48 protein-coding genes and 2 tRNA genes (2 of these 50 cut by a window edge) are annotated in these 56378 nt (G+C 69.2%); 27 read left to right on the forward strand and 23 right to left on the reverse strand.

The annotated features are described in order from the left end of the window. Both uvrB and Sp245p_RS17720 read right to left on the reverse strand, forming a co-directional pair. Window positions 1-1250 carry the 5' portion of an excinuclease ABC subunit UvrB gene (gene uvrB / locus Sp245p_RS17715; RefSeq protein ID WP_109138712.1) on the reverse strand. It extends 889 nt beyond the left edge of the window, so the window shows 1250 of its 2139 coding nt (coding positions 1-1250); its start codon is at window positions 1248-1250; its stop codon lies beyond the left edge, outside the window. A 217-nt stretch (window positions 1251-1467) separates the two neighbouring features. Continuing rightward, window positions 1468-2340, reverse strand: a complete 873-nt coding sequence (locus Sp245p_RS17720; protein ID WP_014197500.1) for a branched-chain amino acid aminotransferase — start codon at window positions 2338-2340, stop codon at window positions 1468-1470. Between the two features lie 140 nt (window positions 2341-2480). Between Sp245p_RS17720 and Sp245p_RS17725 the strand changes: the two genes are divergently transcribed. Then, the gene (locus Sp245p_RS17725; RefSeq protein WP_035676767.1) at window positions 2481-2993 is read left to right on the forward strand and encodes a MarR family winged helix-turn-helix transcriptional regulator; all 513 of its coding nucleotides are present in this window, start codon (window positions 2481-2483) and stop codon (window positions 2991-2993) included. Between the two features lie 56 nt (window positions 2994-3049). Here Sp245p_RS17725 and Sp245p_RS17730 read toward each other — a convergent pair whose 3' ends face one another. Both Sp245p_RS17730 and Sp245p_RS17735 read right to left on the reverse strand, forming a co-directional pair. After that, window positions 3050-3319: a hypothetical protein gene (locus tag Sp245p_RS17730; protein WP_109138713.1), complete on the reverse strand. Its 270-nt coding sequence runs from the start codon at window positions 3317-3319 to the stop codon at window positions 3050-3052. A 177-nt stretch (window positions 3320-3496) separates the two neighbouring features. Continuing rightward, the gene (locus Sp245p_RS17735; RefSeq protein ID WP_014197503.1) at window positions 3497-3703 is read right to left on the reverse strand and encodes a cold-shock protein; all 207 of its coding nucleotides are present in this window, start codon (window positions 3701-3703) and stop codon (window positions 3497-3499) included. 324 nt (window positions 3704-4027) lie between these two features. Between Sp245p_RS17735 and Sp245p_RS17740 the strand changes: the two genes are divergently transcribed. The 8 genes from Sp245p_RS17740 to Sp245p_RS17770 all read left to right on the forward strand — a co-directional run bounded on the left by Sp245p_RS17740 (window position 4028) and on the right by Sp245p_RS17770 (window position 11016). Continuing rightward, the gene (locus Sp245p_RS17740) at window positions 4028-6187 is read left to right on the forward strand and encodes an ATP-binding protein (protein ID WP_014197504.1); all 2160 of its coding nucleotides are present in this window, start codon (window positions 4028-4030) and stop codon (window positions 6185-6187) included. An 86-nt stretch (window positions 6188-6273) separates the two neighbouring features. Further along, window positions 6274-6972 carry a response regulator gene (locus tag Sp245p_RS17745; protein ID WP_041812634.1) on the forward strand — a complete coding sequence of 233 codons (699 nt, stop codon included), beginning with the start codon at window positions 6274-6276 and terminating at the stop codon, window positions 6970-6972. 49 nt (window positions 6973-7021) lie between these two features. Beyond that, window positions 7022-8383 (forward strand): ATP-binding protein, encoded by a 1362-nt coding sequence (locus tag Sp245p_RS17750; protein ID WP_014197506.1) that lies wholly within the window; start codon window positions 7022-7024, stop codon window positions 8381-8383. Between the two features lie 20 nt (window positions 8384-8403). Next, complete coding sequence (locus tag Sp245p_RS17755; RefSeq protein ID WP_014197507.1) at window positions 8404-8736, forward strand: HNH endonuclease; 333 nt, start codon at window positions 8404-8406, stop codon at window positions 8734-8736. Between the two features lie 89 nt (window positions 8737-8825). Beyond that, window positions 8826-10004, forward strand: coding sequence for an NAD(P)/FAD-dependent oxidoreductase (locus Sp245p_RS17760; protein ID WP_014197508.1), 1179 nt, complete (start codon window positions 8826-8828; stop codon window positions 10002-10004). A 65-nt stretch (window positions 10005-10069) separates the two neighbouring features. After that, window positions 10070-10225, forward strand: coding sequence for a hypothetical protein (locus Sp245p_RS34975; RefSeq protein WP_014197509.1), 156 nt, complete (start codon window positions 10070-10072; stop codon window positions 10223-10225). A gap of 124 nt (window positions 10226-10349) precedes the next feature. Next, window positions 10350-10601: a hypothetical protein gene (locus Sp245p_RS17765; RefSeq protein ID WP_014197510.1), complete on the forward strand. Its 252-nt coding sequence runs from the start codon at window positions 10350-10352 to the stop codon at window positions 10599-10601. Between the two features lie 142 nt (window positions 10602-10743). Beyond that, a complete protein-coding gene (locus Sp245p_RS17770; RefSeq protein WP_041812295.1) occupies window positions 10744-11016 on the forward strand; it encodes a ribbon-helix-helix domain-containing protein in 273 nt (90 codons plus the stop codon). Window positions 11017-11161: 145 nt separating this feature from the next. Here the strand turns inward: Sp245p_RS17770 and Sp245p_RS17775 are convergent, their stop codons facing one another. Further along, window positions 11162-11749: a histidine phosphatase family protein gene (locus Sp245p_RS17775; RefSeq protein WP_041812297.1), complete on the reverse strand. Its 588-nt coding sequence runs from the start codon at window positions 11747-11749 to the stop codon at window positions 11162-11164. 424 nt (window positions 11750-12173) lie between these two features. Here Sp245p_RS17775 and Sp245p_RS17785 point away from each other — a divergent pair, with 424 nt between their 5' ends. Continuing rightward, window positions 12174-13334: an efflux RND transporter periplasmic adaptor subunit gene (locus tag Sp245p_RS17785; RefSeq protein ID WP_041812299.1), complete on the forward strand. Its 1161-nt coding sequence runs from the start codon at window positions 12174-12176 to the stop codon at window positions 13332-13334. Window positions 13335-13348: 14 nt separating this feature from the next. Continuing rightward, window positions 13349-16633 carry an efflux RND transporter permease subunit gene (locus Sp245p_RS17790; RefSeq protein WP_041812301.1) on the forward strand — a complete coding sequence of 1095 codons (3285 nt, stop codon included), beginning with the start codon at window positions 13349-13351 and terminating at the stop codon, window positions 16631-16633. A gap of 17 nt (window positions 16634-16650) precedes the next feature. Here the strand turns inward: Sp245p_RS17790 and Sp245p_RS17795 are convergent, their stop codons facing one another. The 6 genes from Sp245p_RS17795 to Sp245p_RS17825 form a co-directional block, all read right to left on the reverse strand. Then, window positions 16651-17076: an NUDIX hydrolase gene (locus Sp245p_RS17795; protein ID WP_014197516.1), complete on the reverse strand. Its 426-nt coding sequence runs from the start codon at window positions 17074-17076 to the stop codon at window positions 16651-16653. 129 nt (window positions 17077-17205) lie between these two features. Further along, complete coding sequence (gene dgcN, locus Sp245p_RS17800; RefSeq protein WP_014197517.1) at window positions 17206-18219, reverse strand: N-acetyltransferase DgcN; 1014 nt, start codon at window positions 18217-18219, stop codon at window positions 17206-17208. Window positions 18220-18253: 34 nt separating this feature from the next. Then, a complete protein-coding gene (locus Sp245p_RS17805) occupies window positions 18254-20329 on the reverse strand; it encodes a TRAP transporter permease (protein WP_014197518.1) in 2076 nt (691 codons plus the stop codon). Between the two features lie 236 nt (window positions 20330-20565). Further along, complete coding sequence (locus tag Sp245p_RS17815) at window positions 20566-21552, reverse strand: TAXI family TRAP transporter solute-binding subunit (protein WP_014197519.1); 987 nt, start codon at window positions 21550-21552, stop codon at window positions 20566-20568. 135 nt (window positions 21553-21687) lie between these two features. Continuing rightward, the gene (gene fghA, locus Sp245p_RS17820) at window positions 21688-22551 is read right to left on the reverse strand and encodes an S-formylglutathione hydrolase (protein WP_014197520.1); all 864 of its coding nucleotides are present in this window, start codon (window positions 22549-22551) and stop codon (window positions 21688-21690) included. Window positions 22552-22558: 7 nt separating this feature from the next. Further along, complete coding sequence (locus Sp245p_RS17825; protein WP_014197521.1) at window positions 22559-23677, reverse strand: S-(hydroxymethyl)glutathione dehydrogenase/class III alcohol dehydrogenase; 1119 nt, start codon at window positions 23675-23677, stop codon at window positions 22559-22561. A gap of 130 nt (window positions 23678-23807) precedes the next feature. Between Sp245p_RS17825 and Sp245p_RS17830 the strand changes: the two genes are divergently transcribed. Together Sp245p_RS17830 and Sp245p_RS17835 are read left to right on the forward strand one after the other, a co-directional pair. Beyond that, window positions 23808-24725 carry a LysR substrate-binding domain-containing protein gene (locus Sp245p_RS17830; protein ID WP_041812638.1) on the forward strand — a complete coding sequence of 306 codons (918 nt, stop codon included), beginning with the start codon at window positions 23808-23810 and terminating at the stop codon, window positions 24723-24725. A gap of 180 nt (window positions 24726-24905) precedes the next feature. Beyond that, window positions 24906-25985 (forward strand): calcium-binding protein, encoded by a 1080-nt coding sequence (locus Sp245p_RS17835; protein WP_014197523.1) that lies wholly within the window; start codon window positions 24906-24908, stop codon window positions 25983-25985. Window positions 25986-26063: 78 nt separating this feature from the next. Here Sp245p_RS17835 and Sp245p_RS17840 read toward each other — a convergent pair whose 3' ends face one another. The 3 genes from Sp245p_RS17840 to Sp245p_RS17850 all read right to left on the reverse strand — a co-directional run bounded on the left by Sp245p_RS17840 (window position 26064) and on the right by Sp245p_RS17850 (window position 29865). Continuing rightward, window positions 26064-27299, reverse strand: a complete 1236-nt coding sequence (locus Sp245p_RS17840; RefSeq protein WP_014197524.1) for a YeeE/YedE family protein — start codon at window positions 27297-27299, stop codon at window positions 26064-26066. Between the two features lie 130 nt (window positions 27300-27429). Continuing rightward, window positions 27430-28677 carry a cation:proton antiporter gene (locus Sp245p_RS17845; RefSeq protein WP_014197525.1) on the reverse strand — a complete coding sequence of 416 codons (1248 nt, stop codon included), beginning with the start codon at window positions 28675-28677 and terminating at the stop codon, window positions 27430-27432. Window positions 28678-28740: 63 nt separating this feature from the next. Then, the gene (locus tag Sp245p_RS17850) at window positions 28741-29865 is read right to left on the reverse strand and encodes an MBL fold metallo-hydrolase (protein ID WP_109138716.1); all 1125 of its coding nucleotides are present in this window, start codon (window positions 29863-29865) and stop codon (window positions 28741-28743) included. A gap of 65 nt (window positions 29866-29930) precedes the next feature. Between Sp245p_RS17850 and Sp245p_RS17855 the strand changes: the two genes are divergently transcribed. Further along, on the forward strand, window positions 29931-31013 hold the full coding sequence (locus tag Sp245p_RS17855; RefSeq protein ID WP_109138717.1) for an ABC transporter ATP-binding protein: 1083 nt from the start codon (window positions 29931-29933) through the stop codon (window positions 31011-31013). Window positions 31014-31127: 114 nt separating this feature from the next. On the opposite strand, the gene Sp245p_RS17860 is transcribed toward Sp245p_RS17855, so the two are convergent. From Sp245p_RS17860 to Sp245p_RS17870, 3 genes are all read right to left on the reverse strand, one after another. Further along, on the reverse strand, window positions 31128-32855 hold the full coding sequence (locus Sp245p_RS17860) for an ABC transporter permease (RefSeq protein ID WP_063958390.1): 1728 nt from the start codon (window positions 32853-32855) through the stop codon (window positions 31128-31130). Window positions 32856-32857: 2 nt separating this feature from the next. After that, window positions 32858-33898, reverse strand: a complete 1041-nt coding sequence (locus Sp245p_RS17865) for an ABC transporter substrate-binding protein (RefSeq protein ID WP_014197531.1) — start codon at window positions 33896-33898, stop codon at window positions 32858-32860. Window positions 33899-34036: 138 nt separating this feature from the next. Further along, the gene (locus Sp245p_RS17870) at window positions 34037-34483 is read right to left on the reverse strand and encodes a hypothetical protein (protein ID WP_014197532.1); all 447 of its coding nucleotides are present in this window, start codon (window positions 34481-34483) and stop codon (window positions 34037-34039) included. A gap of 200 nt (window positions 34484-34683) precedes the next feature. Between Sp245p_RS17870 and Sp245p_RS17875 the strand changes: the two genes are divergently transcribed. Continuing rightward, window positions 34684-34992: an Rdx family protein gene (locus Sp245p_RS17875; RefSeq protein WP_014197533.1), complete on the forward strand. Its 309-nt coding sequence runs from the start codon at window positions 34684-34686 to the stop codon at window positions 34990-34992. A 13-nt stretch (window positions 34993-35005) separates the two neighbouring features. On the opposite strand, the gene Sp245p_RS17880 is transcribed toward Sp245p_RS17875, so the two are convergent. Then, entirely contained in the window at window positions 35006-36139 is a 1134-nt protein-coding gene (locus tag Sp245p_RS17880; protein WP_014197534.1) for a D-alanyl-D-alanine carboxypeptidase family protein, read from the reverse strand. A 351-nt stretch (window positions 36140-36490) separates the two neighbouring features. Here Sp245p_RS17880 and Sp245p_RS17885 point away from each other — a divergent pair, with 351 nt between their 5' ends. Beyond that, a complete protein-coding gene (locus tag Sp245p_RS17885) occupies window positions 36491-38092 on the forward strand; it encodes a L,D-transpeptidase family protein (RefSeq protein WP_109138718.1) in 1602 nt (533 codons plus the stop codon). 120 nt (window positions 38093-38212) lie between these two features. Next, on the forward strand, window positions 38213-38608 hold the full coding sequence (locus tag Sp245p_RS17890) for a hypothetical protein (protein WP_014197537.1): 396 nt from the start codon (window positions 38213-38215) through the stop codon (window positions 38606-38608). Window positions 38609-38938: 330 nt separating this feature from the next. Here the strand turns inward: Sp245p_RS17890 and Sp245p_RS36290 are convergent, their stop codons facing one another. Next, window positions 38939-39421, reverse strand: a complete 483-nt coding sequence (locus Sp245p_RS36290) for a MarR family winged helix-turn-helix transcriptional regulator (protein ID WP_014197539.1) — start codon at window positions 39419-39421, stop codon at window positions 38939-38941. A gap of 117 nt (window positions 39422-39538) precedes the next feature. Beyond that, complete coding sequence (locus Sp245p_RS17900; protein ID WP_014197540.1) at window positions 39539-39727, reverse strand: hypothetical protein; 189 nt, start codon at window positions 39725-39727, stop codon at window positions 39539-39541. A 564-nt stretch (window positions 39728-40291) separates the two neighbouring features. Between Sp245p_RS17900 and Sp245p_RS17905 the strand changes: the two genes are divergently transcribed. The 8 genes from Sp245p_RS17905 to Sp245p_RS34980 all read left to right on the forward strand — a co-directional run bounded on the left by Sp245p_RS17905 (window position 40292) and on the right by Sp245p_RS34980 (window position 53662). Beyond that, window positions 40292-43198 (forward strand): ATP-binding protein, encoded by a 2907-nt coding sequence (locus tag Sp245p_RS17905; RefSeq protein WP_014197541.1) that lies wholly within the window; start codon window positions 40292-40294, stop codon window positions 43196-43198. Window positions 43199-43496: 298 nt separating this feature from the next. After that, window positions 43497-43583: transfer RNA gene (locus tag Sp245p_RS17910), tRNA-Leu, on the forward strand. Between the two features lie 30 nt (window positions 43584-43613). Continuing rightward, window positions 43614-43689, forward strand: a tRNA-Ala gene (locus Sp245p_RS17915). A gap of 238 nt (window positions 43690-43927) precedes the next feature. Further along, window positions 43928-44242, forward strand: a complete 315-nt coding sequence (locus tag Sp245p_RS17920) for a hypothetical protein (protein WP_014197542.1) — start codon at window positions 43928-43930, stop codon at window positions 44240-44242. An 80-nt stretch (window positions 44243-44322) separates the two neighbouring features. Further along, a complete protein-coding gene (treZ, locus tag Sp245p_RS17925; RefSeq protein WP_109138719.1) occupies window positions 44323-49974 on the forward strand; it encodes a malto-oligosyltrehalose trehalohydrolase in 5652 nt (1883 codons plus the stop codon). A gap of 97 nt (window positions 49975-50071) precedes the next feature. After that, complete coding sequence (gene treY / locus Sp245p_RS17930) at window positions 50072-52840, forward strand: malto-oligosyltrehalose synthase (protein WP_109138720.1); 2769 nt, start codon at window positions 50072-50074, stop codon at window positions 52838-52840. A gap of 5 nt (window positions 52841-52845) precedes the next feature. Further along, window positions 52846-53325, forward strand: coding sequence for a cupin domain-containing protein (locus tag Sp245p_RS17935; RefSeq protein WP_109138721.1), 480 nt, complete (start codon window positions 52846-52848; stop codon window positions 53323-53325). A gap of 178 nt (window positions 53326-53503) precedes the next feature. Next, complete coding sequence (locus tag Sp245p_RS34980) at window positions 53504-53662, forward strand: hypothetical protein (protein WP_014197546.1); 159 nt, start codon at window positions 53504-53506, stop codon at window positions 53660-53662. Window positions 53663-53728: 66 nt separating this feature from the next. Here the strand turns inward: Sp245p_RS34980 and Sp245p_RS17940 are convergent, their stop codons facing one another. Beyond that, window positions 53729-54214, reverse strand: coding sequence for a response regulator (locus tag Sp245p_RS17940; protein WP_014197547.1), 486 nt, complete (start codon window positions 54212-54214; stop codon window positions 53729-53731). 214 nt (window positions 54215-54428) lie between these two features. Between Sp245p_RS17940 and Sp245p_RS17945 the strand changes: the two genes are divergently transcribed. Next, a complete protein-coding gene (locus tag Sp245p_RS17945) occupies window positions 54429-54647 on the forward strand; it encodes a hypothetical protein (RefSeq protein WP_014197548.1) in 219 nt (72 codons plus the stop codon). Window positions 54648-54671: 24 nt separating this feature from the next. On the opposite strand, the gene Sp245p_RS34985 is transcribed toward Sp245p_RS17945, so the two are convergent. Next, window positions 54672-54848: a hypothetical protein gene (locus Sp245p_RS34985; protein WP_014197549.1), complete on the reverse strand. Its 177-nt coding sequence runs from the start codon at window positions 54846-54848 to the stop codon at window positions 54672-54674. Window positions 54849-55016: 168 nt separating this feature from the next. Here Sp245p_RS34985 and Sp245p_RS17950 point away from each other — a divergent pair, with 168 nt between their 5' ends. After that, window positions 55017-55718 (forward strand): glutathione binding-like protein, encoded by a 702-nt coding sequence (locus Sp245p_RS17950; RefSeq protein ID WP_014197550.1) that lies wholly within the window; start codon window positions 55017-55019, stop codon window positions 55716-55718. Window positions 55719-55875: 157 nt separating this feature from the next. On the opposite strand, the gene Sp245p_RS17955 is transcribed toward Sp245p_RS17950, so the two are convergent. Then, window positions 55876-56378 carry the 3' portion of a 3-hydroxybutyrate dehydrogenase gene (locus Sp245p_RS17955; RefSeq protein WP_014197551.1) on the reverse strand. Its footprint extends 283 nt past the window's final position, so the window shows 503 of its 786 coding nt (coding positions 284-786); its start codon lies off the right edge, out of view; the stop codon is at window positions 55876-55878.

A 56378-nucleotide genomic window follows, 5' to 3' on the forward strand; every position in this document is an offset into this window, starting at 1 on the left:
CAGGGGCCGGGGGTGGCCGAGACGAAGACCGTCTGCGGGCGCATGCCCTCCCACTCCTCGAACTTCAGCGGGCGGTTGTCCATGGCGCTGGGCAGGCGGAAGCCGTATTCGGACAAGGTTTCCTTGCGCATCCGGTCGCCACGGTACATGCCGCCGATCTGCGGCACCATGACGTGGCTTTCGTCCACGATCAGCAGCGCGTCGCCCGGCAGATACTCGAACAGCGTCGGCGGCGGCTCGCCCGCCGCGCGGCCGGTCAGGTAGCGGGAATAGTTCTCAATGCCGGCGCAGGCGCCGGTGGCCGCCATCATCTCAATGTCGAAGGTCGTGCGCTGCTCCAGCCGCTGCGCCTCCAGCAGCTTGCCCTGGGCGTTGAACTCCTCCAGCCGGAGCTTCAGCTCGCGCTTGATCTGCTCGATGGCCTGATTGAGCGTCGGCTTGGGCGTCACATAGTGGCTGTTGGGATAGATGCGCACGGCCTCCAGCGAGGCGATCTTCTCGCCGGTTAGCGGATCGATCTCGTGGATGCCCTCGATCTCGTCGCCGAACAGCGAGATGCGCCACGCGCGGTCCTCCATGTGGGCGGGGAACAGCTCCACCGTGTCGCCGCGCACTCGGAACAGGCCGCGCCCGAAGGCTGCGTCGTTGCGCTTGTACTGAAGCTCGGTCAGCTTGCGCAGCAGGTCGGGCTGGGCGACGACTTGGCCCTTGCGCAGATCGACGGTCATCTCCGAATAGGTCTCGACCGAACCGATACCGTAAATGCAGGAGACCGACGCTACGATGATGACGTCGTCCCGCTCCAGCAGCGCCCGCGTCGCCGAGTGGCGCATCCGGTCGATCTGCTCGTTGATCGAGGATTCCTTCTCGATGAAGGTGTCGGTGCGCGGAACGTAGGCTTCCGGCTGATAGTAGTCGTAGTAGGAGACGAAGTATTCCACCGCGTTGTTCGGGAAGAAGGACTTCATCTCGCCATAGAGCTGCGCCGCCAGCGTCTTGTTCGGGGCGAGCACCAGGGTGGGGCGCTGGACGTGCTGGATGACGTGCGCCATGGTGAAGGTCTTGCCGGACCCGGTGACGCCGAGCAGCACCTGATCCTTCTCGCCGGCGCGCAGCCCCTCGGTCAGCTCCCCGATGGCGCGCGGCTGGTCGCCGGAGGGTTTGAACTCCGACACCAGTTCGAACTTCTTGCCAGCCTCCAGCTTGGGCAGGGACTTCTGCGGGAGGGCGGTCAGGACGGGATGGGACATGCGGGTGCGCTCGCGCCAGGGGTACGGAACGGGAACCGAGTATATGGCCCACCCCACCCCCGCTGTCGAGCGTGGGCTTGTCCGGAGTGTCTGCTCGCGCTTGCCCCCTCCCTGGCCCTCCCCCGCTCTTGGCGGACCTATGGTCCGCCTGCCGCGTCAGCGCAAACCTTTGGTTTGCGCGAGAGCTGCGCAGGGGAGGGAAAAAAGGGCGTGCCCCTTACCCGCGCACCAGCGCGTCGTAGTCCTTCACCAGCGTCTCGCAGACGCGGCCCGGCGTGAAGCGATGGTCGCCGATCTGGCCGACCGGGGTCACTTCCGCGGCGGTGCCGGTCAGGAAGACCTCCTGGGTGTTCGCCAGTTCGTCGGGCTGGATGTGGCGTTCGATCACCTCGATGCCGCGGGCCTTGGCGAGGTCGATCACCGTGCGGCGGGTGATGCCGTCTAGGAAGCAGTCGGGCTTCGGCGTGTGGATCTTGCCGTCCATCACCAGGAACAGGTTCGCCCCGGTCGCCTCGGCCAGATAGCCGCGGTAGTCGAGCATCAGCGCGTCCTGGTAGCCCTCGGCCTCCGCCTCGTGCTTGGAGAGCGTGCAGATCATGTACAGACCCGCCGCCTTCGACGCCGTCGGCGCCATGTCCGGAGCCGGACGGCGCCAGCGCGACCAGGTCAGCTTGATGCCGGCCATCTTCGCCTCGGGGCTGAAGTAGCTCGGCCACTGCCAGACGGCGATGGCGACGTGGATGCGGCTGGCCTGCGCCGCCACGCCCATCATCTCGCTGCCGCGCCACGCCACCGGGCGGACATAGGCGTCGGTGAAACCCATCGCCTTCACCGTCTCGTTGGTCGCCGCGTCGATCTCCGCCACGGAATAGGGCAGCTCGAAGCCGAGGATGCGGGCCGAGGCGGCCAAGCGCTCGCTGTGCTCGGTCAGCTTGAACACCGTGCCGTTGTAGACGCGCTCGCCTTCGAACACGCAGCTCGCGTAGTGCAGGCCGTGCGACAGGACGTGCAGATTCGCGTCGCGCCACGGCACCAGCGCGCCGTCGTACCAGATCACGCCGTCGCGGTCGTCGAAGGGAAGGATGGACATGGCGGCTCCCACCTTGGTCTTTGGCCCGTTGCTCGGGACTTGGAATGGAATTGTCGAAAGCCGCGCTTGTCTCGCGGGCTTTGTTCGTTTATGTCTGGCTTATTGACCCATTTGTAACGAATCGCACCGATCACGTCAACATGGCTGACATAAAAGCGGGCGTGAACCAGCTTTTCCTGCGCGAAGAGGAACTTCGCACGGGCATGGAGCTGCTGTTCTACGCCTATCGGGAATTCACCGCGGAGCCGGACGAGATCCTGGCGCAGATCGGCTTCGGCCGGGCGCACCACCGCGTCATCTATTTCGTCGGGCGCTACCCGAAGATCACCGTGTCGGAGCTTCTGGCGATCCTGAAGATCACCAAGCAGAGCCTGTCGCGCGTGCTGGGGGAGCTGGTCCGGCAGGAATTCATCCAGCAGCAGACGGGCGTGCGGGACCGGCGGCAGCGTCTGCTGGAACTGACGGAAAAGGGCGTGGAGCTGGAACGCCAGCTTTCCGAAACGCAGCGGCAGCGGATCGCCCGCGCCTACCGCATGGCCGGGGCGGAGGCCGTGGAGGGCTTCCGCAAGGTGATGCTGGGCATGATGGACGAGGAGGACCGGGTGAAGTTCGCACCCCCGGTGCCGGCCCGGCTCGCCGCCGTGAAGCGGTAGGAACCGGACCGGAAACCCGTCGGGTCAAACCCCGGCCAACTCACTCTCCGGTCAACTCAATCCTTGGCCGGGGTCTGGGCCGGCTCGGCGGCGGCGGTGGCGGTGGCGGCCGGAGCCGCATCCGCCGGCGGTGTGCCGGCGGCGCCCTCCGCCCCGTCCTTGCCCGCGGCGTTCGCGGCGCCGCGGCGGCGGAAGGACGTGCGCTTGTACACCACGCTGTCCGAGGACCCCGGCGGGCACTGAACGATTTTACCCCCCTTCGCAAGAAACTCGCGGGTCATGGAGTCGAGATCATTCCGATCCGCGCTGCGGTTATCGGATGCCATGCATGCCTCCTGTGATCGTCATCGTGCCCCATAGCACCATCCGGGCGGTCCCGGCGGTCCCGGCGGTCCATGGAGCATGCGTTTCTTTTGTGAAGCGGCTGTTACAGGATTGGGGGCAACCGGTTTCTGAACGGGCGGCCCCTGAACGGGCGGCTCCGAAAAAATCGGAGCGGAAAATCACGCCTCCTTCAGGTTGGCCGCGGCGCTTTTGCCCTTCTTGGGGTCGCGCTGGAGTTCGTAGGACAGCTTCTGGCCTTCATGAATGTTGATGCCCGACCGCTCAACGGCGGAGATGTGGACGAACACGTCGGCCGTCCCGTCATCCGGCTGGATGAAGCCGTAGCCCTTGGTGGTGTTGAACCATTTCACGGTTCCAGTAGCCATCTGGTAGTTCCTTGAACGAGGTTTCCCATGGCGCTCGTGCCACGGGTTCACATCAAATCACCGAGGGGAAGGACCAGACGCAGCGATCTGCAAGCGGACCGTAGACCCAAAGAAATTCGACTCTTTTCATGTGGGGATCGAAAGGCCGGGATGCAACCCGAACCCTTTGGGCAAAGCCCCGCCCACTTGTTTCGACTCACGACTCTTGCCTCGTTCGTCGGTGTCGTCCCTGCCCTTCGGCGGAGTTGTCCCCGGCTTGTTGCTTAGCCCATGATTTTGGCAACCCGATTCTTTTGACTTAGCTTTCCTGAAGGAGCCGGCGGCATGCAGCGTGCCCATCTCGTGGCCGCGTTCCTGACCTTTGCCGCTCTGTGCGTCGGCGTGTCCGCCCTGTCGGTGTCGCGCGACCGCCACGTCACGCTGGAACAGGCCCGCCGCGAGTTCGCCGCGACCGCCCATCTGCTCGACGAACACGCCAGCCGCGCCATCGAAGCCGGGGACGCCCAGCTGCGCATGCTGCTCGACGCGCTGGAACGGTGGGACCGCCGCGACCCCGCCGAAGGGCGGCGCATCCAGGCGGCGATGCACGCCCGCGCCGAACGCCTGCCGCAGGTCGGCGGCGTCTGGGCGCTCGATGCGCGGGGCCGACTGCTTCTCGACAGCGCGGAACACCCGCCGCCGCCCCGCGACCTGTCGGAGCGGGACTATGCCCAGGCCCATCTGGGCGTCAACCAGGGACCGCCGCTGGGCCTCCATGTCGGGTCCCACCTGCCCGCAGGCCCCGGCATCAGCCAGGGGCGTTTCACCATCAGCCGCGCCCTGCGCGACGAGGAGGGAATCCTCCAGGCGATCGCGGTGGCGGGCATCCGGAACACCTATTTCTCGCAGATGTATGGGGAGGCCGGCTGGGGCGAGGGTGCCCGGCTGGCCCTGTTCACCAGCGCCAAGGAGAAGCTGGCGGAATGGCCGCCGAACAGCGCCGTCGAGCCCCCCACCACCGCTTGGCCCCAGCCCTGGGACCCGCCGGACGGCCCGGCGATCATCGAGGGCACGCAGATCACCGCCGCGCGGATGCTGACCGGCTTCCCGATCGTCGTGGTGGCGAGCCGCCCCCTGGCCGAGGTGCTGGCCCCCTGGCGGGAGCGCGCCCTGTGGACCACGGCGGTCAGCGGCGGCATCCTGACCGGGGCGTTGGTGCTGTTCGTCTTCGCCCTCGCCGGGGCCCGGCGGGAGGACGCGGTCCGGGCGGAGCTTCTGCGCGCCAACCAGAGCCTGGACGAACGCGTCCGCCAGCGCACGGCGGACCTGGAGAAGGCCCTGCGCAGCGCGGAGATGGCCAGCCTCGCCAAGATGAAGGTGCTGGCGACCGTCAGCCACGACCTGCGCCAACCCCTGCAAGGTCTGGCCGCCTTCCACGAACTGCTGCTGAAGGAGGCGCCGAACCCGACGCTCCAGCAATTGGGCGCCATGGCCTCGGCGTCGCTCCAGGCCGGGCAGCGGCTGCTCGACGATCTGCTGACCCTGTCGCGGCTGGAGGCCGGCGTGGTTCCGGTGGAGATCAGCGCCTTCCCGCTCGCCCCGCTGCTCGACCAGCTCGCCGCCGAACTGCGGACGGAGGCCGAGAGCAAGGGCCTCCGGCTGACCGTGATGCCCACCAAAGCCTGGGTGCGCAGCGATCCGGCGCGGCTGCAGCCGATCCTGCGCAACCTGCTGTCCAACGCCGTCAAGTACACGGCGCGCGGCGGGGTGATCGTCGGGGCACGGCCCCGCGGCGACGGCTTGCGGGTGGAAATCTGGGACAGCGGCCAAGGCATCGCCGCCGCCGAGCTGGGCACGATCTGGGAGGAGTTCTACCAGATCGGCAACCCCGCCCGTGACGGGTCGCGCGGTGCCGGCCTCGGCCTGTCCATTGTCGAGCGCACCGCCCGCCTGCTTGGACACCCGCTGGAGGTCCGGTCGCGGGTCGGCCGCGGCTCGGTCTTCACGGTCACCCTGCCCCGCGTCCCGCCCCCCGCGGCCCCGGCGCCGATGGCGGTTCCTCGGTCGGCGGACCCCGCCCCCCCGGCTCGCACCGCCGAGTCCTCTCCCGGCCGTCTGGCCGGACGGCGGGTGCTGGTGGTCGAGGACGATCCGCTGCAGCGCAGTTCCCTGACCCTGCTGCTGGAGCAGGCCGGAGCGGGAGTGATGGCGGCGGAGAGTTTCGATTCCGCCCTCGCCGCCGCGCAGGCCACGCTTCAGGCGCCGTCGGTGATCCTCAGCGACTACCGGCTGCCCGGCGGCACCGACGGGTTGAGCGGCATCCAGACCCTTCGCGGGGTGCTGGGACGGGAGGTTCCGGCCATCCTGCTGACCGGGGAACTCTCCGCCGACCTCGTGCGCGCCGCCAAGGACGCGGGCTGCCTCGTGCTGACCAAGCCCGCGGCTCCCAACCGCATCCTGTCCACCCTGGCGGAGCTGACCGCGGGCGCCGATGCGGCGGCTTGATACGGGTGTGAAGCGCATTTTGATGCGTGGTCTGGCCGGCGCCGCTTCCCTTGGTGCGGGGGGTGCGGTTGCGCTACAGTCGCGCCATGACTGAAGAAGACCAGCCCCACATCCTGGTCGTCGATGACGACACCCGCCTGCGCGAACTGCTGCGCAAGTATCTCGCCGGCAACGGCTTCCTGGTGACCACCGCGAAGGACGCCGCGGAGGCGCGGGCCAAGCTGGCCGGGCTCGCCTTCGACCTGCTGGTGCTCGACATCATGATGCCGGGCGAGACCGGGCTGGAGCTGACCGAATCGCTGCGCCGGGAGCGCGACCTGCCCATCCTGCTGCTGACCGCGCGAGGCGAGCCGGACGACCGCATCGCCGGGCTGGAGGCCGGGGCCGACGACTATCTCGCCAAGCCCTTCAACCCGCGCGAACTGCTGCTGCGCATCAACTCGATCCTGCGCCGCCAGGCCAGCCGACCGGCGGACCCGGTGCCGCCCCAGCCGGTCAAGCTCGGCCCGATGATCTACCTGCCCGACCGCGACGAGCTGCGGGCGGGCGAGGAGGTGGTGCGGCTGACCACAGCGGAGGCGGGGCTGCTGCGCGTGCTCGCCGCCTCCCCCGGCACCATCTTCTCACGCGAGGAGTTGACGGAGCGCAGCAAGGTCGCCGGCAACGCCCGCACCATCGACGTTCAGGTGACCCGACTGCGCCGCAAGATCGAACCCGACCCGCGGGAGCCGCGCTACCTCCACACGGTGCGCGGCGAGGGCTATGTGTTGAGGCCGGACCCGTAACGGGGGCCGCCGGAGCACCCAGAGGACCCAGAGCACTAGGACCAGGACCATGACCACCGACACCGCCGCCGCACCGATGCCGATGCCGCGCCGCGAGCAGACGGGGCTGCTGAAGCGGTTCCTGCCGCGCACGCTGTTCGGCCGCTCGCTGCTGATCATCGTGACGCCGGTCATCCTGGCCCAGGCGGTGGCCACCTGGATCTTCTACGACCGGCATTGGGACACCATGACGAACCGGCTGGCCTTCGCGGTGGCCGGCGACATCGCCATGGTCATCGGCATGCTGGAGCACGACCCGACCCCCGAGGGGCGCAACTGGACGCTGGCCGCCACCGCGCGCAGCACCGACCTGATCGTGACGCTGGAACCCGGCAGCACCCTGCCCGACCATCCGCCGAAGCTGCGCGGCATGCTGGAGAACACGCTCAGCAAGGCGCTGCACGAGCGGGTGCGGCGGCCCTTCGCCATCAACACCCGAATCACCCGCGAATGGTACGAGATCCGCGTGCAGATGCCGGACGGCGTGCTGTCGGTGATGTCGCCGGAACGCCGCCTGTTCAGCCCGACCAGCTACATCTTCATCCTGTGGATGGTCGGTTCGGCCCTGGTGCTGTTCACCGTCGCCATCATCTTCATGCGCAACCAGATCCGCCCGATCAAGCGGCTGGCCGCCGCCGCGGACGCGCTGGGCAAGGGCCGCGACGTGCGCAACTTCAAGCCGGAGGGAGCGACCGAGGTGCGGCAGGCCGCCGTCGCCTTCCTGCGCATGCGCGAGCGCATCCACCGCCAGATCACCCAGCGGACGGAGATGCTGGCCGGTGTCAGCCACGACCTGCGCACGCCGCTGACCCGCATGAAGCTGGCGCTGGACATGATCGGCGACGGGCCGGAGGTCGAGGAGCTTCTGACCGACGTCACCGAGATGGAGACGATGATCGAGGGCTATCTGGCCTTCGCCCGCGGCGAGGGGACAGAGGCCGTGCAACCGACCGACCTGACCCGCATCCTGAACGAGGTGGTCTCCGGCGTCCGCCGCGAGGGGGCGGAGGTGGCCTTGACGGCACCGGACGGGCTGACACTGCCGCTGCGCCCCAACGCGACGCGGCGCTGCCTCGCCAACCTGCTGTCCAACGCGCGGCGCCACGGCGACCGCATCTGGGTGCGGGCGGAGCGGGAGCACGGCTTCATCGACATCCTGGTGGACGACGACGGGCCGGGCATCCCGCAAGCCTCGCGCGACGACGTGTTCAAGCCCTTCTTCCGCCTGGACAGCTCGCGCAACCAGGCGACCGGCGGGGCCGGGCTGGGGCTGACCATCGCCCGCGACGTCGCCCGCAGCCACGGCGGCGACATCACGCTCAGCGACAGCCCCTACGGCGGCCTGCGCGTGCTGATCCGCCTGCCGGTGTGAAGCCTTCCGGAGAACCCGTCATGCCCGTCAGTCCCGACGAGTACCGCCTCATGGACGTCCAGCAAGGCGGGCGCTGCTTCTATTGCGGGGAGCCGGTGGGGGCCAAGGCGACCTTCGACCATCTGATTCCGCTGGCCTATGGCGGCCTCGACGCGGCGCCGAACGTCGTGCTGGCGCACCGCCGCTGCAACCAGCGCAAGGCCGACCGCCTGCCGACGCCGGAGGAGATCGACCGCTTCGTCACCGAGCGCCGCCGCAGCCGGTTGGGCGTCTGGCCGCCCCTGCTGGCCCTGCGCGACGCCGAGCCGGGGGACGAGTGGATGACGGTCGCCCGCGCCATCGCCGGGCTGTGAGCGCCGGGCCTCCTGAGCCCTCTTGACGGCGGCCCCGCCTTCTGGCCCGATCACCGGAACGATAAACAAGGTTAATTCGGGAGCGTTCGATGGCGGATCGGTACGACGTCGTGATCGTCGGCGGTGGTGTGATGGGCTGCGCGGTCGCCTATTTCCTGGCGAACGACCCCGGCTTCGGCGGCACCGTGGCGGTGGTGGAGCGGGACCCGACCTACCAGCGCGCCTCCTCCGCCCTGTCGGCCAGTTCGATCCGGCAACAGTTCTCAACGCCGGCGAACATCGCGCTGTCGCAGTTCGGCCTGTCCTTCATCCGCAACGCGACGGAGCATCTGTCCGTGGACGGCGACCCGGTGGATCTGGGCCTGCGCGAGCCGGGCTATCTCTATCTGGCGACCGGGGCCGGGGCGGACATCCTGCGCCGGAACAACGCCATCCAACGGTCTTGCGGGGCCGACGTGGCGCTGCTGTCGCCGGAGGAACTGACCGCCCGCTTCCCCTGGCTGTCGGCGGAGGGGATCGCGCTCGGCTCGCTCGGCCTGTCCGGGGAGGGCTGGTTCGACGGCTACAGCCTGATGCAGGCCTTCCGCCGCAAGGCCAAGGCGCTGGGCGTCACCATGATCGCCGGGGAGGTCGCGGGCATCGACACCGCCGACGGCAAGGTCACCGCGGTGCGTCTGGCCGATGGGCAGCGGCTGTCCTGCGGGGTGGCGGTCAACGCCGCCGGGCCGCAGGCCCGCCGCGTCGCCACCATGGCCGGGGTGGACCTGCCGGTGTCGGCGCGCAAGCGCTGCGTCTTCGTGTTCGACTGCCGCGAGGAGCTTCCCGGCTGCCCGCTGGTCATCGATCCGTCCGGCGTGTGGTTCCGGCCCGAGGGCAAGCAGTTCATCTGCGGCGCCCCGCCGCCCGCCGACCGCGACCCGGACACCGACAACCTGACGGTGGAGCATGACCTGTTCGAGGAGATGATGTGGCCGGCGCTGGCCGAGCGCGTGCCCGCTTTCGAGGCGATCAAGGTCACCAACGCCTGGGCCGGCTTCTATGAATACAACGAGATCGACCAGAACGCCGTCATCGGGCCGCATCCGGAGCTTCGCAACCTCCTGTTCTGCAACGGCTTCAGCGGCCATGGCCTGCAACAGGCGCCGGGCGCCGGGCGCGGGCTAGCGGAGCTGATCGCGACCGGCGCCTACCGCAGCCTGAACCTGTCGGCCTTCGCCTACGACCGTCTGGTGGAGAACCGCCCCCTGCTGGAGACCAACGTGATCTGAGGGAACGGCCACGAGTCTGACCGGTTGATGGGGTCACCTTTCCGAACGGAGCAAGAGGCCCCGCGATGAAGCAGCCCCACACCGAAGAGACCGTCAAGCACACCGACGACCAGCAGAACACCGGCAACCACAAGAAGCCGGACGCCCCCGACGCCAAGGGCGCCGACCGCTTCGGCGGCACCCGCAAGGGCGCGGAGAATGTGGAGCCGACCAAGGACTGAGGCCGGGGACTGAGGCCGGGGACTGAGGCCGGCCCGAAGAGCTTGCACCGGCGGGGGCGGACGTGCCACACCCCCTGGCGCGTCCGTCCCCAATCAGGCCCCACCCAGGCCGGGAGCCCCTCCCATGGCTCACGCCATGTTCAAGCGCTACAAGATCCTGTTCACGCGCCCCCTGCCCGGTCTGCGTCCGGGCCGGCCCGAGCGCGACGCCATGGTGGAGCGGGTCAAGCGCTTCGCCAGCCAGAACGGCATGGCCGGCGACCTGCACGCGATCGCGCCCAACGCCGGCTTCGGCATCCTGGAAATCCAGTGCACGGACAAGCTGGCCCGCCGGCTGAGCGACCTGTCGGATGTCGAATCCGTTTTGGAGGCGTAGGCGGCTGATGGCATACCCTGTGACCTTATGGCCCCGCGCCATGAACCCCTGCGTTTCATGTGAAGTTCATCACATGTTTTTCGGCTCGGACTCCGCGACGCTTCACACATAAGAGTGCAACCTGTCGCGCAACGGTCCTGCCATGTCATCGAAGAAGCTCAGAAACGTTTATGTCGCCGGAAAGCGCACCAGCATGCGGCTGGAGACCGCCTTCTGGGAGGGGCTGGAGGAAATCGCGCAGAAGGAAAGCCTGACGGTGGGCGAACTCTGCAATCGCCTCTCCGAGCGGGTGGAGGCTGTGGATGCCAACAACCTGTCCAGCGCCGTACGGGTCTACGTGCTGGAGTACTTCAGGGCGGCCACGCCAAAACCGCAGGAATCCTGTTACACCCCCCTGGCCATCGCGGCCGAGTAACAGGGGACATTCCCGGCCAGCCTTGGGAGCGCAAAGGGTGCTCGGGCGCAATGGGTGCTCGACGGCGCCCGGAGCCGTCCGATGTTGTCAGCCCGCGGGGCACGGTGCTGACACCGTGCCCCGCGGGCTTCCACACGCCAACCATCTATCTGGAGCCGTCGGTCTTGATGCGCTCTTCGATGGCCGGCTTGTCCGTCCCGTTCGCCCGCAGGAGAACCGATTCTCCGGACGCCGGGAAGACACCGGTCAGCGCGGTCACAACCACCTGATGCGTCACCAGCACGACCGGCGCGCCATCGGCCGGCAGTCCCGCCAGAAAGCGGCGCAACGAGGCCATCTGCGCATCCTGCTCCTCACGCCGCTCGAAGAAGGAGTTGAGCACCGGAAGCTCCTGCACCGCCCCGACATCGAGAAGCCGCGCCGTTTCCAGGCATCGACACCATTGGCTTGAATAGACCCTGGCCTCCCCGGCAGCGAGGCTGCGCAGCCGATCACCGACCCGCCGTGCCTGCTCGCGGCCGTTCGCGTCCAAGTTGCGCTGGGTCGCACAGTCGCGGAGTTGAAAATTCGACGGATCGCCAACTCCGGGCGCCTCCGCGTGCCTCATGAGGATGATCAATCCCCTTGGATCGACCTTACCGGGATCCGCGGCCAACCCCACTGAAGCGGAACACGCGATCGAAACGGCAATGGCCATGAGGGCAAGCGGCTTGCGGCGGAACGGCTTCGGCATTGGACCACCGCGGTTGATGGCGAACTGATGAGGTCAATATTGGTCCAGCGGGCCGGAAACCCAGGCCGCCTTGCGGCCCGCCACTCTGCAACCAGACGACTTCGCCATGTCTCGCATCCGGGACGTCCCACCCGCGCAGCAGCTCCCTGCGGCGCCATCCGCGACAACCCCGGCAGCGGCGAACACAGGCTGGTCCACGACTTCAACGCGAGCCTCGTCGCCAACTCCATCCCGGTCTGACCCATTGGGGCGGACCCTCCGGCGTCCCGCTTCCCTTTTATAACGGATGATGGCCGCGGCTTTCGCGCTCTGGGGAACTCGACCGATCCATGCAACCATTGATCCTCCGGAAGCGGGAGCGGAGGCGGCCATGACGGTGGTGGGGACGAGCAGGGCCGCATCCTGGAGGAGGGTCGGTCCGGCGATGCTCCTTGCTGCAATCGCGGCGCTCGGCGGCCTATGGCTGGCCGGTCCGTCCGGCAACCGCGCCCGCGCCGCCGAGACCGCCCAGAACGCCCCGCCGCCGGTGACGGTCAGCCCGCCGCTGCGCAAGGAGATCGTCGAATGGGACGAGTTCACCGGCCAGTTCCAGGCGGTGGACTTCGTTGAGATCCGGGCGCGGGTCAGCGGCTATCTCGACTCCATCGCCTTCCAGGACGGCCAGCTCGTCAAGCAGGGCGATCCGTTGTTCGTCATCGATCCGCGCCCGTTCGAGGCGGCTCTGGCCTCGGCGCGGGCGGAGCAGCAGCAGGCCGAAGCCAAGCTGGACCTGTCGAACCGCCAGCTCGCCCGCGCGTCGGAACTGCGGCGCAGCGACAACGTCGCGGCCAGCGTGTTCGACGAGCGCCAGCAGCAGGTCCGCGTCGACGCCGCCGGGGTCGAGGTGGCGAAGGCCGCCGTCCGGACGGCCGAGCTGAACCTGAACTTCACCCGCATCACCGCCCCGATCGCCGGCCGCATCAGCCGGCGCGAGGTCAGCGTCGGCAACCTCATCGTCGGCGGGGACACCAGCACGACGACCCTGTTGACCACCATCGTTTCCCTCGACCCGATCTACTTCATCTTCGACATGAGCGAATCCGACTATCTCGCCTACCAGCGGGCGGCGGCGCGCGGCGCGCTGAAGTCGCAACGCGACGGCGGCATCGAGGTCGAGGGCCGCCTGTTCGACGAGCAGAGCTGGCCCCTGAAGGGCACGTTGAACTTCATCGACAATCAGGTGAGCCCCGGCGCCGGCACCATCCGCGCCCGCGCCGTCTTTCCCAACCCGTCGCTGCTGCTGACGCCCGGCCAGTTCGGGCGGCTGCGCCTGCCGGGGTCCGACCGCTACACCGCCACGCTGATCCCCGATCAGGCCGTGGTCAGCGACCAGGCCAACAAGATCGTCCTGACGGTCGGGAACGACGGGACGGTGGTGCCGAAGCCGGTGCGCCTCGGCCCCATCGAAGACGGGTTGCGCGTCGTGCGCTCCGGGCTGGAGGAAACGGACAAGGTCATCATCAACGGCCTCGTCCGGGCCAGGCCGGGCGCCAAGGTGACTCCGCAGGACGGACGGATCGAGCCACCCAAGCCGCCGGCCGGTTGAGCGGAGCCGGGGCCATGAACATTTCGCACTTCTTCATCAACCGGCCGATCTTCGCGGCGGTCCTGTCCATCTTCATCACGCTGATCGGGGTCTTCGCCTATCTGACCCTGCCGGTCGCCCAGTATCCGGAGATCGCGCCGCCGACCATCGTGGTCAACGCGACCTACCCCGGCGCGTCGGCACAGGTGGTCGCCGACACCGTGTCCGCTCCCATCGAGCAGGAGGTCAACGGCGTCGAGGACATGCTCTACATGGCCTCTCAGGCGACCAGCGACGGACGGCTCCAGCTCACCATCACCTTCAAGCTGGGCACCGACCTGGACACCGCGCAGGTGCTGGTGCAGAACCGCCTCGCCGTGGCGGAGCCCCGCCTGCCGGAGGATGTGCGGCGCATCGGCGTGACCGTGCGCAAGAACTCGCCCGACATGCTGATGGTGATCCATCTGAACTCGCCGGACGGGACGCGCGATCAGCTCTACATGTCCAACTACGCGCTGCTGCAGATCAAGGACGTGCTGGCGCGCCTTGACGGGGTGGGCGACATCCAGGTGTTCGGCGCCCGCGACTACGCCATGCGCGTCTGGCTCGACCCCGACCGGGTGGCGGCGCGCGGCCTGACCGCCGGCGACGTGGTGCGGGCGATCCAGGCGCAGAACGTCCAGGTGTCGGGCGGCGTCATCAACCAGCCGCCGGTGCCGGCCCCCGGCGCCTTCCAGCTCAACGTCGAGACGCTGGGCCGCCTGACCGATCCGCGCGAGTTCGGCAACATCATCGTCAAGACCGACGGGGCCGCGGTCACCCGTCTGCGCGACGTGGCGCGGGTCGAGCTGGGGGCGCAGGACTACAACCTCAACGCCTATCTGGACCGCCAGCAGGCGGTGCCGCTGGTCATCTTCCAGAGGCCGGGCTCAAACGCGCTGGAAACCGCCGACCGCATCCTGGCGACCATGGCGGACCTGTCCAAGGGCTTCCCCAGCGGGATGCGCTACGACGTGGTCTACAACCCGACGGAGTTCATCGCGCAGTCCGTGGAGGAGGTCTACAAGACGATCTTCGAAGCCGTGGCGCTGGTCGTCGTCGTGGTCATCCTGTTCCTTCAGACGTGGCGCGCCTCCATCGTGCCGATCGCCGCGATCCCGGTCTCGTTGATCGGCACCTTCACGGTGCTGGCGGCGCTGGGCTATTCGCTGAACACGCTGTCGCTGTTCGGGCTGGTGCTGGCGATCGGCATCGTCGTGGACGACGCCATCGTCGTGGTGGAGAATGTGGAGCGGTTCATCCGCCAGGGCATGAAGCCCAAGGACGCCGCGCACGAGACGATGAACGAGGTCGGCGGCGCGCTGATCGCCATCGCCCTGGTGCTCACCGCCGTGTTCATCCCGGCGGCCCTGGTCAGCGGCATCTCCGGCCAGTTCTTCCGTCAGTTCGCGGTGACCATCGCGACCGCCACGGTGATCTCCTGCCTGGTGTCGCTGACCCTCAGCCCGGCGCTGTGTGCGCTGCTGTTCAAGCCGCACGAGGAGCACCCGCCCAAGCCGTCGCCTTTGACGCGCCCGGTCCACGCCTTCTTCCGCGGCTTCAACCGGGGATTCGACCGGCTGTCCAACGGCTATGCCGGGCTGACCGGCCGTCTGGTGCGGCTGCCGGTGATCGTGCTGGCGGTCTATGGGGTGCTGCTCGCCCTGACGGCGTGGCAGTTCAGCCGGGCGCCGACGGGATTCATCCCGAACCAGGACCAGGGCTATCTCATCACGGTGGTGCAGTTGCCGCCCGGCTCGTCGCTCGCCCGCACGGACGAGGTGGTGCGCACCGCGGTCGACACGCTGCTGAAGACGCCGGGGGTCATCCACGCCGTGCCCTTCGCCGGCTTCGACGGCGCCACCTTCACCAACGCGCCGAACGCCGGAGCGATCTTCGTGACGCTCGCCCCCTTCGCGGACCGCATCCCGAAGGGCCAGACCGCGGAGTCCGTGCTGGGCGACCTGAGGACCCGGCTGGGCGCCATCGAGGACGCCTTCATCATCACCATCCCGCCGCCGCCCGTGCGCGGCATCGGCAATTCGGGCGGCTTCAAGATGATGGTGGAGGACAAGCGGGGCCGCGGCCTGCCCGCGCTGGAGGAGGCGGTGAACGAGTTGTCCGCCGCGGCGAACCGCATTCCAGGCCTCGTTGGCGTGTTCTCGCTGTTCAACACCAAGACGCCGAAGGTCTTCGCCGACATCGACCGCCAGCGCGCGGAAATGCTGGGCGTCACCGCCGATCAGGTGTTCGAGGCGCTGCAGATCTATGTCGGCTCCTCTTTCGTCAACGAATTCAACCTGCTGGGCCGCACCTACCGGGTGACCGCGCAGGCCGACGGGCGGTTCCGCCAGACTCCGCGCGACATCGCCAACCTGAAGACCCGCAACGCGCAGGGCGACATGGTCCCGATCGGCGCGGTGGCGGAGTTCCAGAACATCACCGGCCCCTACCGCGTCGCCCGCTACAACCTGTATCCGGCGGCGGAGCTTCAGGGGAACACGCTGCCCGGCTTCTCCACCGGCTACGCGCTGGCCGCGATGGAGAAGGCGGCGGCCGACACGCTGCCGGACGGCTTCGGCTTCGAATGGACCGAACTGGCCTATCAGGAGAAGGCGGCGGGCAACACCGGCCTGCTGGTGTTCGGCCTGTCCGTCGTCTTCGTCTTCCTGGTGCTGGCGGCGCAGTATGAGAGCTGGGCGATGCCGCTGTCGGTCATCCTGATCGTGCCGATGTGCCTGCTGGCCTCGGTGACCGGCCTGCTGATGCGCGGGCTGGCGGTGGACATCCTGGCCCAGGTGGGGTTCGTCGTGTTGGTCGGGCTGGCCGCCAAGAACGCCATTCTCATCGTCGAGTTCGCCCGCCAGAACGAGCTGTTCGAGGGCAAGGACCGCTTCGAGGCCGCGGTCGCGGCGGCGCGCACCCGGCTCCGCCCGATCCTGATGACGTCCTTCGCCTTCATCCTGGGCGTCGTGCCGCTGATGATCGCGCAAGGCGCGGGGGCGGAAATGCGCCAGTCGCTGGGCACCGCGGTGTTCATGGGGATGCTGGGTGTCACCCTGTTCGGCCTGATCTTCACCCCCGTGTTCTACACGGTGATCCGCCGCTTGTTCAGCGGGCCGCTGGCCGTCAACCAGCATCCGTCCCCCAGCATGGAAGAGCCCGGCCATCCTGATTCCGGGGGCCAATCCGGGCCCCAATCCGGTACGGACGCCGCGCGGTCCGGAGGCTACCGTCGGGCCAGCGAGGAGGTTCCGGGGCCATCCGCTCCCGAGCGGTAGGCCCTTGCCGGTCCGGCTCAGTCCGGTGGGATGCCCAGCCGCAGCAGCATCTCCACGAGGCCGCTTTCCCCCACGGCCAGGGCGGCCTGGGACGGGGTCAGCCAGCGGCGCTCGCGCTGGCCCTTCTCGGGCCACTCGTCCAGCACCTCCTCGACCTCCAGAAGGAAGACGGTCACCGCGCACAGCACCGACTTGTTGACGCTGAGCCGCTTCATGTAGCGGAAATTTCCGAAGGGCCGGTGATCGACGGTGCCCCGCACGCCGGCTTCCTCATAGGCTTCCCGCGCCGCCATGGCGCAGGGCTTCACGCCCTCCTCCGCCCACCCCTTGGGGATGATCCACCGCTTGGTTTCCCGCGACGTGACCAGCAGGATTTCCGGCCGGCCGTTGCGAAGGCGAAAAGGAAGGGCGGCGTATTGGGTGGCGGGAGTGCGGTTGCTCATCATGTCCAAGTGGGGAGGCCGGACCCGCGATCCAATTCGGCTGAACGGGATGGCGGGCGATCATTCTTATGACGATGGGCGGCTGTGCTTTGTGCCGCCCATCGGCACCATGATCATCCCCTATTAACGTTACTCAGTGGCAAATTCTTCCGTCAGACGGTCAATAATTTCGCCTACGCCAAACCGGATAGGGTCACTGGCCGGAAGGCCATGGGCCTTTGCCGCCGCCTCCAGGCAGGCGCGCGCCTCGTCCTCGCCATAGGCCTTGGTGTTGATGGCGATTCCGACCGGGCGAATGGCGGGGTTGGTCAGTTGCCCGCAGCGGATCGTCAGGTCGATGACCTCCTGGATCGACGGCAGCGGGTGCTGCACGCCGCGCATGGTGCTGCGGGTCGGCTCGTGGCAGACGACGAAGGCGTCGGGCTGGGCGCCGTGCAGCAGCCCCAGCGACACGCCCGCGAAGGAGGGGTGATAGAGCGAGCCCTGCCCCTCGATCAGATCCCAATGGGCCGGATCGGCCGCCGGGGCGATCCATTCCACGGCGCCGGAGATGAAGTCCGCCACCACCGCGTCGATGGCGACCCCGCGCCCGGAAATGAACACGCCGGTCTGGCCGGTGGCGCGGAAATCGGCGTCCATGCCGCGGGCGCGCATTTCCTTCTCCAGCGCCAATGCCGTGTATTTCTTGCCGACGGAGCAGTCGGTGCCAACCGTCAGCAGGCGCCGGCCCGAACGCTTGGTGCCCTTGCCGGTGGCGAAGCGCTGGTCGGAATGGCGGACGTTGAAGAGCTGGCGGCCGTGGCGCGCCGCCGCCTCGGCAATGGCCGGAATGCTCTCCAGCCGGGTGTGCAGGCCGCTCGCCACGTCCATGCCGGCTTCGATGGCCTGGACGATGACGCTCGTCCAATGCTCCGGCAGGACGCCGCCGGCGTTCACCACGCCGACCACCAGCGTGCGGGCGCCCTGCCCCGCCGCCTCGGCGATGGTCATGTCGGGGATGCCGAGGTCGGCCTTGCAGCCCTCCAGCCGGATCTGGCCGAGGCACCAGTCGCGCCGCCAGTCCACGATGCCCTGCGCCGTCTTGGCGCCGAGCTGGTCCTGAACGTCGCCGAGGAACATCAGGTAGGGATGGGGAATGTTCATGGTCGGGTCCTCTCGAAGAGACCGGATGTTGTCTTTAGGCAGCTTCGGGCATCAGGCGGCGGGCGGACATCTGGCGAAGCAGGACGGGCACGATCAGCGCCAGCCCCAGAAGCGACGAATACAACTCCGGCGTCACCAGCAGAATGGCGGCGATGCCGAGCAGCAGCCGCTCCCACCCCCGCATGTTGGTCAGCAGCCAGCCGGTCAGGGTGGCGCCCAGGCAGACGATGCCGACGATGCAGCCGAGGAAGGCGATGAAGAAGTCCGGCCAGTTGAAGCCCGGCGCGACCAGCAGCAGCGACGGCGAGAAGACGAAGACGAAGGGCACCAGCGCCTTCGCCAAGCCCAGCCGGAAGGCGGTGTTGCCCGTCTTGAAGGGGTCGGCCCCCGCCATCCCCGCCGCCGCGTAGGCGGCCAGCGCCACCGGCGGCGTGATGTCGGCCAGCACGCCGTAATAGAAGACGAAGAAGTGCGCCACGATCGGCGCCACGCCCAGCAGGCCCAGCGCCGGGGCGGCGATGGTCGCCATGATGATGTAGTTGGCCGTCGTCGGAATGCCGCAGCCCATCAGGATGCAGACCACGCCGGTCATGATCAGGGTGAACAGCAGCGTCAGAGCCTTGGCGTCGGCCAGCCAGCCCGGCAGGAAGGCCCCCGCCCACACCGCCATCTCGCCCGCGGTGGAGGTGACGATGTAGGAGATCTTGAAGCCGACGCCGGTCAGCGTGACCACGCCGACGATGATGCCCACCGTGGCGGCGGCGGCGCCGACCGCCAGCGCGTATTTGGCGCCGTCGCGCAGCCCGTCCAGAACCTCCCAGATGGTCATGCGCTTGCGCGGGTTCAGCAGGCCGACCGCGATGCACAGGGTGATGCCCCAGAAGGCCGCCATGTAGGGGGTGTAGCCGGCGATCAGGATGCCGATCAGCACGACCAGCGGAATGACCGTCGGCCAGTCGCGGCGGAAGGCCTCCTTCAGATCCGGCATCTCGTCGGGGCGCAAGCCGCGCAGGCCGTTGCGCTTGGCCTCGAAATGCACCTGCACCAGCACGCCGAAGAAATGCATGAAGGCCGGGACGATGGCCGCCATGATGATGGTCGTGTAGGGCAGCCCCAGGAACTCGATCATCAGGAAGGCGGCGGCGCCCATGATCGGCGGGGTGATCTGCCCACCGGTGGAGGCCGTCGATTCCACGGCGGCGGCGAAATGCGGCTTGTAGCCCATCCGCTTCATCGCCGGGATGGTCAGCGAGCCCACCGTCACCGTGTTGGCGACCGAGGAGCCGGAGATCATGCCGAACAGCGCCGACCCGAAGATGGCGACCTTGGCAGGACCGCCGGCGTAGCGCCCGGCCACCCAGGCCGCGCAGTCGAGGAAGAGCTGCCCCAGCCCGATGCGTGTGGCGAAGACGCCGAACAGCACGAAATGGAAGACGTAGGTCGCCACCACGCCGAGCGCGATGCCGTAGACGCCCTGCGTCGTCAGGTACAGGTGGTCGACGAGCTGCGAAACCGTGGCGCCGGGATGCTTCAGCAGCCCGGGCATCTGCGGCCCCCAGATCGCGTAGCTCATGAAGATCAGCGAAATGATCGGCAGCGGCCAGCCGACCGAGCGGCGCGTCGCCTCCAGCAACACGATGATCAGGATGGAGCCGAGGATCACGTCGGTGGTGGTCGGGTTGCCGACGCGGAAGGCCAGATCGTCGAGCGGGATCAGCGGGACGTGCATCACCGCGACGACCGCGCCGATGGCCAGCGCCCAGTCCTGAAGGCCGATGCCGAGCGGGCGCAGCAGCGTGCCCATCACCGGCTCGCCGTAGCCGCGCTTGGTGAAAGGGAAGACCAGGAAGACGAGGCCCAGCACGAAGGACAGATGGATGCCGCGATGCTCCATCTCCGGCAGCAGGCCGAAGCCGGCGGTGTAATAGTGGAACAGCGACAGAATGATCAGCAGCCCGCCGACCAGCTTTCCCGCCAGCGGCGACAGCGGCCGGAAGCGGATTTCGGAGTCGAACTTCTCCTCCAACTCCCGCGCCTTGGCCTCGTCGAGTTCCATGGACGCGGAATCCAGCCGGATGTCGGATGGCGGATCGCGATGAGTATCGGTCATGGATTCTCCGTTCCCCTCTCCCCTCTGAGAAGAGGGTTAGGGTGAGGGGGTTGCGCGTGTCGGGAAGTTCGGCAAAAGCGCATCCCCCTCACCGGCCCTTCGGACCACCCTCTCCCCGCTTTCGGCGGACCGAAGGTCCGCCTGCCGCGTCAGCGCAAACGACGTTTGCGCGTGAGCGGAGGGGAGAGGGTTATGCTGGTCGGATGCGACATGGGAAAGTTAATGGAAGTCGCGCCTCACTTCAGGACGCCCTGTTCCTTGTAGAACTTCTCGGCACCCGGATGCAGCGGGATGCCCAGGCCGTTGGTCGCCGTCTGCAAGGTGACGAGCTTGCCCTTGGCATGGCCGGCCTCGAGCGCGGCGCGGCTCTTCTCGTTGTAGAGCGTCTTGACGATGTTGTAGACGAGGTCGTCCGGCTGCTTGGCGCTGGTCAGCCACTGGGCGTTGACGGAGATGGTCGGCGTCTCCGGAACGTCCTTGTAGGTGTTGGCCGGCACCGTGTCCTTGGCGAAGAACTGGTACTGCGCCAGCATCTTGTCGATTTCCGGCCCGGTGATAGGCACCAGCGAAATGCCCGAGGAGGTCGCGAGTTCGGAGATGGCGCCGGTCGGGTAGCCGCCGACGAAGAAGTAGGCGTCCAGCGCCCCGTCGCGCAGGCGGTCGCCCGCCGGACCCGGCTTCAGATACTCCGCCTTCACGTCCTTCTCGGTCAGGCCGAAGGCGCCGAGCACGATGCGCGAGTCGACCAGCGTGCCCGAGCCCGGCTCGTCCAGCGACACCCGCTTGCCCTTCAGGTCGGCGACCGACTTGATGTTGGCGTCCTTGCGGGCGACCAGATGGATGGTTTCCGGATAGAGCGTGGCGATGACGCGCAGGTCCTCCACCTTGCCCTTGCCCTCGAACAGGCCGGTGCCGGTGTGGGCCCAGTAGGCGACATCCGACTGCGAGAAGCCCGACTCGGACGAACCACCCTTGATGGCGTTGATGTTGGCGACGGAACCGTTGGAGGCCACGGCGGTCGCCACCAGAGCGGGCACGCCGCCGTTGGCGCCGGAGATGACGTTGGCGATCAGACCGCCCACCGGATAGTAAGTGCCGGCGGTGCCGCCCGTGCCGATGCGGAAGAAGGCCGGGGTCTGCGCCACGGCGACGGTGGCGCCGATGGCGACCGCGCCCGCGACGGCGGCGAAGGCCAGACGGCGGGTCTTGGACATGAACTTCACGACAACCTCCCAATTATTTCGCGTCGTAACGAAATGATGCCTTTGGGTCGGAGGCTTGTCGATACGAATGGGAGACCGGTCCGGACATACGGCCCATTCCGTGAATGGGTGGGCCGTATGTCCGGGCGGAACGCGTCAGTCCGCCAGCAGCGCCGCCGCGTGGTGGCGCAGATGGTCGTCGATGAAGCTGGCGATGAAGAAATAGCTGTGGTCGTAGCCCGGCTGCATCCGCAGGGTCAGCGGGTGGCCCGCCGCCGCCGCCGCCCGCTGCAGGTTTTCCGGCTTCAGCTGCTTCTCCAGGAAGCTGTCGGCGTCGCCCTGGTCCACCAGGATCGGCAGCTTCTCGGAGGCGCGGCCCAGCAGGGCGCAGCTGTCCCACTCCAGCCACGCCGCGTAGTCGGTGCCGAAGAAGCGCTCGAACGCCTTTTCGCCCCAGGGCACGCTCGCCGGGTTGCCGATCGGCGCGAAGGCCGACACGGCACAGTAGCGGCCGGGGTTGCGCAGCGCGCAGACGAGCGCGCCATGCCCGCCCATGGAATGGCCGGAGATGGAGCGCCGGTCGGTCACCGGCAGCTCCGCCTCGACCAGCTCCGGCAGTTCCCGCACCACATAGTCGTGCATGCGGTAGTGCTTCGCCCATGGCTCCCGCGTCGCGTTGACGTAAAAGCCGGCGCCGAGCCCGAAGTCCCAGGCGCCGTCCGGGTCGCCGGGGACGTCGGGGCCGCGCGGGCTGGTGTCCGGCGCCACGATGGCGATGCCGAGTTCCGCCGCCATCCGCATGGCGCCGGCCTTCTGCATGAAGTTCTCGTCGGTGCAGGTCAGGCCGGACAGCCAGTAGAACACCGGCACCTTGCCCGATTTGGTGCCCGATTCGGCCTGCGGCGGCAGATAGACGGCGAACACCATGTCGCAGTCCAGCACCGCGGAGCGGTGCCGGAAGCGCTTGTGCCAACCGCCGAAACAGCGGTTCGCCGCGATCTGGGTCAGTTGCGACTCCATCCGATCCTCACGGGTTGTAGAGGATGACGGAGCGGATGCTCTTGCCCTCATGCATCAGGTCGAAGGCCTTGTTGATGTCCTCCAGCCCCATGGTGTGGGTGATGAAGGTGTCCAACTCGAACTCGCCCTTCAGGTAGCGCTCCACGTAATCCGGCAGCTCCGACCGGCCGCGCACGCCGCCGAAGGCGGAGCCGCGCCAGACTCGCCCGGTGACGAGCTGGAACGGGCGGGTGCTGATCTCCTCGCCGGCCCCGGCGACACCGATGATCACCGACTCGCCCCAGCCCTTGTGGCAGCATTCCAGCGCGGCGCGCATCACCTTCACGTTGCCGATGCACTCGAAGCTGTAATCGACGCCGCCGTCGGTCATCTCGACCAGAACCTCCTGGATCGGGCGGTCGTAGTCCTTCGGGTTCACCACATCGGTGGCGCCGAGCTGCTTGGCGATCTCGAACTTGTCGGGGTTGATGTCGATGCCGATGATGCGCGATGCCTTGGCCATGACGGCGCCGATGATCGCCGACAGGCCGATGCCGCCCAGGCCGAAGATGGCGACCGTCGAGCCCGGCTCGACCTTCGCGGTGTTGCGCACCGCGCCCATGCCGGTGGTCACGCCGCAGCCGAGCAGGCAGACCTTCTCCAGCGGCGCGGCCTTGTTGATCTTGGCAACCGCGATCTCCGGCAGCACCGTGTATTCGGAGAAGGTGGAGGTGCCCATGTAGTGGAACACCGGCTGGCCCTTCGCCGTGAAGCGGCTGGTGCCGTCCGGCATCAGCCCCTTGCCCTGGGTGGCGCGGATCGCCTGGCAGAGGTTGGTCTTGCCGGACAGGCAGAATTTGCACTTGCCGCATTCCGGTGTGTAGAGCGGGATGACATGGTCGCCGACCTGGACGGAGGTGACGCCCGGCCCGACCTCCTCGACGATGCCGGCGCCCTCATGGCCCAGGATCGCCGGGAACACGCCTTCCGAATCCATGCCGGACAGGGTGTAGGCGTCGGTGTGGCAGACGCCGGTGGCGACGATGCGCACCAGAACCTCGCCCTGCCTGGGCGCCGCGACCTCGACCTCTTCGATTTCCAGGGGGCGCTTCGCTTCCCAGGCCACCGCCGCGCGTGACTTCACCATCCCACCGTCTCCATGCGTTCGCGTTTCTTTGATGATCGACGTTAGCATTCCGCGCGCGTTGACAACGCTGCAATGTTGGAGAGGATTGTTGCCGTATGGGGATAATCGGCGCGGAATGGGGGCCGGACGGGTGAGCCGCTGGGATGGCATCGACGAATTCGTGGCGGTCGCCGAGTGCGGCGGCTTCTCCCGCGCGGCGGAGCGGCTGCGCATCTCCTCGTCGCAGGTCAGCCGGCAGGTGGCGCGGCTGGAGGACCGGCTGCAGGCCCGCCTGTTCTACCGCACCACCCGCAGCGTGACGCTGACCGAGGCCGGCCGCTCCCTGCTCACCCAGTGCCGCCGCCTGATCGAGGAACGGGACGAGGCGCTGCTTGCCGTCAGCGACCTCCAGGCGGAGCCCAAGGGCCTGCTGCGCCTGACCTGTGCCGTGGCCTACGGCGAGCGGTTCGTCGTCCCGCTGGTCAACGATTTCCTGGAGCGCCACCCCCAGCTTCGCGTCGAGATCGAGCTGACCAACCGCCGGCTGGATCTGGTGCATGAGGGGGTGGACCTCGCGGTGCGGCTGGGCCGGCTGATGGATTCCAGCCTCGTCGCCACGCGGATCGCGCCACGGGTCATGCATCTGTGCGCCGCGCCGTCCTATCTGGAGCGCCGCGGGACGCCGCGCCGGCTGGCCGACCTCGCCGAGCACGACTGCCTGACCGGCACGGCGGACGGCTGGACCTTCGACGCGGGATCACTGGAGGATGGCACCTCGGAAGGAAACGGCCCGGAATGGCTGTTCCGGCCGCAGGGTCGCTGGCGCTGCAACAGCGGCACGGCGGTGCTGGACGCCGCGCTGCGCGGTTTCGGGCTGTGCCAGCTGCCCGACTACTATGTGGTGGAGCATCTGACGGCGGGCCGGCTGGTCGCCCTTTTGGAAAGCCACCGCCCGCCCAACACCGCCGTCTGGGCCGTCTACCCGCCGCAGCGCCACCTGTCACCCAAGGTGCGGCTGCTGATCCAGCATCTCAAGGAAGGGCTGGCCCGGCGGCCGGAATACCGCTGACGACACCACACCCACGCTCAAAGAGAAAATCATCTCACCCGACACCCCTCATGCGTCTTCCTGCCGCAGATCATTTCTCATCAGGAGTGATGGCCGTCACGTTCGTCTACCTTGAATTGCCGATACCGTCGTGCGTCGCATGGATGCAGGCACCGAACAACGATCAATCAGGAGATGAGGATGTTGACGATCATTGGCACTGCGGGCGCGGACTCCCTGACAGGTGGATATGATGCCGATACCCTTTCGGGACTGGAGGGCGACGACACCTTGCGCGGTGGGGGAGGCAGCGATCTCCTTGAAGGCGGTGACGGCGATGACTGGCTTTATGGTGTCTCCGGCTCCGACACGCTGCTTGGCGGCAATGGCAATGACCACCTCCATGTCGCAGCCATCCCCAACCATTACAATCAGGTGAATGGCGGAGCCGGCTTCGACACCCTTGTCGTGGAGGGGGACGGTTCCATCATCGTCGACCTCGTGGCGTCACAGATCGAACGAGTCTATAGCGGCGATGGAAATGACAGCTACAGCAACCATTTCGGCGCCGCCGCCATCGAGATCGACGCGGGAGCCGGCAACGACAATCTGCTCGGAGGCAACGAAAACGACACCCTGCGCGGCGATGACGGGAACGATACCATCAATGGTGGCCTGGGGGCCGATGTGCTCATCGGTGGCGACGGCATCGACCTGGCTTCCTACATGTACTCCAACGAGGCGGTCGCGGTTGACCTCTCCACCGGCGTCGGCGCTGGCGGCCACGCGGAGGGCGACCTTCTCAGCGGGATCGAGAATCTCTACGGGTCCTATATGAACGACACCCTGACCGGAGATTCCGGTGACAACAAGCTGCAAGGGGGAAGCGGCAACGACACTCTTTCCGGTGGGGCCGGCAACGACACCCTTCTGGGCGACTTCGGCAACGATGTCCTGATCGGCGGTGCCGGTGCCGACGCCTTCCGCTTCAACCGGGTTTTCGGGAATGCGGACGTGATCCTGGATTTTGAAAGCGGGGTGGATCGCATCGAACTCGAAGGCTGGAGCTTCGGCCTCCCCGACGGAACGCTCGACGCGGGTCTGTTCGCGCTGGATGCGCCGATGGACGCGGATGACCGCTTCGTATTCGACACCGCAACGGGAACGCTGTCCTACGACGCTGACGGCTCCGGCACCGGCACCGCCGTCGTGATGGCGACGCTGAATGTGAGGACTCTGTCCGCGTCGGACATCGTGTCCGTCCCTTCCCAGCCTTTGTAAACACTTCGGGTCGGCGACGCGGCGATCCGTCTCTTCGACGGCCCGCCGCGTCGCTTGTTTCCGATCGGGGCGTTCCGATCAGCAGGCGGTCGGGCGCGGCGTGCGCTCGACCTCCAGGCCGAAGAACGGGCGCAGCCCGGTGCCCAGATAATTGCCGGCCAGAGCCGCGACGATCCACACCCAACCGTGCAGGCTGCCCGACGCGATCCCGCTGAAATAGGCGCCGATGTTGCAGCCATAGGCGAGGCGCGACCCGTAGCCGAGCAGAAGCCCGCCGATCACCGCCGCCACCAGCGACCGCAGCGGCAGTTTCCACACCGGGGCGAACTTGCCGGCCAGCCCGGCGGCGAGCAGCGCGCCCAGGATGATGCCGAAGTCCATCACCGAGGTGACATCGGCCAGCACGCTCTCCTGCAACGCCCTGGCCTGGGCCGGCGCCTGCCAGAAGGGCCAGGAGGCGACGTCCACGCCCAGCGCGGCCAGCCCCTTGCTGCCCCACAGCGCGAAGGCCGAGGTGATGCCCCACGGACGCCCGGCCAGCGCCAGCGTCGCGAAGTTCAGCACGGCCAGAGCGACCGCTCCCCAAACGAGCGGCCAGGGACCGCGCAGGAAGCGCCGCAGCCCCTCGGTCCTGGCCGGGGCGCCCTCGATCAGGCGGCCGTGGCGCCGCTTCTCCAGCGCGAGGGTACCGGCGTAGACCGCGGCAAAAATGGCCAAGTTGACCGCCAGAGCCACCGGCCAGCCCCAGGCCGCGACCACCGACACCGGGGCGGCGGTCCATTGCGCCTGCCACCAGGGCAGGTGATAGGCGCCCAGCACCGAGCCGACGATGAAGAAGGCCAGCGTCACGACCATGCGCGTGCTGCCGCCGCCCACCGTGAACAGCGTGCCCGAGGCGCAGCCGCCGCCGAGCTGCATGCCGATGCCGAACAGGAAGGCCCCGGCCACCACCGACAGGCCGACCGGCGACACCAGCCCCTTCACCGGCGTGCCGAACAGCGTCCCCGCCGCCAGCACCGGGAAGAACAGCGCGCAGGCCACGGCGAGCATGACCATCTGAGCCCGCAGCCCCGCCCCGCGCCGGTCCGCGATAAAGACGCGGAAGGCGGAGGTGAAGCCGAACAGCGCGTGGTAGAGCACGAGGCCCAGGACGCCGCCCACCAGATAAAGCGCCGCCTGCCGCCCCGATACGGCGTCGCCGATCCACAGGCCGCCGCCCACCAGGGCAAGCAGAGCCACGGTGACCACCCGCCAGTCGATGCCCGGCAGAAGCGTGGCCGAACCCGCCGCCCGGCCCAGAGTCGTGTCCGTCATCCCGACACTCCAAAACAACAAAAATGATACGTTGATAGAGGCGATTGCCTGATTGGTTCCAGTAGATAATGGGATGCTTTCCACAGGAAAGGCCGTTCTGCGCATCCCTGTCCTGCGCGAGGTTTGTCTGTCAGCCCTCCGGGAACAGGCGACGGGCCAGCCGGCCGAGCGTCAGGCTCTGCACGATGATGGTGAAGGCGACGACGGCGTAGCAGGCGACCAGCAGCAGGTCGCGGTGCGGGTTGTCGGGCAGCGACAGAACCAGCGCCACCGCGATGCCGCCGCGCACCCCGCCCCAGGTCAGGACGGCGGTCGCCGCCGCCTTGCGCTGGCTGCGCAGATGGACGGCGACCACGGGCAGCACGCTCGCCAGCCGGGCCACCAGCGCCAGCATGGGCGCCAGGAACGCCGCAACCATCACCGGCGCCTGCCAGGACAGCACCACCGCGGCCTCCAGCCCGACCAGCATGAACAGGATGGCGTTTAGGATCGCGTCCACCATCGACCAGAAGGCCTTCATGATGAAGCCCGTCCGCTCCGACGAGACGTGGTGCTTGGCGGTGTTCCCGATCAGCAGCCCCGCCACCACGACCGCGATCGGGCCGGACAGGCCGAGCCGCTGGGCGAGGCTGTAGGTCGCCGCCGCCAGGGCGAGCGAAATCGACAGCTCCACCGCCGGGTCGTCCGCCCGGCTCTTCGCCCAGAAGGCGATCGAGCCGGTCGCCAGACCCAGCAGGGCGCCGCCGCCCGCCTCCTTCACGATGTCCCAGGCCACGCCCGTCACCGTCAGGTCGGTGTCGGTCCCGGTGGCGAGCCCGAGCAGGAGGGTGAACAGCACGACCCCCATGCCGTCGTTGAACAGGCTCTCCCCCGCGATGGCGGTGCGCAGCCCTTCCGGCAACGGCGCCTTGCGCAGCACGGCCAGCACCGCCACCGGATCGGTCGGCGCCAGCGCCGCCCCCAGAACCAAGCACCAGATCAGCGGCACCGGCTGCCCCATGGCGTCGAAGACCAGCCACATGCCGGTGCCCATGACGGCGGTCGAGATCACGACACCCAGCGTCGCCAGCAGCGCCACCGCCCAGCGCCGCCGCCACAGCGTACCGCTGTCCTGTTCCACCGCCCCGGCGAACAGCAGGAAGGCCAGCACCCCTTCCAGCAGCGCTTCGGGCAGGTGGGCGCTGGTCACCAGACGCTCCTCCCAGACGCGGATGTCGATGGCCGGGACCAGCGTCCCGACCACCGCCGTCGCGAAGGCGAAGCCGAAGGCCAGCAGGAACACCCCCGCCGTCGCCGGCAAGCCGAGCAGGCCGCGGCTGGCGAAGCTGAACAGCGCCGCCAGGGTGAGCAGAATGGACAGCAACTCGAAGGTGCCCATGGACATCCGTCGGCAAAGGGACAAGCCATGCCAACAGGATGTCCGCCGCGTTCCTCTCGCGCTTCAGACCTCCGGACCGTCCAGCCCCTCCAGGCTCGCCGGGGCGAAGGCGGCCTGCCAGCCCTCCCGGTGCCGGATGTCGCCGAAGGCGGGCAGCACCCGCTCTGCCCCCGTGGCGGCCACCAGCGCCGTCAACTGGCGCAGCGTCGGATGGACGTTCCAGCGCCGGTAGCGCGCCCGGCCGGCATCGACCAGGGTCCGCGACGGCGTTCCCGCGGCGAGGTAGCCGGTGAAGACGATGTCCGGCCCATCCACCCCCGCCCAGCGCTCCACCAGTTCCGCGGCGGTGCCGCTGGTGGCGTTGGGACCGGCGGCGAAGGTCACGTCGCGCGGGGCGCCCGGCGCCTTGGCGCGGTCGAGCAGCCGACGCAGGCGCTCCTCCGCGCCGGGACGCAGGGCGGTGTCGGCCTCCGCCAGAAGATGGCCGATGGCGGCGCGGTGGGCGTCGTCGATGGCCGGAACCACGCCATGATCCATCGCCCACAGGGCCATTTCCGGACCACGCCCGTCCGCCGCCACCGGGAACAGAGCGCCACCCGCGTGGAGGAAGGGCTCCAGCGCGGCCAGCCGCTCCGCCTGCGGGGTGTCGTCCAGCCCGTAGGAGGCGTCGAGAATCACCCGCCGCGCCGGCGGCGGCGGGTCGAAGGGGAACAGGGCCGACTCGTCGGAATGGTCGCCCATGTAGAGAATCCCGCCATCCTCCGTACCCAGGTGGATCCACACCCCGCCCGGCGCGTGGCCGGACCGCCCGGTGGTTACCGGAACGCCCTGGATCTCCACCGTTCCGCGCACCGGCAGCGGCAGGGCCGCGACGGTCGGCGGCAGGAGGCGGGCGGCCAGCGGCGTGGCGTAGACCGGCGGGCTGCCGACCCGGTGGCGCAGGCCCAGGGCGCCGGCGTGGTCGCCGTGGGTGTGGGTGACCAGGATGGCGTCCACCCGCCCTGCGCCGCTCAACGGCGGCAGGCGCCCGGCGTCCGGCCCCTCACCGAGGTCGAGCAGCAGCCGCGCCCCACCGATCATCGCCAGGAAGCAGGCCGGCCCCTTGCTGCCCAGCCCCGACAGGGCGCGCAGCCGGACCTTCTGCCCACGCCCCGTCATCGCCCCCGTCATCGCAGCGTCACTTGACATCACGCCCCCGTTCCGCACTGTGCCTATCCCTCGCCGACTTCCTGAATAGCGCGACTTCCGGTGCCATGACCACTCAGACGCCTGCTCTCCTGATCGACGACGCCTCCCGCCACTATGCCGGGACGCCGGCACCCGCGGTGGACGGCGTGACCATCGACGTGGCGGCGGGGGAGTTCCTTGCCCTGCTCGGCCCGTCGGGCTGCGGGAAAAGCACGCTGCTGCGCATGGTCGCCGGGTTCGAGCGGCTGGACGGCGGGCGCATCACGGTCGGCGGCCGCACCCTGTCCGGACCCGGCACCCACGTCCCGCCGGAGGAGCGGCGGATCGGCCTCGTCTTCCAGTCCTACGCGCTGTGGCCGCACATGACGGTGGCCGGCAACGTCGCCTACCCGCTGGAGACCGCCCGCGTTCCCCGCGCGGAGCGGGAGCAGCGGGTGCGCGCGGCACTCGACACGGTGGGGCTGTCGGGCTTCGACGCGCGCCACCCCGCCGAGCTGTCGGGCGGCCAGCGGCAGCGCGTGGCGCTGGCACGCTGCCTGGTGATGAGCCCGGAGCTGGTGCTGCTGGACGAACCGCTCGCCAACCTCGACGTGCATCTGCGCGCAGCGATGGAGGAGGAGTTCGCCGACTTCCACGCCAAGACCGGCGCCACCATGGTCTACGTCACCCACGATCAGGCGGAGGCGATGGCGCTGGCGACGCGCATCGCGGTGCTCGACCGCGGGCGGCTGGCCCAGGTGGCGGCGCCCCGCACGCTCTACCGCGAACCGGCGACGCGCATGGTCGCCGGCTTCGTCGGCCAGGGCGCGGTGGTGGACGGCGTGGTGACGGGTCCGGTCGCCGACGGCCGCGCGCGGGTGCGCCTGTTCGGAGCGGAGGCGCTGGTCCGTTGCCGCCCCGGCCAGCCGGAAGGGCCGGCGCTGGTCTGCCTGCGGCCCGAGGATCTGGAGCCGGCGGTGGACGGTCCCATCGCCGCGACCGTGGTGCGCGCCGCCTACAAGGGCGGCTTCGTTCTGGTGGAGGCCGAACCGCAGGCCGCACCGGGGGTGCGCCTGCTGCTGCGGGTGTCCGGCGACGCGCAGGTCGCGCCGGGCGAAGCGCTGCGCCTCGCCGTGCGCGACGGCTGGGTGGTGCCGGAGGGGGTGTGAGGGAGTTCGGGAACCGGACCCCCACCCAACCCTCCCCCGCTCCCGCAGGGGAGGGCTTTATCTCCTCCCCCTGCAAAGCGGGGGGAGGTCGGGAGGGGGGCTCATCTCAACCACTCACCCCCGCCAGGGAATGATCCCCGCCGGCAACCGCCGCCCCAGCCAGCCGACCGCCAGCAGCACCGCCACGACCACGGTGATCGTCACCACGCTGAGCGCGGCGGCCAGCGTCGGGCTGCCGCCCTCCTCCAACGCGTAGACGACGACGCCCAGCGTCTCCCGCCCCTGCGACCACAGCAGGATCGACACGGTCAGCTCGTTGAAGGCGGTCAGGAACACCAGCACCCCGCCCGCCGCCGCCGCGGGCGCCACCAGCGGCGCCACGATGGTGCGCAGGCGGCGCAGCGGCCCGGCGCCGCAGGCGCGCGCCGCCTCCTCCATCGCCGGGTCCAGCGCGGCGCAGGCGGCCTGGGCCGGGCGCAGGGCCAGCGACAGGAAGCGCGCCAGATAGGCCGCAAGGATGATCCCCAGCGTGCCGTAGAGGCTGACGCCCAGCATCGGCAACGGCTTCAGGAAGACCAGGATGCAGCCGATCGCCAGCACCACGCCGGGCACCGCGTGCGGCAGCTCGATCAACACGCCGACGGCGCGGACCAGCCGCCCGCCCTTCCCCGGCCCGGCCATGGCGTGGGCCAGCGGAATCGCCAGCAGGATCAGCAGCAGCGCCGCCGCCCCCGACAGGGCGAAGGAGTTGGTGAAGGCCCGCCCCACCTGATCGAGCCCCAGAACCGTCGCGTAATGCGCAAGCGTCGCCGTCTCCGGCCCCAGCGGCAGGCCGTAGACGCGGATCAGGCTGGTCGAGGCCAGCGCCGCCAGCGGCGCCGCCAGGATCAGCGCCACCACGGTCCAGCAGAGGAGTTCCAGCGGGCGCCGCACCCGGCCCAGCCGCAGCACCGCCGCCGGCGCCGAGCCGCCGATCACCCGCGCGTCCACCCGCGCCTGGAGCGCCATCTGCGCGGCGATGCCGACGCAGGCGATGGCGCCGATCAGCACGGCCAGCACCGCGACCTCCGGCAGGACCGACGGGCCGAACCCGGCCAGCCGCCGGTAGATCAGCGTCGGCAGCACCGGAATCCCCGCCGGGATGCCGAGCAGCGCCGGAACCCCGAAATTGCCCAGCGCCGCGACGAAGGACAGGGCCAGCCCGGCGGCCAGCCCCGGCAGGCTGAGCGGCAGGACGATGGTGCGCAGCACCCGCCCGCGGCGGGCGCCCGCCGCCTGCGCCGCCTCCACCAGATCGCGCGGCACGGCGCGCAGGGCGGCGCGCAGCGCCAGGAAGACCAGCGGCGCGTGCTCGATTCCCATCACCAGGATCATCCCGGCGGAGGAATAGACCGGGTTCGGCGTGCCCGGCGCCGGGGCGAGCCCCAGCGGCTTCAGCAGCGGGCTGCCCGAGCCGGCGAGGTGAATCCACGACAGGGCGACGATTTGCGCCGGAATCATCAATGGCAGGATCAGGCAGAAGGCCAGCGCCGTCTTGCCCCTCAGGTCGGTCATGCCGCAAAGCAGCGCGAAGGGCACGCCGAGCGCCGCCGCCACGACCGTCGCCCCCGCCGCGATGGCGACGCTGTTCCCGGTGGCGCGCCACGTCATCTTGGAGGTCAGCACGCGGGTCAACGCCGTCAGGTCGCCCGTCGCCATCGGCCCGGCGACCTCCCACACCAGCCGCAGGATCGGCAGCAGGACGATCAGCCCGGCCAGCGCGAACAGCAGCGGCGCCCCCGAAACGGAAAAACGACCGGCGGCGTGGAAAGGCCGCCGGTCGTTGAGTGTTGCCAAACTCATCCTTAGCCGCCGAACAGGTCGGCGAAGTCCTTCTTGTTGGCCTCGTCGTCCTTCAGGGCCTTGGCCGGGTCATAGGGCATCAGCGAGATGAAGGAGGTGTCCGGGAACCCAGCCGGCGGCGCTACCCCCGGCAGCGCCGGCAGGAAGCCCTGGCGGGAGGCCAGCTCCTGCCCCTCCTTGCTCAGCAGAAAGGCGATGAAGGCCTTGGCGGCGTCGGGATTCTTGCTGGTGTTCAGGATGGCGACCGGCTCGGTCACCGCGCTGACGCCTTCCTTGGGGAAGACGAAGGCGACCGGGGCGCCCTTGGCCTGCTCGCGGATCGGCAGGTAATCGACGATGACGCCGTACAGCTTCTCGCCGCTGGCCACCGACTTCAGGATGCCGCCGTTGCCCTTGGCCGCGGTGGTGCCGTTGGCCTGAAGCTTCTCATAATAGGCCATGCCGAGGTCCGGCTGCTCCTTCACGGCGGCCATGTGGATGGCCGCAGCGCCGGAATAGAGGGGGCTCGGCATCACGGTGGTGCCCTTGGCCTCCGGCTTCAGCAGGTCGAGCCAGGAGGAGGGCTTCATCGGCGCCGCCGTGTTGTAGGCGATGCCGGTGGTGATCAGCTTGGTGGCGAACCACGTGCCGTCCGGATCATGGGTGCCGGGGCGGTAGCCCTGGACCGGCGCGTCCTTGTAGGCCAGCAGGCGCTTCTCCGCCTTCAGCGACTCCATGGTCACCGCGTCGGCGATCAGCAGCAGGTCGGCCTGCGGGCTGCCCGCGGCGATCTCGGCGCGGAGCTTGTTCATCAGCTCGGTCGTGCCGCTGCGGACCCACTCGACCTCGACGCCGGGGTTTTTCGCCTTGAAGGCGTCCACCGTCTGCTTCGCGTCGGCTTCGAGCTGCGAGGTGTAGAGGACCAGCTTCCCAGCCAGCTTGTCGGTGGCGGCCTGGGCGGCAGCATGGGCGGGCAAGGCCAGCAGAAGCGCGCCGGCGGCGGCGGCGATGGTCGTTCCGATGGCGGCGAACGCCGCGGCGAGGTGTGTGCGCTTGGCCTTCATGTCTCCCGTTTCCCTCTCTGGTCGTCTCCGCCGGTCCGGAGCCTCCTCTGGAGTGCCCCGGCATGCGAACGAAGGCCCTTGTTTACGCCAGAACCATGACAGCTGCGTGACGGCGGCCGTTCCGGACGGTCGTCAGCGTCATACCCGATTGGGACGGCACAGGGAAAGGGGACGGCCTGCGGAAGGAGGTTCGGCGGCCTCGGTTTCCTCTTTGCAGAGGCCCAGCGCGTTGCGGGTGGCCTCCAGCCGGTCGGCGGAGCGCGCCACGGCGTTGGCGCTCTTGCGCAGGCGGTGCAGGCTGCGCACCATGCTGTCCACCGCAGCGCCGCGGAGCTGTGCGGCGCGGGCGGCGGGCGCGTTCTTGTCGTCAGGGACGGCGTGCAGGGGCGCCGGCCGCGTCACCAGCAGGGTGGAGACCTCCAGCCGCATGGCGTTGTCGCGCACCGCGTGGACGCGATGGACCAGCTCGGCCAGGGATATGTCGCGGCACAGGCCACGGCACCACAGGGCGCCGGTTTCCGACCGCATGCAGAATCCGCAGCCCGTTTCCTGGCGCCACAAGCGCTTCGCGGTGTGTACCGGCATGCTCCACCTCGTTGGTCCGACTCCAGCAAAACGCCGGAGGGGGTCATGAAGCAAAGCGTCTTTGGCAATACCGCTCTGTGGGGAGGCCGCGACGCCCCCTTTCGAACGGAGTCGCGCGAAGGGCTTGGAAGACAAGCCGTTTGGCAGCACCCTTAGGCAGCCCCCTTAGGACGACAGCCCAAGCGACAGGAGCGCGGACCGTGACCAGCGAAGCCCCCGACCGGCCCATCCTTCAGATCGAATATTGCCGTCAGTGCCGCTGGATGCTGCGCGCCGCCTGGATGGCGCAGGAGCTTTTGACCACCTTCGAGGAGGAGTTGGGCGGCGTCACCCTGATGCCCGGCACCGGAGGCATCTTCGAGGTGCGGCACGGCGCGGCGGTGGTCTGGTCGCGCAAGGAGGAGGGCCGCTTCCCCGACATCACCGAACTGAAGCAGCGGGTGCGCGACCACATCGCCCCGGACAAGGCCCTCGGCCACGCCGACCGCAAGCGGCCGGCGGGGTCATGAGGGCAAACGTCTGTTAGCGGACGGCCTTCACGTCGGTGACGGCCACCGTCTGCTTGGGCGGAGCGGCGCCGAAGCCCTGCTCCAGCAGTTCGGCGACCTCGCGGTCGCGGGAGGCGGCGGTGGTGCCGCCCAGCACGACGGCGACCAGACGCTGGCCGTTGCGGCTGGCGCTGCCGGCAAGGTTGAAGCCGCTGAGGTTGATGAAGCCCGTCTTGATGCCGTCATAGCCTTCGACGCGGCCGAGCAGCCGGTTGTGGCCGGGGACGACCGAGCCGTTCCAGTCGAAGCGCGTGCGCGAGAAGTAGGCGTATTCCCGCGCCGGGCGGGACACGATGGCGCGCGACAGGCGGGCCATGTCGCGGGCGGTGGTGCGCTGCTCCTTGTGCGGCAGGCCGGAGGCGTTGCGGAAGGTGGTGCTGGCCATGCCCAGCGCCTGCGCCTTCGCGGTCATCATCTCGGCGAACTGCTCCTCGCTGCCGCCCAGAGCTTCGGCGAGCACGACGGCGACGTCGTTGGCCGACTTCACCGTCAGGGCGAGGATCGCGTCCTCCACCCGGATGGTCGAGCCGACGGCGAGGTTCAGGCGCGACGGCTTCTGGTTGGTGGCGTGGCGCGACACCGGCAGCTCCTGGTCCAGCCGCAGCGTGCCCCGCTCCAGCGCCTCGAAGGTCAGGAGCAGGGTCATCATCTTGGTCAGCGACGCCGGGTAGGTCAGCGTGTCGGCGTTCTCCGAATCGAGGACCCGGCCCGACTGCGCGTCCATCAGCACATAGGCGTGGACCGGGCGGAAGACGGCGGCGCCCGCCACGGTGCCGGCGGCGGCCCCGGCGGCGACCCGGCCCGCGCGGCGCGCCTTGCCCGTGCGATGGACGGCGGCCTTGCGCAAAGAGGCCTTCTGGGTGGCGGATTTGTGGACGGCGGCCTTGTGCACGGTCCGGACGGCGGCGGGCTTCGCCGCGGTCTTGGACGCTGCGGCCTTCTGGGGCGCAGCCTTGGCGGCCGTCTTGGCGGTGGGCTTGGGCGCTTGCTTGTGCACCGTCTCCTGGGCCGCCTTGGCGAGGGCGTCCGCAGGGTTGACGGCGACAGGCGTGGCGACGGCCAGGGACAGAAGCAGCGGCAGGACGAAACCGTACGGCGAACGCGGCATGATGGCGACCGGATGGAGAGATGGTCGCCTCCTGTACCCTGAAAGCGGTTAACAAAAAATGTGTCGAATCTCTGGAGCCTTGTGTGATTTTGCGGTTCCGGCGTGAGCGTCGCCATTTACCAATCGATCATCCACGGCTCCGCCATTGCCTGTGTCGCAGCGGCAACTCTGCTGTGCACATTGTGGCACAGAAGCATCATCCGGCGCGATGTCACTTGTGCCGCGCCGCCGCGGGCGTCAGATGTCTTATGCCGAAAGGGCGCTGGTTCCCGCGTGTCGTCCGTGCGACCTCACGTATGGACAGAGCCTTTCGTTAGCCGTCTGTTCATCGCCGCGTGGGATGCTTCGATTATGCTGACGACCATTCGCACCTGCGCCCGGCCCGCCCTCGGAGCGAGGGTCGCCGCGTGCCTCCTCGCCGGGCTGCTCGCCCTGCCCGCGCAGGCCGCGCCGTCCACCGCTTCGGGCACCTCCACGGGCCGGGATGTCGTGGGAACCTGGATCGCGCGGATCGACCAGCGCGCCGCCGAACTGGAAGCCATGCCCCGTGTGCAGCAAACGCGCGTGGGTTATGGTTCCGTCCTGAAGAAGGGCGACGGCGGCATGGTCGATGTGGTCGCCCCCGGCCCCATGCGCCCGTCCGACGTGCCGGAGGGCACCGCCCCCGCCGCCGGGGCGGCGCCGATGGTCGTCGTGACCCCGCCCGCCGAACCGATCCCGCAGGCCGATCCGTCGGCGACGCCCGGCAACGCGCTCAGCGGAACGGCGACGCCCGGCACGGTGGTGGAGGTGTTGCCCCCGCCCCCGGCCCTGACCATCCAGGTGCGGGCGCGCACCGCCGACCGCGTCGGCCGCCTGTCCACCCGGCTGATCGAGCTGGGCTTCCTGAACCAGGAGCAATGGACGGAAACCTTCGACGACACCCTCGAAGTGGCGGTCCGCGCCTTCCAGCTGTCCGAAGGGCTGATGCAGGACGGCAAGGTCGGCGAGGTCACGCGCCAAGCGCTCGACCGCACGCCCAAGGAGGCCGCCAAGCTGATGCGCGGCGCCACCGCGTCGATGCGCGCCTTCCAGGCGTCGGTTCCGGACACGGTGATCCTGGTCAACCTGCCCAGCCAGACCGTGACCTACATCGAGCGCGGCAAGCTGAACTTCACCATGCGCGCCGTGGTCGGCCGCCCGTCGCGCCAGACCCCGCTGCTCCAGGACCGCGTCACCAGCGTGACGATCAACCCGACCTGGACCGTGCCGCCGACCGTTCTGGTCGAGGACAAGCTGCCGGTGCTGCGCAAGAAGGGGAACACCGGCATCAAGGACGCCATCGTCTATCTGGACGGGGTCGAGGTGGTGCCGGAGAGCATCAACTGGTGGCAGGTCACGCCGGAGCGCATCCGCATCGTCCAAAAGCCCGGCGACGACAACGCCCTCGGCCGCTTCCGCTTCAACCTGACCAACGGCGACGGCATCTTCCTGCACGGCACCAACGACCCGCGGCTGTTCGAGCGCGACCTGCGCGCCGCCAGCTCCGGCTGCGTGCGACTGGCCGATGCGCGGATGGTCGCGGAAACCCTGCTGCGCCCCGCCAAGCTCGACTCCGCGGCGATCGAGCGTCAGCTCGACAGCGGCAAGACCAAGACGGTGTCCCTGCCCAACGCCGTCCCGGTCCGCTTCGTCTACTGGACCTCCACGGTGGAGACGGACGGCACCGTGCGGGTGCATCCGGGCATCTACGACGACGTGCCGACCAGTTCGTCCGCTCCGTCGGCCAGCCAGGCCCCCGCCGCCGCGGGAACCGTCTCGGCCCCGCGCCGGGTGGAACCGAAGCCCGTCCGCCCGACCCCGGCCGCCGCCCCGCAGCCGGCCCCGGCGCCCGCCCAGTCCTCCTCCACGGCCACCCCGGCCCGCGCCGCCGACACGCGCAACGGGGCCGAGGCCGTCCGCACGGCGATGTGACGCTCCACGCAGGGTTCAGGCTTTGCAGAACGTAGAAAAGGCGCCGTCTCGACGGCGCCTTTTTTCGTACCCATCTTTCTTATGGCGGCGCTCCGTCCCGCGCCGCGGCGGAGGTGCGTCATGATCCCCTTCCCGGCTTCGGCGCGGCTGTGCGCCCTGCTCCTGCCCGTCCTTCTGATGACCCCGACTCCGGTGTTCGCCGGCGGCTGGCATGGAGGGAACTTCTTCGGCTTCAGCATTTCACTGCCGCTGGCCTTCGGCTTTCCGCCTCCCGTCTATGTTCCACCGCCTCCCGTCGTCTATCCGCCCGTTGCCTATCCGCCCGCGGTCTATGCGCCGGCTCCCCAGCCGGTACCGGCCGCACCGCTGGCCACCCGGACCTCCCCCACCTATCTCGGCCCCGGCGGGCGCTATTGCCGCGATTTCCAGATGCCGGGAATCGTCGGTGGACGCCCCGCGACGCTCGTCGGGACCGCCTGCCTGGACCCGGACGGCCAATGGCGGGTGATCGGCTGAGGACGGGCGCGGAGGGCAGGCAACTCTATCCGCAATATCGGGATATCCCCAGAAGCTGTGGGTAACTCTGTGAGCGAATCCAGGGGCAACCTGTGAGCACGGCCGTGAATCCACGACCTTGACCGAATTGCCTAAATTTCAGGCACCAATGAAATGCCGGAATTGCCCAGCTTTTGTGGGTTTTAACGGTTCCAAACGAGTCCGGAAAAACAAAAAAGCAACATTCGCAGAGTCAAGGACGCCGTTCATGTGAATGTGCATAACTCGGGCTAACCCGGACCATTGGCACCGCCCACCGTTTCGACGCGAACAGCGGGGAACCGCTGGGGCTCACAGGCACAGGCGGGCCAGCAGATCGGCCAACCGGCTCCGTTCCTCCGCCGACAAGCGCCCGGTCAGTTCGGCCTCCGCCTGCGCGATGGCCGGCCCGGCCGCCTCCACCACCCGACGCCCGCTGTCGGCCAACCGGACGAGGTTGCGGCGGCGGTCCAGGCTGTCGGGACTGCGCAGGAGATAACCGCGGTCGATCAGCCGCACCACCACCCCCTGCATCGTGGCGGGGTCCATCGCGATGCTCCGGCCCAGATCGATCTGCGACATCGGCCCATGCTGGTGCAGCGCGGCCAGTGCCGCCCATTGCGGCGCCGTCAGGTTGAAGCCGGTCAACGCGTCGCTCAGCATCGCCGTGGCGCGCTGGTGGACACGGCGAATGCGGCTGTGGATGGACTCGGCGGGGACGGTGCAAAGGGTGGCGTCGCAACCCTCCCTGCCGTCGGCACCATCGTTGCCGGCCATTTCGGTCGGGAAAGCCATGAACGCGGCGGCCTCGTGTCAATGAAAGACACTTTGGCCTTTAACACCGATCTGTGTCGGTTGTGTTTCAGGAGACGATTACTACGTTACCGTTTTGAAATACGTCGAACGCCCAGGTCACTCCGCCGCTTGACGGACCGATGGCTCCGCCTTGTCGCGGGCCTCCCGCCGCTCCAGATCGATGAGTTCGACCATCCGGCGTTCCACGGCGACCAGATACTCGCGGGTTTCCAACCCCCGGCATTCCCGGCTGTGCCGGCGCAACAAGGTGATGGCCTGATAGGAGGGAGTGCGGCTCCACGGCATGGTCGGCTCGCGCGGATGAATGGTGGCGGGGGCACCTATTACAATGGAGAAATATTACGCGAATGCGAGAGACGCCATGAAAATTCTTCGTTGCGCACGGGACCCTGCTTTGCTCGGAGCGGTTACGTAAGACAGGGCCGCGACGCATCACGCGCAAGCCTGTTTGCCGGACCGGCTGCTGAAAAGAGAGGCGATGCTCATGGGCACATCCGGCACGTTGATGCCGGAGCGTTGATGCCGGAGCGTTGATGGTGGTGAGCGCTCTCGTCCCTCTGGTGACGGTGGTGTCCTATGATCCGACGCCCTTGCGCGTCGTCGTGACCGCCCTGTGCTGCGGGATGGCCGGCTTCCTTACGGATCGCCGCTGAGGAGCGCGTCGGTTCCGAAGCAAAATGGAGTTATCCGGTCCGTTAATCGTTGCATCTCCGCCCCCATGTGGCATGAACGCCCTGTGGAGTTTGAAGAACATCCACCGCCGACGGTCCTTGTCCAGTTGCCGCCTGCGCCGGCTCGGCCCGTCCGGGTGCAGGGGCGGCGGCTCTCTTTCATCAGATTTTCTTGGCGATGCCCCATTACCTGCGTCTGTTTCTCTTGCTCGTGGCCGCCGTGGTGCCGCTCGCGGCGCTCCAGTTCATGACGCAGCACAGCCTGCGGCAGGATCGGGAAAACGAGGTGCGGAACGACACCCTGCGCCTCCTCGACCTGCTGGACGCCGAACAGCAGCGCATCGCCGCGGAGGCGCGGCAGGTGCTGGCGACGATCGTCGAATCCGGCGTGCCGCAGGCCGGACCGCCGGACTGCCAGCAGACCATGGACCGGCTGCGCGCCCGCTACCCCGCCTATCTGTCCGTGGAGGTGGCCGACCGGGAGGGCCGGGTGTGGTGCGCGACCGACCCGGTCTCGCTGGGCGTCGATCTTGGCGGCATCCGCACCTTCCAGAACGCGCTGGCCACCGGCGCCCTGACGACGGGCGAATACGGGCTGCGCTACCCCAACCAGCGTCCCATCCTGCCCTTCCGGCTGGCCTATCCGGCGCCGGACGGCACGCCGGGCGGTCCCCCGGGCGGTGTGGTCACCGTGCTTCTCGACGCCCGCTGGCTCGAGGAGAATCTGGGCAACCGCCCCCTGCCCCCGGGCATGGAGATGGTGATCGCCGACCGTCAGGGCCATACGGTCGCACGCCTGCCGGAGGCGCCCGACGCCATCGGACAGCCCCTGCCCACCGCCATGCTCCAGGCCATGCACGCGGCGCGGGGAACACGGTCCGCGGCCGTGTTCGACACCGACGGGACGGAACGGATGGTGGTGTCCGCCCCCCTCGACACCGGCACCCGCGAATCGATGATCGCCATCGGGATCGACCGCGATGCCGCGATGCGCCCGGTCCGTGACGCCATGCTCTTTTCTCTGTCTCTGTTCGGCGGGGTGCTTCTGCTCACCTGCCTGGGCGCCGCCTGGGGCATGCGGCAGTTCCTGCGCGTGCGCGATCGGATGCTGGAGACCGTCGTCGAGAAGGCGTCGGTCCTGGAGAGCACGACGGACGCCGTGGCCGAGCTCGACCGGTCCTGGCGGGTCGTCTTCGTCAACGAACGGGCCCGGACCCTCTTGCCCGAGGCCGGGGAAGCCATTGGCCGGAACGGACGCCAGAACTTCGCGGAGCTGATGGCCGGCGAGTCCGGGCGGACCTTGCAGCAGGCCATGGAGAACCGCGAGGCGGTGGAGTTCGAGACCCAGGGGCCGCGCAGCGGCGTCTGGTTCGCCGTCCGTGCCTTCCCCTCGCGCAAGGGTTTGGCCCTCTACTTCCGCGACGCCACCGACCGCCGGCGCCTGGAGGATGAGCGCAGGCTCCTGACCCGGCAACTCGAAGCGGAGCGCAGCCTGCTGACGGCCATTCTGGACCATCTGCCCTCGGGGCTGCTGGTGGCGGAGGCGCCGAGCGGCCGGATCGTCAAGGTCAACGACACGGCGCTTCACCTGCTCGGCGGCCCGCCGCCTCCCGCCGCCGGATGCGGGTGTGACGGCGCGCGGACCTGCAACGGCGGAGCCTGCTTCGGCGAGGGGCGCTGCCCGCTGTCCCGCGCCCTGCGGCAGGGCGAGACGGTCGAACAGGAGGATCTGCCTTATACCCGGCCCGACGGCACCGCCATGACCCTGTCGGTCAGCGCCACTCCGGTCCGGGCCCCCGATGGGCGGATGATCCTGGCGATCTGCACGCTGCGCGACGTCGGGGAGCGCAAGGCCATGGAACTGGCGCTCCAGCGCGCCAAGGAGGAGGCCGACGAGGCCAACCGCGCCAAATCGAAGTTCCTCGCCGCGGCCAGCCACGACCTGCGCCAGCCGATGCAGTCCATGTTCCTGTTCACCGGCATCCTGCACCGTTTCATCAGCGACGAGCAGGGGCAGCGCAGCCTGGAAATGCTGGAGCGCGGCCTGGACACGCTGAAGGGGCTGCTGGACAGCCTGCTGGACGTCTCGCGGCTCGACGCCGGGGCGGTCGACCCGCGCGTGGAGCCCTTCGCCCTCAACAGCCTGCTGGACGAGATCGCCGCCTCCTACGCGCCGATCCTGGAAAGCAAGAAGCTGGCCTTCCGCATCGTGCAGGAGCGGTCGGCGACGGTGCGCAGCGACCGCGTGCTGCTCGGCCGCATGGTGCGCAACCTGCTGGAGAACGCCGTCAAGTACACCGAGCGCGGGGCGGTGCAGATCGCCATCCGGATCCAGGACGGGAAGACGCGGGACGGGAAGACAGGGGACGGCCTGGCGCGGATCGAGGTCAGCGACACCGGAATCGGCATCCCGCCCGACCAGCTGACCCGGATCTTCGCGGAGTTCCACCAGATCAACAACCCGGAGCGGGACCGGGCGCGCGGACTCGGACTCGGGCTCGCCATCGTGCAGCGCCTGTCGACGATCCTCGACCATCCCGTGGAGGTGAAGTCCCAGCCGGGCCGCGGCTCCGTCTTCGCCATCACCGTCCCGCTGGCCGCCGTGGAGACGGCGCCGCCACCGCTGCCGACCGCCTCCCTCTTCACCGGCGGCCGCGACTCGCCGCGCGCCCTGCTGGTGGACGACGACGCCATCGTCCTGCTGGGGCTGCGCGACATGTTCCGCGAATGGGGCTACGAGGTGCTGATCGCAGGCTCCGCCGACGAGGCCGTTGCGAAGGTCGAGACGGACGGCCGCATGCCCGACGTCATGCTGGTCGACTACCGCCTGCGTGAAGGGCGCGTCGGGACGGAGGCGGTGGTGCGCGTCCGCGCCATGGCGGGATGGGATGTGCCCGCCATGATCCTGACCGGGGAAGCCGGTCCGGAATGCGAGACGGACGCCGCCGCGCACGGGCTGGAGGTGGTCCGCAAGCCGGTGACGCCACGCCAGCTCCGCCGTGTCCTCGACCGCGCCATGGCGAAGCAGCCCAGAAGGACGGCGGACAGCATGACCGGCGCGGAGGGGGAGCGTCTGCCGCTTTAGAGGCCTCGCGGCCGCCGGAAAAGAAAGCGGCCCGCCGTCCGGTTGAACAGCGGGCCCTTGAGGTGCAAAACAGGGAGGCACACGCCCTTGGGGCAAGCTGAAGATAGCAACGGCGCCCGCCCCGCGCGAAAGGGGGGAAGTCGTAGTGTTCGGCGTGTTCGGAGTGCACCGAAGGGAGCGGGCGCTCTCCCCCGAAAAAATGATGGCCTCGAAAGATTTCGCTTGAGCGCCAGCGGCGGCACGGCTATATCAGCGCTCCCGCGTCGCCCCAAGGGATGCGGGACAAAGAGCAGACGATGCGCTTGTGGCGGAATTGGTAGACGCGCTAGGTTCAGGTCCTAGTGGCTGAAAGGCCGTGGGGGTTCGAGTCCCTCCAAGCGCACCAACACTTCTTGTGTTGGTCTGATCGACAAGTGGGGCCATAGCTCAGCTGGGAGAGCGCTACAATGGCATTGTAGAGGTCAGGAGTTCGATCCTCCTTGGCTCCACCATCATGAAGCCAGCAACCTTGACGGGTTGCTGGCTTTTCCTTTTCTCCGGCCTCCCGCTTTCAGGCCGGTGCCGACAAGGCTTCACCGGGCATTTCAGGAATTGGCGCTCCGGTACCGCCTTTGACAGCATCGACGCCCTCTACCTCCCGTTCAGTTGACGGGACCGCCGCTTGCGGCGGCGGCACAACGGGCCATTTTCAATGTTTTAAAGCACAGATGCCGTCAGGAGCGTGCCTTCATGAATCCCCGGTTGCTCGCCGAGGTGCTGGAACCCGTGCTGAACGCCGCGGAGAAGGACGACGCGGCGATGCTCGACGCCGTGAATCTGTCGGCGGAGGCGCTGGCCGCGCTCGGTGCGGTCATTCTGGACCGCGACGGGCGCCCGGCCGACGGCGTGTCCGACGAACGCGCGGTGATCGCCGCGCTCAACACCCACGCCCACACGCTGATGCAGTGCGGGCGGCTCGACGACGTGGTCGAAGCGTTGCAACTGGCCGAACGGATCGGCCGGCTGGGCCGCCTGCCCCACCATCCGCGCATGTCCGACGGCTAGCCACCTACGGTTAGGCGGGAGGAACACCGCACCGCCCCGGTTGTTGTGCGAGCCGTGCCGCCCAACAGGGGAGACGTGTCTTGCCGACAGCGCCCAAATCGAACGCTTTTTCCAGCCCCATCGAGGGTGAGGCCCTGTCCCTGCTTCAGGACAAACTGCTTCCGGGCTTCCTGACCGGACGGCGCTGGTACGCCGCCAAGGACGCCGGCACGCCCACCGTGCGCATCGTCGATGCTCTGCCGCTTCCGCTGGCCTCCGGTTCCGCCCAGCTCTGCCTGCTGCGGGTGGAAGCACCGGGGCGCGAGCCGCAGCTCTACCAGCTTCCCCTGGTGCTCAACCGCGACGGCCAAGGCGACGGCGGCGAGACCGACACCGCCGATCCCTTCTCCATCGCCGGTCCGGATGCGCTCCCCTGGCCGGGCAGCCTGCGCGACGGCTACGGCGACGAGGAGGTGGTGCGAGCCCTGCTCGACGGCATCCACAAGGGCGGCGAGAACGGCGGCCTGCGCTATGGCCGCAGCCGCGCCTTCGACACCGTGAAAGGCGCGCTGGACGGCGGCGCCCCGCTGCGCTGGACCGGGGTGGAGCAATCCAACACCTCCGTCCGCGTCGGCGACGCGGCGATCCTGAAGGGGCTGCGCAAGCTGGAATCCGGGACCCATCCGGAGCTGGAGGTCGGGCGCTTCCTGACCGAGGTCGCCAACTTCCGCAACACCCCCGCCCTGCTCGGCTGGGTGGAGCGCACGGGCGACGGCGAGGCCGCCACCCTGTGCATCCTGCAGGAGCTTGTCCCCGAGGCCCGCGACGCCTGGAGCCACGTCACCGCCGAGTTGGCGAAGCGTGTCGAGCGCTTCGACGACACGGTGGACGACGTCGCCCTGATGACCTTCATGCGCCGGCTGGGCCGCCGCACGGCGGAGATGCACCGGGCGCTCGCCACCCCCGGCGGCGGCGACGCGTTCACACCGGAGCCGGTGACCCCCGCCATGCTGAGGGGCTGGGCGGACGGAGTGCGCACCCTTGCCCGCCGCGTTCTGGGCCAGCTGCGCGAGGCCGCCCCGCAACTGAACGCCGACCTCGCCCCTTACGCCGCGTCGCTGGCCGACAGCGAGGCGACGGTGATGCGCCAGATCGAGACGCTGACGCCGCCGCACGGCACCTTCCACGCCATGCGCCTGCACGGCGACTATCACCTGGGGCAGGTGCTGGCCGGCAAGGACGACCTGTTCATCGTCGATTTCGAGGGCGAGCCGATGCGCCCACTGGCCGAACGGCGGGCCAAGCATTGCATCCTGCGCGACGTGGCGGGGATGCTGCGCTCCATCACCTACGCCGCCGCCGGGGCGCGGGCCGCCCTGCCTGACGACCTGGACGAGACGGCGCGCGGCGCCCGCACCGCCTGGCTGAACTGGTGGGAGGGGGAAGCCGCATCCGCCTTCGTCGCCGGCTACCGCGAAGCCATCGGGGATTGCCCGGGCTGGCCCGCCGACGCGGCCACCGCCACGCAGCTTTTGAAACTCTTCCTTCTGGAGAAGGCGCTCTACGAAATCGGCTACGAGTTGGCGAACCGGCCCGACTGGCTGGCCATCCCGCTGGCCGGGGCCATCGGCATCCTGGGCGCCGACGCCGGGCCGGAGGTGGCCGACCGCGCGTCCGGCCCGGTCGGGCTGGCCGCCCCTGGGGCCACCCGCATCGGCGAGGCGCGCGCCCACGCCATGCCCTTCGGCGCTCAGGTGCAGCCCGACGGCTCCGTCCGCTTCACCCTGTGGGCGCCGGGGACCGAGCAGATCTCGCTGTGGTTGGAGGACACCCAGGCCCTTTTGCCCATGGTGCGGCGGGCCGACGGATGGTTCGAATGGACCACCGCCCAGGCCCAGGCGGGCACCCGCTACCAGTTCGAGCTTCCCGACGGGCTGCGCGTGCCCGACCCAGCCTCCCGCCACCAGCCCGACGACGTGCACGGGCCGAGCGAGGTGATCGACCCCACCGTCTTCCGCTGGTCCGACGCCGCCTGGACCGGGCGCCCCTGGCACGAGACGGTGCTGTACGAGCTTCACGTCGGCACCTTCACCGAGGAGGGCACCTTCCGCGCCGCCATCGACAAGCTCGACCACCTCGTGGAGCTGGGCGTCACCGCCATCGAGTTGCTGCCGGTGGCTGATTTCCCCGGCGCCCGCAACTGGGGCTATGACGGGGTGCTGCCCTACGCCCCGGACGCCGCCTATGGCCGCCCGGAGGACCTGAAGGCGCTGGTCGATGCCGCCCATGCCAAGGGGCTGATGGTCTTCCTCGACGTCGTCTACAACCATTTCGGGCCGGACGGGAACTACCTCCACGCCTACGCCAAGGCCTTCTTCACCGACCGGCACAAGACGCCCTGGGGCGACGCCATCAACGTGGACGGGCCACGCAACGCCACGGTGCGCGACTACTTCATCCACAACGCGCTCTATTGGATCGAGGAGTTCCACATGGACGGGCTGCGCTTCGACGCGGTCCACGCCATCCTCGACGACAGCGACAAGCTGTTCCTCCAGGAACTGGCCGAGCGCGTGCAGGACGCCGTGCGGTGCCGCCGCCACGTCCATCTCGTTCTGGAGAACGACGAGAACGAAGCCCACCTGCTGGAACGCCATCCGGAGGGCGACCCGCGCTGGCACACCGCGCAGTGGAACGACGACCTGCACCACTGCCTGCACGTCTGGGCCTCCGGCGAGGACGCCGGCTATTACGCCGACTACGCCGGCGACGCGGCGAAGCTGGCCCGCGCCATGGCCGAGGGCTTCGCCTTCCAGGGCCACGCCTCCTCCTACCGCGGCGGCGAGGCGCGCGGCGAGCCGTCGGCCCATCTGCCGCCGACCGCCTTCGTCACCTTCATCCAGAACCACGACCAGATCGGCAACCGCGCCTTCGGGGACCGCATCACCCGCTTCTCGCGGCCCGAAGCGGTGCGGGCGGCGAGTTCGCTCTATCTGCTGGGGCCGGGCATCCCGATGCTGTTCATGGGCGAGGAGTGGGCGTCCGATCGTCCCTTCCCCTTCTTCTGCGACTTCGCCGACGAGCTGGCCGAGGCGGTGCGCAATGGCCGTCGGGAGGAGTTCGCCAAGTTCCCCGAATTCCAGGACCCGAAGGTGCGCGACCGCATCCCCGACCCGACCGCGCCGGAAACCTTCCAGTCGGCCAAGCTCGACTGGGACGACCGCGAGACGGGCGAGCACGGGGAATGGCTGGACTGGTACCGCCGCATCCTGGCGGTGCGCCGCAAGGAGATCGCGCCGCGGCTGGAGAACGCGCCCGGCGGTGCCGCCGCCCACGAGGTGATCGACGGGCGGGGCATCCGTGTCTCTTGGCGGCTGGGCGACGGCAGCCGCCTGCATCTGCTCGCCAACCTGTCCGACGCCCCCGTGACGGGCATGGGCGAGGCCGTGGGCCGCGTCCTGTGGACCGAGGGCAAGGGCCTTGATGGCGGAACCATGGCGCCGCGGTCCGTCCTGTGGACCATCGAGGAGACGACGGCGCTCGACCGGCTTGGGGAGCGGATGGGGATCGAGACGCACTACACCGGCGCCTCGGGCGAGACCATCCAGGCGTCGGAGGGCACCATCCGCGCCCTGCTCGCCGCCATGGAGGTGGACGCCGACGACCCGGAGGAGGCGCTGGCGGCACTGGAGCGGCGCGAGTTGGCCCGCCCCCTGCCCCCGGTGGCGGTGCTGCGCATCGACCGTCCGCCCTTCTCCGTCACCGTCACCCTGCCGGAGGGCAGCGGGACGCTGCGCTGGACCCTGACGCTGGAGGGCGGGGGCGACCGCAGCGGCGAGGCCGATTTCGGCGACCTGCCGCTGGTCCGCAAGGCGGGCGTGGGTGGGCAACACTTCGAGGTGCGCCGCCTCGACCTCGGCGCGGCTCCGGCACCCGGCTACCACCAGCTGCGGCTGGACGTCGACGGCTTGCGGGCGGAGCATCCCGGCCTGGAGATGACGGTCATCGCCGCCCCCGCCACCTGCCATCTGCCCGCCCCGCTCCAGATGGGCGAGCGGATCTGGGGCCTGTCGGTGCAGCTCTACGCCCTGCGCTGCGCCGGGGATTGGGGGATCGGCGACTTCGGCGACCTCGTCAACGTCGCGGAGATGGCGGCGGCGCGCGGCGCGGGCATCGTCGGGCTGAATCCGCTGCACGCGCTGTTCCTCGACCAGCCCGAACAGGCCAGCCCCTACTCCCCGGCCAGCCGCCTGTTCCTCAATCCGCTCTACATCGATGTGCTGGCGGTGCCGGAACTGATGGGCTGCGCCGAGACCCGCGACCGGATCGCGGACGAGAGCTTCCTCGGCGCGGTGCAGGCGGCGGGGGCCGCCCCGCTGGTCGATTACGCCGCCGTCGCGGCGTTGAAGCTGCCGGTCCTGGAACGGCTGTTCGCCCATTTCCAGACCGATGGCAGCGAGGAGCGGCGTCGGGCACTCGCTGCCTTCCGGGCCGAGCTGGGCGAGGGGCTGGAGCGCTTCTGCACCTTCCAGGCCCTGCGCGAGCGCTTCGCCAAGGACGGCACGCCCGACTGGCGCCGCTGGCCGGAGGAGTATCGGGACGCCACCTCCCCCGCCGTCCGCCGCTTCGCCGAGGAGCGGCGGGAGCGCATCGACTTCTTCGTCTGGCTGCAATGGCTGGCCGACAGCCAGTTGCAGGCGGCGGCGGAGAGGGCGCGGGAGCGCGGCATGGCCGTCGGCTTCTTCCGCGACCTCGCGGTCGGGGCGGACAGCGGCGGAGCGGAGACCTGGGCCGACCCGCATGTGGTCGTCGCGCAGGCCCATGTCGGCGCCCCGCCCGACCTGTTCAACCCGGCCGGGCAGGACTGGGGCCTGCCGCCTTTCCACCCCCACGCGTTGCGCGAAGGCGGCTACGCCCGCTTCATCGAGCTTCTGCGCGCCAACATGCGCCACGCCGGGGCGCTGCGCATCGACCACGCCATGGCGCTCCAGCACGTCTACTGGATACCGGAGGGGCACCCGCCCTCCGAAGGGGCCTACGTCGCCTACCCGATGGACGACCTCCTCGGAATCCTGGCCCTGGAGAGCCAGCGCAACCGTTGCCTCGTGGTCGGCGAGGATCTGGGCACCGTGCCCGAGGGATTCCGCGAGCGCATGGCGGAGGCGGGTGTCCTGAGTTACCGGGTGATGTTCTTCGAATGGACCGAGGACGGCGGGTTCCGCGGCCCCGACGATTACCCCTACGCGGCGCTCGCCACGGTGGGCAGCCACGACCTCGCCACGCTGCGCGGCTGGTGGGAGGGGCACGACATCACGCTGAAGGAGGAGCGCGGCCTCTACCCCGCGGAGGGCGAGGCGGAGCGTCAGCGCGACCGCCGCATGGCCGAACGCGCCCGCCTGCTGGAGGCCCTGGCCGACGCCTTCCTGCCGCTGCCCGCCAGCTTCGGCCCCGACAGCCCCTACAGCGAGGCGCTGGGCCACGCGGTGCACGCCTTCCTCGCCCGCACCGGCTCGGCCATCGCCATGGTCCAGATGGACGACCTGACCGCCGAGCTGGAGCAGGTGAACCTGCCCGGCACCGTGGACCAGTACCCCAATTGGCGCCGCAAGCTGCGCCTCGCGCTGGAGGACATGGCCGACTGCCCGCAGGCCGGCGCCATCGCCGCCATCATGGCCGCCGCCCGGCCGGCCGCGGTGGCGGACGGGAAAAAGGACGATAACCCCCTCTCCCCTCCGGGGAGAGGGTTGGGGTGAGAGGGTCCCGCAACTCCCGAACGTCCGGCACACGCGCAACCCCCTCACCCTCCCCTCTCCCCAAAGGGAGAGGGAACATCCATCAGGAGACCAACCCATGGCGGCGGACGCCGATAAGCCGATCCCCCTGGCCACCTACCGCGTGCAGCTGCGCGCCGAGTTCGGCTTCGACCGCACCGCCGGAATCGCCGACTACATGGCGCGGCTGGGCGTCAGCCACCTCTACGCCTCGCCCTACATGAAGGCGCGGCCGGGCAGCACCCACGGCTACGACATCGTCGACCACAACGCCCTGAACCCGGAGCTGGGCAGCGAGGAGTCCTTCCACGCCATGGTCGAGGCGCTGAAGCGCAACGGGCTGGGCCAGATCCTCGACTTCGTGCCGAACCACATGGGCGTCGGCGGGTCGGACAACGGCTGGTGGCTGGACGTGCTGGAATGGGGGCCGGACAGCCCCTACGCCGGTTATTTCGACATCGAGTGGGAGCCCGACCGCCGTTACCTGCACGGCAAGGTGCTGGTGCCGCTGCTCGGCGACCAGTTCGGCGCGGTGCTGGAATCCGGCGGGCTGGAACTGCGCTTCGACAGGGAGGCCGGCGGCTTCGCCGTCTGGGCCTACGACACCCACAAGCTGCCCATCCGGCCCGCCGACTACGGCACGATCCTCGGCGACGACCAGCCGGACCTGGAGCGCATCGGCGACGCCTTCCGCCATCTCGATCAGGTTCGCCCGCACCAGATCCGCCGCGCCAACGCCCTGAAGGCCGAGCTGGCCGCCCTGGTCTCCGAAAAGCCCGATGTCGCTGAGGCCGTGGAGCGCCGGCTGAAGCGCTTCCGCGGCGCGGAGGGCGAGCCGGAGAGCTGGCGCCGCCTGACCGACCTGATCGCCGCCCAGAACTGGCGCGCCGCCTATTTCAAGGTGGCGGCGGACGACATCAACTACCGCCGCTTCTTCAACATCAACGAACTCGCCGGCCTGCGCATGGAGGAGCGAGAGCTGTTCGACGTCGCCCACCGGCTGGCCTTCAAGCTGGTCGACGACGGCACGCTGGACGGGCTGCGCATCGACCACATCGACGGCCTCTACGACCCCAAGGGCTATTGCGAGCGGCTGGCCCAGGCGACCGAGCGGCCCTTCTATCTGGTGGTCGAGAAGATCCTGGCCCGCCACGAGCGGCTGCGCGAGGACTGGCCGATCGATGGCACCACCGGCTACGAGTTCGCCAACCTGATGGGCGGGCTGTTCGTCGACCCGCGGGGGGAGGAGGCGTTTACCAAGCTCTACGCCGACTTCACCGGACGGCGCGAGAGCTTCGACGAGGTGGTGCGGACGAGCAAGATCCGCATCATGGAAAGCGAGATGGCCAGCGAGCTTCATGTGCTGGCCCGGCAGGCCTCGCGCATCGCCCGCGCCAACCCGCGCACCGCCGACTTCACCGCCAACATCCTGCACCAGGCGCTGAAGGAGACCATCGCCCGCTTCCCCGTCTACCGCACCTATGTGGACTGGCGCGGCGTCAGCGAGCTGGACCGACGGAGCATCGACTGGGCGATCACCCAGGCGCGCAAGGCCGACCCGAACACCGACGCCTCCGCCTATGATTTCCTGCACAGGCTGCTGACCACCGATCTGGTGGCCCAACCGCGCAGCGGCTACAGCCGCCAACAGGTGCTGCGCTTCGCCATGCGCTTCCAGCAGTACAGCGGCCCGGTGATGGCCAAGGGGCTGGAGGACACCGCCTTCTACCGTTACAACCGGCTGGCCGCGCTGAACGAGGTGGGCGGGCATCCGGAGCATTTCGGGGTCGGCTCCGCCAACTTCCACAACGCCAACGCCGAGCGCGCCGCCCGCTGGCCCCACGCCATGCTGGGCAGCACCACCCACGACACCAAGCGCGGCGAGGACACCCGCGCCCGCCTCTACGCCCTGTCGGAAATGCCCGAGGAGTGGGAGCGGCAAATCCAGACCTGGAGCCGCCTGCTCCGCGCCCGCCGCGGCGACGTGGAGGGCACCGCCCCGCCCGACCGCAACGACGAGTATCTGTTCTACCAGCTCCTCGTCGGCGCCTGGCCGGCGGAATTGACCGGCGCGGACCCGGCCAGCCTCGACCCGCAGGCGATGACGGAGTTCGCGGAGCGCCTCGCCGGCGCCATGACCAAATCGATGCGCGAGGCCAAGGTCCACAGCACCTGGGCCGCCCCCGACGAAGCCTACGAAAGCGCCATGACCAGCTTCGTCCACGACGCGCTGGACGTGTCGCGCAGCACCGCCTTCTTCGACGCCTTCCTGCCCTTCCAGGAGCGGCTCGCCCGCATCGGCATGGTCAACGGGCTGACCCAGACCCTGCTGAAGCTGACCAGCCCCGGCGTGCCGGACATCTATCAGGGCTGCGAGCTGTGGAACTTCAGCCTCGTCGACCCCGACAACCGGCGCCCGGTGGACTACGACGCGCGCCGCCGCCTGCTCGACGAGGTCGAGGGGGCGGAGATCGGCAGCCTGCTGAGCCGCTGGCAGGACGGGGCGGTGAAGCTCTCCCTGACCCGGCGCGCCCTGGCCCTGCGGACGGCCATGCCCGACCTCTTCGCCAAGGGCGAGTACCTGCCTTTGGAAGCGACGGGTGAGCGGGCGGAGCATGTGGTGGCCTTCGCCCGGCGCCTCGGCGACGAGACCGTCGTGGTCGCCGCCCCGCGTCTGGTGGGCGCGCTGGGCGAGACCCCGGAGTGGGGCGACACCTCCGTCCCGCTGCCGCGCGGGCAGCGCTGGCGCAACGCGCTGACCGACGGGACGCTGGAGGCCGCCGACGCGGTGACCGCCGCCGACCTGTTCCGGGACTTCCCCGTCGCCCTGCTGGTGCGGGAGGGGTGAGTGACATGGACCGCAACCCGCTGCCGCGCCGCGCGCTCGTTCCCATCGACCAGCGGCTGATCGGAGACGACCCCGGCAAGCCCGCCGTCTTCGGGACCGTTCTGTCCGGCGACCCTCAGGAAAGTTTCCTGAACCTCTACGACGGCGGCGGGGGGCGGTTCGCCTGTGGGGTCTGGCAATGCACGCCCGGCACCATCGCCATGGCCGACTGGCCCTACGAGGAGTTCTGCGTCCTGCTGGCCGGGCGGGTGGTCATCACCCCCCGGGACGGCGCGCCGCAGGAGCATGGGGAGGGCGATGCCTTCGTCATTCCCAGGGGCTTCACCGGTGTGTGGGAGGTGCGGGAGACGATCCGCAAATACTACGCGATCGAGAAGCCGCTCGGTCCCCGCGCCGCCGTGGGGCGGATGCTGCGCGCCCCGCTGTCGCTCGCCCGGCGGCTGTTGCGGCGGGGCGAGCCAGCCCTGGCCCGTGGGGGCTTCTGAAGGAGGCCACCGGACAGGGTGGCCTGACAAAATACCCGATTTCTTCGCTCGGGATTGATCGAATCCCTTCGCCACGCGTTATTCCAAAGGACAGGCGCCCGAACGGGGAAACGAGAGGCGCCTCACCGGACCATTCCTGCATCACGGGACGCGACCACAGACGGACGGGAGACAAGTCATGAGCGATCATCGCCAGTGGGTCGAACTGGACCCCAGCAACGGCTCCGAAAACAGCAAGCCGCAGGACGGTCCATCCGCCGCGGCCCCCGCGCAGAACTCCGCTCAGCCGGCGGAAGCCCCCGCGGCGGGCGGTCCGGAAGAGACGCCGGACCGCTGACCAACGGTCATTGTCTAAGGATACTGTTTAAAGCATGCGAAAACGGCAGGGCGGGCCCTCAGGGCCTCAGCCCTGCCGCCGCATGGGCTGTTGTGTGGGTTGCGGCGCCGGTTGGGGCGCCGGCTGCGGTGCGGGGGTCGCGCGCTCGGGCCGCCCGAACAGTTCCAGCGCCGGGGGGATGGAGGACGGGCGCAGCCCCGCCAGGATTTCCCCGACGGCCCCGACCGCATCGACCAGCGCGTCGGGCATCACCGGCTTGCGCAGCAGGCCGACCGCGAAATCGCGCGCCTCCTCGCCGCGGTGGTCGAAACCGGTGATCAGCAGGGAGGGGATGTTGTGCTCCTCCCACAGCTTGCGGGCCAGCGTCAGCCCGTTCTCGCCTCCGGCCAGATAGACGTCCACCAGGGCAAGATCCGGCTGTTCCCGGACCCCCAGCCGCGTCGCCTTGGCGGCGTCGCGCAGAGGGCCGACGACCGTGTATCCGGCATTCTCCATCACGGCCTTGATGGCGGGCCCGATCAACGGGTCGTCTTCGACGACGAGCAACTTCACGGCATCTGTTCCTTGTTGGCGGACGGCGCGGACCGACGTGGCCCGCAGCGCCCATGTTTGTCGATGCGGTGCATCAATCAAGGGGCTGATTGCGCGCAATGGAGCGAGCCGAGGGGGCACCGAACGGGCAGTGCCATCCGGAGAAGCGAACCCGCCGCCCTCTTTGCGTGTTTGAGACAGTCCAAGCGTGATGCAACCTCCGTGGGAGTCCTGCATGAAGTTCATCGAATTCACCGACCACGCCGGGGCGCCGGTCATGATCAACGCCGCGGGCGTTCTGTACCTGCGTGGGATCGAAGGGGAGCGGACCGAGATCACCTTCGCCGGACGCTCCGAACCGCTGGTGGTCGCCGCCCCGCTGGACGAGGTGGCCCGGACGTTGGAAGATGCCACGCCGATACCGCCCGACCCCACCCTGGCGCTCGTCTCGTGAAAGGTTGGTCGTCAGGGCCCGGCCTCACACGTCGTAGATCGGCCCCGGCGTGGACTTGTTGGCGCCCCCGCGCTTCTGCTCCTCCTTCTCGGTCAGTTCGGCCTCGCCGCCCTGGTCGGGCTTGACGGTGCCGTCCCGGGCCTCGTCGATCCGGTCGTCCTTGCGCTGGGGCTGGGTGGCGGGTGTCCGGTCGTCGCTCATGACGGTCCTCATGATGATTGTCGGTTCAGCGTATTCAACATTTCGGGGGCCGCGACGTTGCGCCCGTCGCCTGCCCCTTCCGGAGGGCTGATCCGCGCACGGCGCGGGTTGCCTGAAACCGTTCGCTCCATCACTTTTCGGGGCTGGAGACAAACCGGAAGGACCGCCATGATCGACCTTCACTATTGGCCGACCCCCAACGGGCACAAGATCACGCTGTTCCTGGAAGAGGCCGGGCTGGATTACACGATCCATCCCGTGGACATCTCCGCCGGGGACCAGTTCAAGCCGGACTTCCTGGCGATGTCCCCGAACAACCGCATGCCGGCCATCGTCGACCGCGCTCCGGCCGACGGCGGGGAGCCGGTGTCGGTCTTCGAATCGGGCGCGATCCTGACTTATCTGGCGGAGAAGACCGGCAAGTTCCTGCCCGCCGACCTGCGGGGCCGCAAGACGGTTCTGGAGTGGCTGTTCTGGCAGGTGGGTGGCCTCGGCCCGATGGCCGGGCAGAACCACCATTTCGTGCAATACGCGCCCGAACAGATCCCCTACGCCATCGACCGCTATGTGAAGGAAACCAACCGCCTCTACGGCGTCCTGAACAAGCGTCTGGCCGGCCGCGCCTTCATCGCCGGGGACGAGCTGACCATCGCCGACATGGCCTGCTACCCCTGGGTCGTCCCGCACGAGCGGCAGCGCCAGAACCTCGCCGACTTCCCCGAGTTGAAGCGCTGGTTCGAAGCGATCCAGGCCCGCCCGGCGACCGTCCGCGCCTATGAGAAGGGTGCGGAACTGGCCAAGCGCCCGTCGGTCACCGACGAGGGCAAGAAGATCCTCTTCGGCCAGACCGCCGCCAACGTCCAGAAGTGACTTGGAATCCCTCTCCCGTCCCGGGAGAGGGTGGCCCGAAGGGCCGGGTGAGGGTCGTGCGAGGATCAAGACACTGATCCTTGCTGGCACCCTCACCCTCCCGCCGCTTCGCGGCGGGTCCCTCCCTCTCCCGAGGCGGGAGAGGGCAACAACGCCCTTACTGCGCGGTCCAGCCGCCGTCCATCAGCAGGCTGGCGCCGGTCATCTGCGCCGCCGAATCGGAGCACAGGAAGACCGCCAGCCCGCCCAGTTCGTCCGGCGTCACGAAGGCGCCGGAGGGCTGCTTGGCGCCGAGCAGCTCCGCCTTCGCCTGCGGCTCCGGGATGTTCTTGGTCGAGGCGATCGCGTCGATCTGCTTCTGCACCAGCGGGGTCAGCACCCAGCCCGGACAGATGGCGTTGCAGGTGACGCCGGTGCCCGCCGTCTCCAGCGCCACCGTCTTGGTCAGCCCGACCACGCCGTGCTTGGCCGCGACGTAGGCCGACTTGTTGACCGACGCGACGTGCCCGTGCACGGAGGCGATGTTGAGGATGCGGCCCCAGCCGCGCCGCTTCATGCCCGGCAGGGCGTGGTGGGTGCCGTGGAAGACGGCGGACAGGTTGAGCGCAATCACCGCGTCCCAGCGCTCCGCTGGGAAGTCCTCCACCGGGGCGACGTGCT

Source organism: Azospirillum baldaniorum, from assembly GCF_003119195.2.
Taxonomy (GTDB): Bacteria; Pseudomonadota; Alphaproteobacteria; order Azospirillales; family Azospirillaceae; genus Azospirillum; species Azospirillum baldaniorum.

Excerpts from the sequence above, each read along its gene's own strand:
- Sp245p_RS17720 (WP_014197500.1), bottom strand. The coding sequence starts at position 2,340 with ATGTCCATCCTTCCCTTCGACGACCGCGACGGCGTGATCTGGTACGAC.
- Sp245p_RS17725 (WP_035676767.1), top strand. The coding sequence starts at position 2,481 with ATGGCTGACATAAAAGCGGGCGTGAACCAGCTTTTCCTGCGCGAAGAG.
- Sp245p_RS17730 (WP_109138713.1), bottom strand. The coding sequence starts at position 3,319 with ATGGCATCCGATAACCGCAGCGCGGATCGGAATGATCTCGACTCCATG.
- Sp245p_RS17735 (WP_014197503.1), bottom strand. The coding sequence starts at position 3,703 with ATGGCTACTGGAACCGTGAAATGGTTCAACACCACCAAGGGCTACGGC.
- Sp245p_RS17740 (WP_014197504.1), top strand. The coding sequence starts at position 4,028 with ATGCAGCGTGCCCATCTCGTGGCCGCGTTCCTGACCTTTGCCGCTCTG.
- Sp245p_RS17745 (WP_041812634.1), top strand. The coding sequence starts at position 6,274 with ATGACTGAAGAAGACCAGCCCCACATCCTGGTCGTCGATGACGACACC.
- Sp245p_RS17750 (WP_014197506.1), top strand. The coding sequence starts at position 7,022 with ATGACCACCGACACCGCCGCCGCACCGATGCCGATGCCGCGCCGCGAG.
- Sp245p_RS17755 (WP_014197507.1), top strand. The coding sequence starts at position 8,404 with ATGCCCGTCAGTCCCGACGAGTACCGCCTCATGGACGTCCAGCAAGGC.
- Sp245p_RS17760 (WP_014197508.1), top strand. The coding sequence starts at position 8,826 with ATGGCGGATCGGTACGACGTCGTGATCGTCGGCGGTGGTGTGATGGGC.
- Sp245p_RS34975 (WP_014197509.1), top strand. The coding sequence starts at position 10,070 with ATGAAGCAGCCCCACACCGAAGAGACCGTCAAGCACACCGACGACCAG.
- Sp245p_RS17765 (WP_014197510.1), top strand. The coding sequence starts at position 10,350 with ATGGCTCACGCCATGTTCAAGCGCTACAAGATCCTGTTCACGCGCCCC.
- Sp245p_RS17770 (WP_041812295.1), top strand. The coding sequence starts at position 10,744 with ATGTCATCGAAGAAGCTCAGAAACGTTTATGTCGCCGGAAAGCGCACC.
- Sp245p_RS17775 (WP_041812297.1), bottom strand. The coding sequence starts at position 11,749 with ATGCCGAAGCCGTTCCGCCGCAAGCCGCTTGCCCTCATGGCCATTGCC.
- Sp245p_RS17785 (WP_041812299.1), top strand. The coding sequence starts at position 12,174 with ATGCTCCTTGCTGCAATCGCGGCGCTCGGCGGCCTATGGCTGGCCGGT.
- Sp245p_RS17790 (WP_041812301.1), top strand. The coding sequence starts at position 13,349 with ATGAACATTTCGCACTTCTTCATCAACCGGCCGATCTTCGCGGCGGTC.
- Sp245p_RS17795 (WP_014197516.1), bottom strand. The coding sequence starts at position 17,076 with ATGAGCAACCGCACTCCCGCCACCCAATACGCCGCCCTTCCTTTTCGC.
- dgcN (WP_014197517.1), bottom strand. The coding sequence starts at position 18,219 with ATGAACATTCCCCATCCCTACCTGATGTTCCTCGGCGACGTTCAGGAC.
- Sp245p_RS17805 (WP_014197518.1), bottom strand. The coding sequence starts at position 20,329 with ATGACCGATACTCATCGCGATCCGCCATCCGACATCCGGCTGGATTCC.
- fghA (WP_014197520.1), bottom strand. The coding sequence starts at position 22,551 with ATGGAGTCGCAACTGACCCAGATCGCGGCGAACCGCTGTTTCGGCGGT.
- Sp245p_RS17825 (WP_014197521.1), bottom strand. The coding sequence starts at position 23,677 with ATGGTGAAGTCACGCGCGGCGGTGGCCTGGGAAGCGAAGCGCCCCCTG.
- Sp245p_RS17835 (WP_014197523.1), top strand. The coding sequence starts at position 24,906 with ATGTTGACGATCATTGGCACTGCGGGCGCGGACTCCCTGACAGGTGGA.
- Sp245p_RS17840 (WP_014197524.1), bottom strand. The coding sequence starts at position 27,299 with ATGACGGACACGACTCTGGGCCGGGCGGCGGGTTCGGCCACGCTTCTG.
- Sp245p_RS17845 (WP_014197525.1), bottom strand. The coding sequence starts at position 28,677 with ATGGGCACCTTCGAGTTGCTGTCCATTCTGCTCACCCTGGCGGCGCTG.
- Sp245p_RS17850 (WP_109138716.1), bottom strand. The coding sequence starts at position 29,865 with ATGTCAAGTGACGCTGCGATGACGGGGGCGATGACGGGGCGTGGGCAG.
- Sp245p_RS17855 (WP_109138717.1), top strand. The coding sequence starts at position 29,931 with ATGACCACTCAGACGCCTGCTCTCCTGATCGACGACGCCTCCCGCCAC.
- Sp245p_RS17860 (WP_063958390.1), bottom strand. The coding sequence starts at position 32,855 with ATGAGTTTGGCAACACTCAACGACCGGCGGCCTTTCCACGCCGCCGGT.
- Sp245p_RS17865 (WP_014197531.1), bottom strand. The coding sequence starts at position 33,898 with ATGAAGGCCAAGCGCACACACCTCGCCGCGGCGTTCGCCGCCATCGGA.
- Sp245p_RS17870 (WP_014197532.1), bottom strand. The coding sequence starts at position 34,483 with ATGCCGGTACACACCGCGAAGCGCTTGTGGCGCCAGGAAACGGGCTGC.
- Sp245p_RS17880 (WP_014197534.1), bottom strand. The coding sequence starts at position 36,139 with ATGCCGCGTTCGCCGTACGGTTTCGTCCTGCCGCTGCTTCTGTCCCTG.
- Sp245p_RS17885 (WP_109138718.1), top strand. The coding sequence starts at position 36,491 with ATGCTGACGACCATTCGCACCTGCGCCCGGCCCGCCCTCGGAGCGAGG.
- Sp245p_RS17890 (WP_014197537.1), top strand. The coding sequence starts at position 38,213 with ATGATCCCCTTCCCGGCTTCGGCGCGGCTGTGCGCCCTGCTCCTGCCC.
- Sp245p_RS36290 (WP_014197539.1), bottom strand. The coding sequence starts at position 39,421 with ATGGCTTTCCCGACCGAAATGGCCGGCAACGATGGTGCCGACGGCAGG.
- Sp245p_RS17900 (WP_014197540.1), bottom strand. The coding sequence starts at position 39,727 with ATGCCGTGGAGCCGCACTCCCTCCTATCAGGCCATCACCTTGTTGCGC.
- Sp245p_RS17905 (WP_014197541.1), top strand. The coding sequence starts at position 40,292 with ATGCCCCATTACCTGCGTCTGTTTCTCTTGCTCGTGGCCGCCGTGGTG.
- Sp245p_RS17920 (WP_014197542.1), top strand. The coding sequence starts at position 43,928 with ATGAATCCCCGGTTGCTCGCCGAGGTGCTGGAACCCGTGCTGAACGCC.
- treY (WP_109138720.1), top strand. The coding sequence starts at position 50,072 with ATGGCGGCGGACGCCGATAAGCCGATCCCCCTGGCCACCTACCGCGTG.
- Sp245p_RS17935 (WP_109138721.1), top strand. The coding sequence starts at position 52,846 with ATGGACCGCAACCCGCTGCCGCGCCGCGCGCTCGTTCCCATCGACCAG.
- Sp245p_RS34980 (WP_014197546.1), top strand. The coding sequence starts at position 53,504 with ATGAGCGATCATCGCCAGTGGGTCGAACTGGACCCCAGCAACGGCTCC.
- Sp245p_RS17945 (WP_014197548.1), top strand. The coding sequence starts at position 54,429 with ATGAAGTTCATCGAATTCACCGACCACGCCGGGGCGCCGGTCATGATC.
- Sp245p_RS34985 (WP_014197549.1), bottom strand. The coding sequence starts at position 54,848 with ATGAGCGACGACCGGACACCCGCCACCCAGCCCCAGCGCAAGGACGAC.
- Sp245p_RS17950 (WP_014197550.1), top strand. The coding sequence starts at position 55,017 with ATGATCGACCTTCACTATTGGCCGACCCCCAACGGGCACAAGATCACG.